General features: G+C 37.2%; 43 protein-coding genes. 26 read left to right on the top strand and 17 right to left on the bottom strand.

What is annotated here, in order from left to right; translation table 11 throughout:
- Positions 1-23 precede the first annotated feature (23 nt).
- Complete coding sequence (locus MK119_RS04230) at positions 24-890, bottom strand: hypothetical protein (RefSeq protein ID WP_290671223.1); 867 nt, start codon at positions 888-890, stop codon at positions 24-26.
- A gap of 14 nt (positions 891-904) precedes the next feature.
- The gene (locus MK119_RS04225) at positions 905-1381 is read right to left on the bottom strand and encodes a DUF1569 domain-containing protein (protein WP_290671221.1); all 477 of its coding nucleotides are present in this window, start codon (positions 1379-1381) and stop codon (positions 905-907) included.
- 313 nt (positions 1382-1694) lie between these two features.
- Between MK119_RS04225 and MK119_RS04220 the strand changes: the two genes are divergently transcribed.
- Positions 1695-3143, top strand: coding sequence for a Gfo/Idh/MocA family oxidoreductase (locus MK119_RS04220; protein ID WP_290671219.1), 1449 nt, complete (start codon positions 1695-1697; stop codon positions 3141-3143).
- 288 nt (positions 3144-3431) lie between these two features.
- Here the strand turns inward: MK119_RS04220 and MK119_RS04215 are convergent, their stop codons facing one another.
- Positions 3432-3863, bottom strand: coding sequence for a hypothetical protein (locus MK119_RS04215; protein ID WP_290671217.1), 432 nt, complete (start codon positions 3861-3863; stop codon positions 3432-3434).
- Positions 3864-3910: 47 nt separating this feature from the next.
- On the opposite strand from MK119_RS04215, the gene MK119_RS04210 reads away from it, so the two are divergent.
- The 7 genes from MK119_RS04210 to MK119_RS04180 all read left to right on the top strand — a co-directional run bounded on the left by MK119_RS04210 (position 3911) and on the right by MK119_RS04180 (position 9405).
- Complete coding sequence (locus tag MK119_RS04210; protein ID WP_290671215.1) at positions 3911-4468, top strand: GNAT family protein; 558 nt, start codon at positions 3911-3913, stop codon at positions 4466-4468.
- Positions 4465-5058 carry a hypothetical protein gene (locus tag MK119_RS04205; protein WP_290671213.1) on the top strand — a complete coding sequence of 198 codons (594 nt, stop codon included), beginning with the start codon at positions 4465-4467 and terminating at the stop codon, positions 5056-5058. The genes MK119_RS04210 and MK119_RS04205 overlap by 4 nt, the downstream gene beginning before the upstream one ends.
- Positions 5051-5752 carry a histidine phosphatase family protein gene (locus tag MK119_RS04200; protein ID WP_290671211.1) on the top strand — a complete coding sequence of 234 codons (702 nt, stop codon included), beginning with the start codon at positions 5051-5053 and terminating at the stop codon, positions 5750-5752. The genes MK119_RS04205 and MK119_RS04200 overlap by 8 nt, the downstream gene beginning before the upstream one ends.
- A gap of 173 nt (positions 5753-5925) precedes the next feature.
- Positions 5926-7491 carry a carboxyl transferase domain-containing protein gene (locus MK119_RS04195; RefSeq protein WP_290671209.1) on the top strand — a complete coding sequence of 522 codons (1566 nt, stop codon included), beginning with the start codon at positions 5926-5928 and terminating at the stop codon, positions 7489-7491.
- Positions 7492-7653: 162 nt separating this feature from the next.
- Positions 7654-8184 carry an O-acetyl-ADP-ribose deacetylase gene (locus MK119_RS04190; protein WP_290671207.1) on the top strand — a complete coding sequence of 177 codons (531 nt, stop codon included), beginning with the start codon at positions 7654-7656 and terminating at the stop codon, positions 8182-8184.
- A 58-nt stretch (positions 8185-8242) separates the two neighbouring features.
- Positions 8243-8710 carry a pantetheine-phosphate adenylyltransferase gene (gene coaD, locus MK119_RS04185; RefSeq protein WP_290671205.1) on the top strand — a complete coding sequence of 156 codons (468 nt, stop codon included), beginning with the start codon at positions 8243-8245 and terminating at the stop codon, positions 8708-8710.
- Between the two features lie 2 nt (positions 8711-8712).
- Entirely contained in the window at positions 8713-9405 is a 693-nt protein-coding gene (locus tag MK119_RS04180; protein WP_290671202.1) for a YjjG family noncanonical pyrimidine nucleotidase, read from the top strand.
- On the opposite strand, the gene MK119_RS04175 is transcribed toward MK119_RS04180, so the two are convergent.
- A complete protein-coding gene (locus MK119_RS04175) occupies positions 9397-10350 on the bottom strand; it encodes a hypothetical protein (RefSeq protein WP_290671200.1) in 954 nt (317 codons plus the stop codon). The genes MK119_RS04180 and MK119_RS04175 overlap by 9 nt on opposite strands.
- Before the next feature lie 694 nt (positions 10351-11044).
- Here MK119_RS04175 and MK119_RS04170 point away from each other — a divergent pair.
- Entirely contained in the window at positions 11045-11644 is a 600-nt protein-coding gene (locus MK119_RS04170; RefSeq protein ID WP_290671198.1) for an NUMOD4 domain-containing protein, read from the top strand.
- Positions 11645-11792: 148 nt separating this feature from the next.
- Positions 11793-12419 (top strand): hypothetical protein, encoded by a 627-nt coding sequence (locus MK119_RS04165; protein WP_290671196.1) that lies wholly within the window; start codon positions 11793-11795, stop codon positions 12417-12419.
- 46 nt (positions 12420-12465) lie between these two features.
- On the opposite strand, the gene MK119_RS04160 is transcribed toward MK119_RS04165, so the two are convergent.
- Positions 12466-13548 (bottom strand): branched-chain amino acid aminotransferase, encoded by a 1083-nt coding sequence (locus tag MK119_RS04160; protein WP_290671193.1) that lies wholly within the window; start codon positions 13546-13548, stop codon positions 12466-12468.
- Between the two features lie 117 nt (positions 13549-13665).
- On the opposite strand from MK119_RS04160, the gene MK119_RS04155 reads away from it, so the two are divergent.
- The gene (locus MK119_RS04155) at positions 13666-14124 is read left to right on the top strand and encodes a hypothetical protein (RefSeq protein WP_290671191.1); all 459 of its coding nucleotides are present in this window, start codon (positions 13666-13668) and stop codon (positions 14122-14124) included.
- A gap of 322 nt (positions 14125-14446) precedes the next feature.
- Here MK119_RS04155 and MK119_RS04150 read toward each other — a convergent pair whose 3' ends face one another.
- Entirely contained in the window at positions 14447-15595 is a 1149-nt protein-coding gene (locus MK119_RS04150) for a DUF6624 domain-containing protein (RefSeq protein ID WP_290671189.1), read from the bottom strand.
- 987 nt (positions 15596-16582) lie between these two features.
- On the opposite strand from MK119_RS04150, the gene MK119_RS04145 reads away from it, so the two are divergent.
- Complete coding sequence (locus tag MK119_RS04145; RefSeq protein ID WP_290671187.1) at positions 16583-18130, top strand: hypothetical protein; 1548 nt, start codon at positions 16583-16585, stop codon at positions 18128-18130.
- 724 nt (positions 18131-18854) lie between these two features.
- On the opposite strand, the gene MK119_RS04140 is transcribed toward MK119_RS04145, so the two are convergent.
- On the bottom strand, positions 18855-21212 hold the full coding sequence (locus MK119_RS04140; RefSeq protein ID WP_290671185.1) for an outer membrane beta-barrel protein: 2358 nt from the start codon (positions 21210-21212) through the stop codon (positions 18855-18857).
- Between the two features lie 706 nt (positions 21213-21918).
- Between MK119_RS04140 and MK119_RS04135 the strand changes: the two genes are divergently transcribed.
- Positions 21919-23460, top strand: coding sequence for a hypothetical protein (locus MK119_RS04135; RefSeq protein ID WP_290671183.1), 1542 nt, complete (start codon positions 21919-21921; stop codon positions 23458-23460).
- Between the two features lie 18 nt (positions 23461-23478).
- Here MK119_RS04135 and MK119_RS04130 read toward each other — a convergent pair whose 3' ends face one another.
- Complete coding sequence (locus MK119_RS04130; RefSeq protein ID WP_290671181.1) at positions 23479-24285, bottom strand: hypothetical protein; 807 nt, start codon at positions 24283-24285, stop codon at positions 23479-23481.
- A 208-nt stretch (positions 24286-24493) separates the two neighbouring features.
- Here MK119_RS04130 and MK119_RS04125 point away from each other — a divergent pair, with 208 nt between their 5' ends.
- Positions 24494-28690 (top strand): PKD domain-containing protein, encoded by a 4197-nt coding sequence (locus MK119_RS04125; RefSeq protein ID WP_290671179.1) that lies wholly within the window; start codon positions 24494-24496, stop codon positions 28688-28690.
- A 60-nt stretch (positions 28691-28750) separates the two neighbouring features.
- On the opposite strand, the gene MK119_RS04120 is transcribed toward MK119_RS04125, so the two are convergent.
- The 7 genes from MK119_RS04120 to MK119_RS04090 all read right to left on the bottom strand — a co-directional run bounded on the left by MK119_RS04120 (position 28751) and on the right by MK119_RS04090 (position 39343).
- Positions 28751-31966 (bottom strand): UvrD-helicase domain-containing protein, encoded by a 3216-nt coding sequence (locus tag MK119_RS04120; RefSeq protein WP_290671178.1) that lies wholly within the window; start codon positions 31964-31966, stop codon positions 28751-28753.
- A gap of 244 nt (positions 31967-32210) precedes the next feature.
- On the bottom strand, positions 32211-33335 hold the full coding sequence (locus MK119_RS04115; protein ID WP_290671177.1) for a serine hydrolase domain-containing protein: 1125 nt from the start codon (positions 33333-33335) through the stop codon (positions 32211-32213).
- Positions 33336-33441: 106 nt separating this feature from the next.
- Positions 33442-34338: a carbon-nitrogen hydrolase family protein gene (locus MK119_RS04110; RefSeq protein ID WP_290671175.1), complete on the bottom strand. Its 897-nt coding sequence runs from the start codon at positions 34336-34338 to the stop codon at positions 33442-33444.
- Between the two features lie 6 nt (positions 34339-34344).
- The gene (locus tag MK119_RS04105) at positions 34345-34962 is read right to left on the bottom strand and encodes a flavin reductase (protein WP_290671173.1); all 618 of its coding nucleotides are present in this window, start codon (positions 34960-34962) and stop codon (positions 34345-34347) included.
- An 85-nt stretch (positions 34963-35047) separates the two neighbouring features.
- Positions 35048-36445 (bottom strand): DUF819 family protein, encoded by a 1398-nt coding sequence (locus MK119_RS04100; protein WP_290671171.1) that lies wholly within the window; start codon positions 36443-36445, stop codon positions 35048-35050.
- Positions 36446-36577: 132 nt separating this feature from the next.
- Positions 36578-37717 carry an NAD(P)/FAD-dependent oxidoreductase gene (locus MK119_RS04095; protein ID WP_290671169.1) on the bottom strand — a complete coding sequence of 380 codons (1140 nt, stop codon included), beginning with the start codon at positions 37715-37717 and terminating at the stop codon, positions 36578-36580.
- A gap of 3 nt (positions 37718-37720) precedes the next feature.
- A complete protein-coding gene (locus tag MK119_RS04090) occupies positions 37721-39343 on the bottom strand; it encodes a GMC family oxidoreductase N-terminal domain-containing protein (RefSeq protein WP_290671167.1) in 1623 nt (540 codons plus the stop codon).
- Between the two features lie 528 nt (positions 39344-39871).
- On the opposite strand from MK119_RS04090, the gene MK119_RS04085 reads away from it, so the two are divergent.
- Positions 39872-40492, top strand: a complete 621-nt coding sequence (locus tag MK119_RS04085) for a hypothetical protein (protein WP_290671165.1) — start codon at positions 39872-39874, stop codon at positions 40490-40492.
- Positions 40493-40630: 138 nt separating this feature from the next.
- Complete coding sequence (locus tag MK119_RS04080) at positions 40631-41032, top strand: DoxX family protein (RefSeq protein WP_290671163.1); 402 nt, start codon at positions 40631-40633, stop codon at positions 41030-41032.
- Between the two features lie 50 nt (positions 41033-41082).
- On the opposite strand, the gene MK119_RS04075 is transcribed toward MK119_RS04080, so the two are convergent.
- On the bottom strand, positions 41083-43596 hold the full coding sequence (locus MK119_RS04075; RefSeq protein ID WP_290671161.1) for a PIG-L family deacetylase: 2514 nt from the start codon (positions 43594-43596) through the stop codon (positions 41083-41085).
- Positions 43597-43861: 265 nt separating this feature from the next.
- Between MK119_RS04075 and metG the strand changes: the two genes are divergently transcribed.
- Both metG and lnt read left to right on the top strand, forming a co-directional pair.
- Positions 43862-45979, top strand: coding sequence for a methionine--tRNA ligase (gene metG / locus MK119_RS04070; RefSeq protein WP_290671159.1), 2118 nt, complete (start codon positions 43862-43864; stop codon positions 45977-45979).
- A gap of 163 nt (positions 45980-46142) precedes the next feature.
- Positions 46143-47930 (top strand): apolipoprotein N-acyltransferase, encoded by a 1788-nt coding sequence (gene lnt, locus MK119_RS04065; RefSeq protein ID WP_290671157.1) that lies wholly within the window; start codon positions 46143-46145, stop codon positions 47928-47930.
- Between the two features lie 116 nt (positions 47931-48046).
- On the opposite strand, the gene MK119_RS04060 is transcribed toward lnt, so the two are convergent.
- Complete coding sequence (locus tag MK119_RS04060; RefSeq protein ID WP_290671155.1) at positions 48047-49600, bottom strand: response regulator; 1554 nt, start codon at positions 49598-49600, stop codon at positions 48047-48049.
- 181 nt (positions 49601-49781) lie between these two features.
- On the opposite strand from MK119_RS04060, the gene MK119_RS04055 reads away from it, so the two are divergent.
- From MK119_RS04055 to MK119_RS04020, 8 genes are all read left to right on the top strand, one after another.
- Positions 49782-51029 carry an HD domain-containing protein gene (locus MK119_RS04055; protein WP_290671153.1) on the top strand — a complete coding sequence of 416 codons (1248 nt, stop codon included), beginning with the start codon at positions 49782-49784 and terminating at the stop codon, positions 51027-51029.
- Between the two features lie 104 nt (positions 51030-51133).
- The gene (locus MK119_RS04050; protein ID WP_290671151.1) at positions 51134-52321 is read left to right on the top strand and encodes an MFS transporter; all 1188 of its coding nucleotides are present in this window, start codon (positions 51134-51136) and stop codon (positions 52319-52321) included.
- A 145-nt stretch (positions 52322-52466) separates the two neighbouring features.
- On the top strand, positions 52467-52763 hold the full coding sequence (locus tag MK119_RS04045; RefSeq protein WP_290671149.1) for a hypothetical protein: 297 nt from the start codon (positions 52467-52469) through the stop codon (positions 52761-52763).
- A 24-nt stretch (positions 52764-52787) separates the two neighbouring features.
- Positions 52788-53651, top strand: a complete 864-nt coding sequence (locus MK119_RS04040) for an alpha/beta hydrolase fold domain-containing protein (protein WP_290671147.1) — start codon at positions 52788-52790, stop codon at positions 53649-53651.
- A gap of 333 nt (positions 53652-53984) precedes the next feature.
- A complete protein-coding gene (locus tag MK119_RS04035; RefSeq protein ID WP_290671146.1) occupies positions 53985-54965 on the top strand; it encodes a hypothetical protein in 981 nt (326 codons plus the stop codon).
- Between the two features lie 417 nt (positions 54966-55382).
- On the top strand, positions 55383-56093 hold the full coding sequence (gene purQ, locus MK119_RS04030; RefSeq protein ID WP_290671145.1) for a phosphoribosylformylglycinamidine synthase I: 711 nt from the start codon (positions 55383-55385) through the stop codon (positions 56091-56093).
- A 178-nt stretch (positions 56094-56271) separates the two neighbouring features.
- Positions 56272-56724 carry a protein-disulfide reductase DsbD domain-containing protein gene (locus tag MK119_RS04025; protein ID WP_290671143.1) on the top strand — a complete coding sequence of 151 codons (453 nt, stop codon included), beginning with the start codon at positions 56272-56274 and terminating at the stop codon, positions 56722-56724.
- 372 nt (positions 56725-57096) lie between these two features.
- On the top strand, positions 57097-57671 hold a 575-nt coding region (locus MK119_RS04020; protein ID WP_290671142.1), incomplete at its 3' end, for a hypothetical protein.

Raw genomic sequence — 57671 nt, 5'->3', positions numbered from 1 at the left:
ATATTGATTTAAAGTTTCACCCTTTACCATCTACTTACTACCTCAATTGTGGTAAACTCATTGGCATCATCTCTGGGGTCAATAGCCGTATTAGCCTTTACATTTACCGAAAGGGGTATGCCCACTTCCTTGATACATAAATCAATATTATTATCATTATCTCCAACATCTGCAATCTGGAAAGGATAAATAGTCATGGTATCTTTTCCATTTCGTAAGATGATACTAAAGTTTTGGAGCGCTTTTTCACCCAATTCTTCTCCATTTATCGCGCGAACACCACCAGCCCATACAGTCCGAACTACAGTTGTCGTTTTATTTTTAGGGCAATCACAACCACGCCCATCTGCTACGTAAGGATAGTCATTATCCAGTTTGAAATATTCTGCATAACTCAAGAATGGTCCTCTGTCTAAAGGAGTAACTGTTATTTTTTGGCCTTTGAAATTTTGACCACTTCGTGCTAATAGATCACCTATTATTTCTACTTCTTTAGGTTCATTTTCTGGAGCGTTTCCATAATCACCTATTAACAATACCGTTCTCAATTCAAAAGCTTCACTTGCAGGTTTCAGAGTGACTACCTCTACTCCATATACCTGGTCCTTTTGGGTTCTTATTTGAAAATCAGTAGCGTCCAATGTATTTGGATCTAACTCGTGTGAAAAAACAACAGGCATTCCATCACTTCCTGGTGCTTTAAGTGAAATACCAAGCGATGTTTTAGGTAAGGCATTGTCTAAACCGAAAAAAGCAGATAAGATTTTTATTGGCCTTTCCGAGTCAATAGGTGGTATGTTTTTTGAAAGGACATAATTTGGGCTTCGCTGACAATTGAACCCAATAATCAACACCATTATTAATAGAATATTTTTAATTGAATTCATCATAAGTTAGAAACATTTTATGGATAACTTTCTAATAAACCAAATTGCCATAAGTGATACCTACAATGCATGTAGTGGAATAGTTCTATTTGCTCAAAGGTAAGCTCACCCATCATAGGGTGATAGCCTTTTGGAATTTCCATTGCTTCATAGTGATCATAAAATCTATTGATTGCAATTGGAATTTGTGCTAAAGCCTCTTCATAAGTAGCATATTTTAAAGGAGGTAAATCTGCCTTGGTCTTTCCACTCGGACGGTGTTGGAAAATAGCCCCTTTCTTTATGAATTTTTGGAAGCCCAATTGACTTCTACTTGGTTCAGCTTCAGAGTTTTCGTGATACTTAGCACTAGATTTGATGATCCAAGTGAGATGTTCTATCATATGTTGTGCTGTCATAATACCAAAATGAGGGATCTGTTCAGACCCAAGCTTTTTTAATAGGGCATAAAACTCCTCTCGTAGAAACTTTTGCTTAGCTGTATGTCGATTCATAGTCTTTCATTTTGAAGGTACTTAATTAAATAGATTTATGGTTATTTATTATTTGAAAAATTAATAGGCATGGTATAGTTTGCTTGACTTGACATTTTGGGTTTTCTGAAGCATCAATAAAAATATGAATAACTAAGCCATAATTTTCCTAGGTGTAATAATAGAAAATTTCTTTACGCTTACTTAACCTTTATACGAATACAAAATCTTCTAAAGGTACTTTTATCATCCTAATATCATTATTCTTAAATTATGAAATAAATAAGATTAAAATTTTGAATTAATTAAAAAAATTGAGAAAAATCACTTAAAATTGGAGAAAAAACCAATTAAAATGGGGAAAAATAAATCAATGGATAGGAGGTCGTTTTTGAAAAATAGTGCTCTAGCAACTAGCGGTATCATGATCGTACCTCGACATGTATTAGGTGGGAAGGGTTATACCGCTCCTAGCGATCGCTTAAATATAGCAGCTGTGGGGGCTGGCGGTAAAGGCGATGGCAATATTAGAGCTGCTTCATTGTGGAATAGAGCTACAGGTGAAACACAAGAGAATATCGTCGCCCTTTGTGATGTCGATCAAAAAATGGCGAAAGAGTCTTTCAAACGGTTTCCAAAGGCAAAAAGGTTTAAAGATTTCAGAGTGATGCTCAATGAAATGGCGGATGATATCGATGCTGTTATTGTCTCAACACCCGATCATAGCCATGCAACAGCTGCCCTGCCTTTTATGCAACTAGGCAAACACGTTTATGTCGAAAAACCACTCACGCATAATGTGTATGAAGCACGGGTGCTCACGGAAGCAGCAGCCAAATATAATGTGGTGACCCAAATGGGGAATCAAGGTAGTAGCGGGGATGGCATTCGTCAGGTTTGTGAATGGGTAGAGATTGGTATTATTGGTGATATACGTGAAGTGCATTGCTGGACTAATCGACCTGTTTGGCCTCAAGGTTTAGCTCGACCTCAAGATGATTTTCCCATCCCTGATACCTTGGATTGGGATTTGTGGCTAGGACCTGCGCCTGATCAAAAGTATCATCCAGGACTTGTACCCTTCGGATGGAGGGGATGGTGGGATTTTGGAACAGGCTCTTTGGGCGATATGGCATGCCATATCATTGATCCCGCGTTTAAAGCTCTAAAACTTAAATATCCCATCGCTGTAGAGTCTAGCACCGTTACTAAATATGCCAGAATGTGGGCAGTAGAAAATAATGTGGAAAGTGCTCCTCCTGCTTCTTTGATTCACTTTGATTTTCCTGCAAGGGGCGACATGCCTCCAGTTACTCTTCATTGGTATGATGGAGGCCTAATGCCTCGCCGACCAATCGAACTGAAAGAGGGGGAACCTATGGGCAGCGGCGATGGTGGCGGTATCCTAGTTGGAGATAATGGCAAAATTATGTTTGATACCTATGGTGCAAATCCAAGACTATTACCTTCTGATCGAATGAAGTATTTTAAACAGCCAGAGCCATTTATCGAAAGAGTTAAGGTGAGCCACCAAAGAAACTGGATTAATGCTATAAAAAATGGTGGAGAATGTAGCTCTAGCTTCGATTATGCTGGTCCGTTTACCGAAATGGTACTTATGGGGAATTTGGCCTTGAGAAGTGCAGTAATACAAGATGGAAGAGGCTACCCAGGAAGAAAGCGACTGTTATGGGATGGCGATAATATGAAAATTACGAACTTCAAACCTGCCAACCAATTTGTTAAACGACCCTATAGAGATGGTTGGGAGTTGAAGGTATAGCTTTATGGAGAAAAAAGTGCAGGATGAACAAGGCCTGCATTTTTTGTATAGCCATTATGATGCAGAGGTATAAGGCTCTTCTAGTGCACTTTATGCTTCAAGCAAACTTACAAGCCATATAGCTAGGGTTGTTTGGAGCTTGGAAAACTCTGCATCAAAAGTAACTATTGCTGCTGGTCTAAAATTTGTGAAGCAATAATCGATAGTGCTTATTAGACTTAAGTAGTTAGGCTAGAACCTGTCTGCCTATGGCTGAAATTTTTCATACAAGCAATTTTCACTAGCCGCTTAACTTTTCCAACTATTGTGAGTCATTAAAATCAAAGGGATTACTGCTAATAATCGGATTCCCATATACATACTTGGCAATGTCCATACCATCAAGTCAAACATAATACCTTTAGAAACTTGATATTCTGCCATTTGATAAGAAATACTTACACCTGCCGTACCTAAAGTGAAGAATTCCCAAAGGAAGAATCCCAAATAACCACCCGTCACAAATAGATTGATGGATGGACTTTTCCAATCATAAACGCTTATCAGCATAAAAATAACCATAGCCGAAATCATGCTTATCATGGCATGTGTGTTGAATGATAGGGTAGAAGCGAATGTAATACAAAGGAAAAGAAGTAGGTTGGCGAATACAGTGGTATATAAGCCATTCTTTCTGTCGATGTACTTGTAGGCTTTGATTTTCTGATGAATCGTTTTCATAACTTTGTCTTATAGTTATTAATAAGTTATTTAATTTTAGAGGTAAATTGATTAGATTACTCGATAGAAATCAAGAAATACTCGATATGCTTCAAACCGAAAGATTTTTCCTCAAAGAAATTCAACCTACTGATATTCAACTCATCTATAAAGGTTTATCCGACCCACAAGTTTATCAATACTATGGCGTTCGATTTCTTACCTTAGAAGCTACCAAAGAACAAATGGAGTGGTATGGAATGCTCAAAGAAACTGGAACTGGCATTTGGTTTGGAATCTATGATAAAGTCGATGATGCATTTTGCGGAGCAGGTGGGTACAACAATTTGGAAAAAGAGCATCAAAAAGCAGAAATTGGCTTTTGGCTATATCCTGAGTATTGGGGCAAAGGAATCATGAGTGAAGTAATGCCTAAATTATTAGAGTATGGTTTTGCAGAATTAGATTTAAATAGAATAGAAGGATTTGTAGAAAACGATAATAGTAAATGCAAAAAAGCATTAGCCAAAATCAATTTTCGATTAGAAGGAACCATGCGTCAAGCAGAATTTAAAAATGGAAAATGGATTGACGTAGATATCTATGCAAAATTGAAAAACCAATGAAAAAATTAAAAGAGTTATTATTCCAGCTCGTTCCAGTTGCTATTGGCGTTTATATTGGTATTCTTGCAGGTAACTTGAATGAAAAATGGAACCATCGCGCAAATCAAAAAGAATTTATTGCCAACTTGATTCAAGAGATAGAACTCAACAAAAAGAGAGTTCAATATGCAGAAAATTATCACAAGGAATTGAAGGAGACAATGGATAGCTTGATGGATGTAACAAGGGAGGAAGAACTATCTAAACCATTCATGAAAAATAATGGATTTGCCTTTATCCCTGGTTGGACAGGGGTGCATACACCCGCGCTAGAAAGCTCTGTATTTGATAGTGGTTTGATTGGGAACCTACTGCAAGGTCTTGATTTTGAAACGGTTAGTAAAATTTCAAGAGTTTATAATTTTCAAAAAGAATATAAAGACATTACTAAACCTATCATCAATCGACTGTGGAGTATGAATTTTGAAACACCTACCAATGAAGCCTTAACGATTGCTATGATATTAGGAGGTGATATTCAAGGTATTGAATCTGGTATGGTAAAAGGTTACGATCAATTGATCGAACATTTAAAAGAAATCAATGAGTAAAATCTACTTTTTTAGACATGCACAGGCCTCCTTCATGGCCAATAATTATGATCAACTTTCTGAAAAGGGAATTCAGCAATCCAAAATATTAGGACAATATTTAAAAACGCAGAATATCCAATTTGATCAAGTTTTTTCAGGACCTCTAGAACGCCAACAGCATACTTGCCAATTGGTGTTAGAACAACTTCAACTGGATAAAGAAATCAACACCATTCCTGAGTTAAAAGAACACCAAGGGACAGAGGCCATAAAATTGGCTTATCCTCAGCTAATGGATAAATATCCGCAACTAAGAGAATGGAAAGCAGAAATCGAAAAGAACCCTAAACTGCTAGGTCGAAATACAATGCTCATCTTCCAGAAATTCTTAGCATTATGGGCAGAAAGTGAGGTCGAGGTAGAAGGTGTCGAACCGTGGCCTGTTTTCCGAAAGGATACAAAAATTGGTTTTCAACGAATTTTGGAACAGACTGGGAAAGGAGAAAAAATAGCGGTTTTTACTTCAGGAGGTACAATTGCCTCCATTGTTGGCGATGCTTTGATGGTTGGTAAAGAATCAAAAATTGCTGATTTGAATTTTTCTATCCGCAATACTTCTTTCAGTACCTTTTTGTATTCAAAAGGAAAATATAATATGTTGAGTTTTAATGAAATTCCGCATTTGTCTGAAGATTTAATCACTTTCGTGTAAAATCATATCTAAATTCATGTTTGGAAATTTATTTTTTCAGCCGAATTGATCAATAGTTGATATAGACGATATATTAACGCATTAGTGGTACCAAACATGCTTTGTTCGATGTTTACGTTATCAACTTGCTCCAAAGGACACCAATTATCTGTTAATCAACCAACTTAATAGTGATGAAAAACGATCAAGATCAACGCCCTGATATACAGTCACTGGAGGACAGAAAATCATTTCTGCTCGATGAAAATAGGGCAGAAGCAGTGCAAAAGCGCTATGATAAAGGCCTGAGAACAGCACGAGAGAATATTGATCATCTCTGTGATATGGGATCATTTACTGAATTTGGCTCACTAATGGTAGCTGCTCAGCGTGGGCGCCGAACAATGGAAGATTTGATCAAAAATACACCAGCTGATGGTTTGATCACTGGGGTAGGGGAAGTAAATGGTGTATTTTTTGAGCTGCCGAAGTGCAAGTGTATGGTTTTGAGTTATGATTATACAGTTTTGGCTGGAACGCAAGGCGCATTTAATCATAAAAAAACGGATCGTGCAATTCAAATGGCTCGTTCTGCAAACTTGCCAATCATCTTCTTTGCAGAGGGCGGCGGCGGTCGGCCAGGGGATGTAGATTTTGAATTGATTCATTCGGGAGGTCTGGATGTTCCCACTTTCGTGGAATATGCACGCTTGAGCGGGAAGGTGCCTCGTATAGCCGTGGTCGGGGGGTATTGTTTTGCGGGTAATGCCTCTATTGCAGGCAGTTCGGATGTCCTTATTGCTACCGAAAATGCTTCCATTGGAATGGGAGGACCTGCAATGATTGCAGGTGGGGGGCTGGGGCATTTTCATCCTACTCAGATTGGACCATCAACAGAACTATTCAAAAATGGAGTCATTGATATTTTAGTCCAAGATGAAGCAGCAGCAGTCGAAGCTGCTAAAAAATACCTGTCCTACTTTCAAGGTAAAAAAGCAAATTTTGAAGTGGAAGATCAAGATCAATTACGAGATATCGTACCGCTTAATCGCAAATTTGCATATGATATATTTAAAGTCATCCACACCTTAGCAGACAAAGACTCTGTGCTTGAATTAAGAGGTGGGTTTGCAAAAAATCTGGTAACTGCTTTTATCCGGATCAATGGTTATCCGCTTGGCCTTATGGCAAATAGTACTCGGCACTTGGGCGGTGCTATTGATAGTGATGCTGCAGATAAGGCTGCACGTTTTATGCAGCTATGTGATGCCTTTGGCATCCCGATTCTATCGCTTTGCGATGCTCCAGGATTTATGGTTGGACCAACTTTTGAAAAGAAGGCTATGGTGCGCCATTCCTCTAGGATGTTTATGGTTGGTGCATCTCTACAAGTGCCTATTTTTACCGTAGTTTTGCGAAAAGCATACGGACTAGGTGCCATGGCTATGGCAGGAGGAAGTTTACACGAATCTTACTTCACCATCGCTTGGCCAACTGGCGAATTTGGTGGAATGGGCTTGGAAGGTGCCGTAAAATTAGGTTTTAGAAAAGAGTTGGAAGCGGAAACAAATGAAGAAAAACGACAAGCGCTTTATGATCAGTACCTAAAAGCCTTATATGATCGGGGAAAGGCTCAAAGTGCTGCTTCCTTTTTAGAGTTTGATGAAGTGATTGATCCTAAGTATACCCGAGATTGGATTGTACAAGGGATTGAGAGTCATTCGATAAAGGCTAGTCATCGTATGATTGATAGTTGGTAGTTTTGTGACTTTGTGAGATGGCGCCATTAATTTCCTGAAAAGTAAATATATTATTAAGGCTTTCGCCAAATAAAGGACAAGTTTATCATCATAAGTTTGTAAAGCAATCAGCGAATTTGGAACTTATTGAATGCCCAAAGTGTAAACTTTAGAAAAATACCAATGACAATAGAACTTATCCAAGGAGATATTACTGTTTTACATGTTGATGCAATTGTAAATGCTGCTAATTCGTCTTTAATGGGTGGTGGTGGTGTTGATGGTGCCATTCACAGGGCAGGAGGGAAGGCCATCCTAGAGGAATGTATGCAAATTAGAAACCGTCAAGGAAAATGCAGAACTGGAGAAGCCGTAATCACTACCGCTGGGAATATGCCTTCGAAGAATGTAATTCACACAGTTGGCCCCATTTGGAATGGCCATACCAAACAGGACCAGAAACTAGAGAATTGTTATATAAATAGTATTCAATTAGCTTTGAAACATGGATTGAGGACGATTGCTTTTCCTAATATTAGTACAGGTGTATATCGTTTCCCCAAAAAAAGAGCAGCCCAAATTGCCATAAATACGGTAAAACATTTTGAAGATCGTGAAGATTTAGATCAGGTTATTTTTGTGTGTTTTGATCAAGAAAATTTTGAAATTTATCAAGGTATTTTATCGTCCTATGGTGATCAGACTACATTTTGAAGGAAATAAATTGAATTAAACGAATAGATGATTAATTTGAGGCCTCAAACTAATGATCATGACAAAAATTGCTGTATTTCCTGGTTCTTTTGATCCAATCACTGTAGGGCATGTAGACCTAGTAAAACGAGGATTGCCACTATTTGATAAAATTGTAGTGGCTATCGGTCTCAACTCTCAAAAAAAATACCTTTTTGATCTGGATCAACGAAAGGAATGGTTAGAGGCAGTTTTTGCTGATTATAATCAAGTAGAAGTTGCTCATTTTCAGGGTTTAACAGCTAATTATTGTAATGAAATAGGTGCAAGGTACTTACTTCGCGGTTTGAGAAATGCCTCAGATTTTGATTATGAAAAAACTATTTCTCAGTTAAATCATATTGTTGGTGATGGCATCGAAACGATCTTTTTGATCTCTCAGCCAGAATACTCCCACATTAGTTCCACTATTGTCAGAGAAATTATCAAGGGGAATGGTGATGCTAGCCCATTTATTCCTGCAGAAGTGATCGTCCCAAAATTTTAATTATGCAATCTTACGAATGGATATTATTTGATGCTGATAATACTTTATTAGACTTTGATGAAGCCGAATTATTTGCTCTTAGTCATACTTTGAAAGAAAAGTCAATTCCCTATACTTCATCTTTGCATCAAACCTATAAAGTAATCAATCATCAGTGCTGGAGTGCTTTTGAAAATGGGAAAATGACCAAATCAGAATTGCGATGGAAACGATTTGAATTGTTTCTATCAGCAATTGGACGATCAGATGTATCTCCCAAATCTTTTGAAGAGCAATATTTAGGTCGATTGAGTGAGGCTGGATTTATGATTGAAGGCAGTCAAAATTTACTAGAGGACTTGCAAGGGACATATCGATTAGCAATAGTCACAAATGGATTAAAAGAAGTGCAAAGACCTCGTTTCCGACAAGCAGGGATTTACGACTTATTTGATACCATTATTGTATCTGATGAAATTGGTTTTGCAAAACCATCGCAAGATTTTTTTCAGTATACATTTGAACAAATTAACTTCCCAGAGAAGAAAAAGGTAGTCATTGTGGGGGATAATTTAAATTCTGATATCAAAGGTGGAAATAACTATGGTATTTCAACTTGTTGGTATAATTATCGGCAAAAGGAAAATGATACAGAAATACAGCCAAAATATGAAGTTAAAAATATGGATGAATTAAGGTCTTTATTTTTAGTTTGATACTTTCCACTTTCGATGTTTGATAAAACTTATTAGTCTGGGTAAATCATCCACTTCATATTTGAAGTAGGGCTGTAATATGCCTCCCATACTACGCATCCAAAATGCTACCCCTTTAATCTCTGAACCCATGAAATCAACTATTTTAGGAGTATTAGCGTATTTTTTTATCACATGGGCATAAATGGCATGCATAGCATAGATCTTTTTCCCGGCTTCACTTGGGCCTCCAAAAATAGATATTAAACGATCGTGGCTGTGCAAAAAAGCAGTAGCACAACAAAGCTGCTCTTCATTATCATAACAACCATATATTTCAATAGTATTGTGCTTTAAGTGAGCATCCATAATATTAAATATAGTTTGCCGTGTTGTTAGTGATAAATTTAATTTTTTACCAAATTGTTTGAAGTAGAAATCAACAATAATTTGAGCAGAATTGATAGGCTTTATATTGTGTTTAGTCGCCAACTTTCTAAGGTTTCTTCTAATCTCTCTATTCAGTCCTTTTATCAATATTTCTTCCTCTTTATCAAGTGGTATTACGTAATTATCTTTTGTATGAATATGATTAGGCCACAGCGTTGTTCCTTTATCATTAGTATCGATAGTTGGCGTTTTGTGATGTAATTGGATATTAATATATTTAAAATAGGGAGGAATATTCTTTAAAAACTGTTCCGCAATATTTGCCGTAAGGCCATTCCCAATGATACCTAATTGCTGAGTCAATATTGGTTGGAAAAGTTGTTTAGTAATGAGAAGTTTGTTGTTATATGGAAGCGGCATGATAAATTTGTATTCTTCCCATACAAGTGCACTCCAATGCTTACAACAATTATCTAGGTGCCATGTGTAAAAGTATGGTAGTCCATTCTTTGCCTTTTGGACAGTAGTATTCCACAGTTGGTCATTAATTTCTTTTCTTTTTAAATAACTAATCATGTTGCAAAGCTAACTTATTTGAGAAGAATAAGTTAGGGAGTTAGGTCAGAAAATTGGTGTAATAAAATTCAGCCCTAGGCAGACAAATTTTAGCGTCCCCTCAAAAATCATGCTTAACTTTACTATCGTCAGTTCCACATGATTTTCCAACTGACCATTTTATGATACTAGTAATTTTGACTAGCCGCTCATTAACTTATATATGGGTTGCCAATTTTTCGAAATTATGACTCAAATACACTGCTAATTTTAGGTAATAGAATTACATCTATTTAAAATTTAGGAATAAATCTAATTTTCAAAAGAAATTCTTTTTGTAGATGATGTAATATCAGTTTGATAGCAGACGTTTTTTTTGAATAATTTAAGGCAAACTAATATTGTACGAATTTCTTATAACTAGAAATAAGCAATACTATGTATTTCTTTATGAATCCATGACTTATGTGCCATTGCGAAAGACTTGTTTTTTTCTTTAAAAAGCTGTAAATTGTTTTTATGCGCTTCCGTTGGCAATATTTTATTAATTTATATTTGATAAATGTAATGATTTATTATATTTGCAAAACGCTTCAAAACCTATACTTCATTTTTTAAAATTTTATTTTTGAAAACAAAGCTATTGCTAGTTTGTTCCATTATTCTGTCTATTAGCAGAAAATAGGAAAAATGATACATCATTAAAACTGAACAAATGAGTAAGGCTAAGCAAGTAAAACTTGTCGAAGATAAGGCAGGAGAAATATGGGTCAAAGTAATACTGAAAGGGCCAACCAAGCAAAAAGATTATTATGTAAGTACCTATGGCAGAGCGAAAGCTTTTAATAGGAAAATAAATACTGAAATGGAATTGAAAGGAAGTCTCGGAAGACGAGGCTACAAGTCTATTAATATTAGACTAGTGGAAGGATACCAATCCTTATTCATACACAAAGCCATAGCAGAAAATTTTGTCCGTAAGCCCTCAGAAAAACATACTTACATTTTACACAAAAATCATGATACCTTAGATAACAGAACCTCTAATCTAATATGGGCTACTGAAAAAGAATGGAAACATCACTTGGAGGGTAGAGTAGAATATAAGAAAAGGCATGGATTAATACCAAAGGATAAACCTAAACCTATAACTAATAATAAACTTACAGAAACTAAAGTAGCCATTATCAAAAAATGGCTGAAGAATAACAAGACAAAGACCAAAATTATTGCGAAAAAATTCAATGTAAGTGTCACACAAATTAAAAGAATCGAAAGACAAGAGAACTGGGCAGAAGTGGAAGCAGCTTCCTAGAATTCACCAGTATTCTCTTTAATCAGTCAATCACATTAAGTTACACCTAAAACTCTCAGCGTAAAAACTGCCCGAAAATAAAGACCAAATTTGAATTTAAATGCTTTGATTTTTGGTAGTGATTCAATAACAAAATTTTGAGAGTTAAATGAACAAGTTAAGTTTAAGCCGATCTGAACTTCAAGAGTTAATTGGTAGGTATTACTCCGAAGTCAGAAAATTGAGTTATCAATTACAGAAAACTCAGAAAACCATTCAGGAATTACAATCTGAACTCAATCAAAAACCAGTATTTGATATTCCAGATGCACCAATCGTTTCTATTACTTCTACCACAAAAGGAACAGAAAATCATAAATCTGGAACAGATTCGAATGCAGAAGTTATTACTGAAGGAACAAAAAAAAGAAAAAAAGGACGCCCTTCCGAAAATGAGAATCGCTCAGATAAAAAGAAAAGCATTTTGCAATCCAGCAGCCAGAGAAGAGGATACAAATTGTCAGAAACGGATAATTTCGTCATGGGGCAACTAAACCATTTTCAAAAGCCATTAATCGCTGCTGAAATTATATATTTGGCAGAAGAGGATGCTAAAACAAAAGGTGAAAAATTTGATCTTGATGATTTTAAAATCAAATTGAACCGAAGTATCCACAAATTAGCTAATCGCCGAGGAGATATCCTCAAACTAAGATATGAAGGGCGTGGATTTTCATATGCTTTACCAGAATGGACTTCTAAAGACGGAAAATTAAAGAAGAAATTTTCACGTTAAGAAATAAAATAAAAGAGGCTCATCTACAGATCAGCCTCTTTTTCTTTTATATATTTACTAAAATATCTGATTGCACAGCTACAACCCATCCTCTTTCATCTTCAATTGTGCCAGCTCTTAATCCATCAATCTCTTCCTTAATCATAGCACCTATTTTTCTTTCCTCCATTGGTGGAAGTACCATCTCCTTATCCTGGTAAGCAATTTTTGCTACATGAGCAATTACTGCTGCGGTACCTGAACCAAAAACTTCTTCCAATTTCCCCGCTTCATGGGCCTTTACTACTTCATCAATTGCTAGTGGACGTTCTTCTATTTGGTATCCTTTATCCTTAAGAATATTTAAAATAGAATCTCTTGTAATTCCTTTCAGTATCGCCCCATCTGTAGCTGGAGTAATTACTTTGCCATCAATTACAAAAAAGATATTCATGGTACCTACTTCCTGAATGTACTTAAATTCACTGCCATCCATCCACATTACCTGATCATATCCTTTTTCATTAGCGATTTTTGCAGGAAGCAATGAACCAGCATAATTACCCGCTGCTTTTGCTTCACCAGTACCGCCATTGACTGCTCTAACATATTTTTGCTCTGCAATTAAACTAACAGGCTTAGGATAATATGGGCCTACAGGGCCAGTAAAAATGATAAACTTATACCTCTGTGAAGGTTTGACACCAATGAATTCATCCGTAGCAAACATATATGGACGGATATATAACGCACTCCCTAGCTGTGGTGGAATCCAAGCTTGGTCTAAATCAATTAGTGCATGTAAGGCCTCTAAAAATAAATCTTCAGGTACAGCTGGCATACACATTCGTGCAGCTGATGCATTAATCCTTTTGGCATGCATTTCAGGACGTAGAAGCATTGCCTTACCATCAACTGTCTTGGAAGCTTTCATGCCTTCAAAAATAGCTTGACCATAGTGCAATACCATGGCTGCTGGATGCATCTCAAAATTCCCGAAAGGAACAATTCTTAAATCTTGCCATTCTCCGTCTTGGTAGTCTGCCACAAACATGTGGTCAGAGAATACTCTCCCGAAAGGAATGTTGTCGAAGTCAACCGAAGAAAGTCGAGAAGCTTCGGTCTTACTTACTGTGATATTATATTTCATAGGCAAGAAAATTTAATGATTTATTCACGAAATAATAAATAAATTTTATATTGGTTAATATAAGTCATTTTTTTTAAACTATAATTTGGCTGAAATGCCTTATAAAATTATTTTATTTTGAGTCCTAGCTTTAGAGATTTTCAAATATTCTCTGTTTCAGAACCCACAAAGTGGAAATCACAATTAAAAGGTAAAAATACAAAAGGTATTTTTATAACTTATAATGTTTTAGATTCAGCAAATGAATTACAAGCTTTTTTAGCTAAAATTCTAGCTGCTGCTAAAATAGATATAGAGCAAGATACTCTTTGGCTCCCTGCCGAAAATATACCAAGCTTTTCACTCGCTCAGATTACTTGCTCAAATAGTATTAAATACGTATTGGTGTTTGGGCGCAAGCCGCAAGAAATTGGCCTTAACATATCTATCAAGTTATATCAGCCTTTTCTACTTAACAATATTCGTTTTATATTCGCCGATGACTTATCCATTATTCTTAAAGAACGTAAAGCAGGGGGAAAAGTTAAATCTGCCGCTCTCTGGAATTGCTTAAAAGCAATTTTTTTACAAAAATAAAACAAGCATAGTAACTGGATGGTCAGTGCAAAAATTCCAAGCAACTAAGGATAATAAGATTGAGCACGATTTTTTAGCTGAGGTAAACCATTCTTGAGTGTTATCAATGCTTTGAGAAATAAAATCATTCTTCGCGTTTTTGCTGTCGTAAGAAATCAAGTTATATATGAAAAAAATTTAAACATTTGCTTGGATTAACCATAGAAAGCAGACAGGTTTTAGCGTCCCTACAAAAATCATGCGTAACTTTACTATCGTCAGTTTCTTATGATTTTCGTAGAGACAATTTTATTATACAAGCAATTTTGACTAGCCGCTTACCTTAATCTAATTGATATTTCTGCTTTACTTCTTTTACAATATGATCAGGTGCAATTGGAATTGCGGGAACTGCATATTGTGAACCATAAATTTGGTAATTAAATTTAATAGCATAAATTCTATCTAAAGTCATCTTAAAAGCTCCTACAGACAACTCATCTTCTTGAATGGCAGTATGTAAGACTGGCAGATATCTTTCCATTGTAGCAAGATCCGCGTGCTGTATCACTAACCACATTACATGTTCATAATCATCCCCTACCATCGTCTTTCCGATATAGGTTTGATAAATATTGTATAATGAATCAATGGTCTTCAAATTGCGTTCATCAACTATCCTCATTTGCTCTAGATCAGGATTATCCCAATCTCCTCTGACTGCTTGATCTGCTGCATCGATTTTTTTCATCAATTGTTTCAGCTCCTCATCATATTGATACTTCTTTTTTTGAACGGTTTTTGGCTGCCCTTGAATCAAAGCATTTTGGCTAATCCCCTCTTCAGCTGTTTTCTGTTCAGCACCATGATAGAGTCTGTAATTTTCAGCATCTACACTACCAAATAATGAAGAAAACTCTTCTTTTGGCAATATATCTCGCCACAGATTAATAGCATTAGATTCTGGATTTAACGCCATTAAGAATAGTTCCGGATTTTTTTGGTAACTACGCAATATTAAACCTCTAATAGTATCCTTATTTTCTTGCAAATAGGTATAACCTACTGCAATATTCCAATAATCTATACATTGTATTCGACCGTTTCTTCGCTTAATCCTACTGTAAGTATTTTTCAAGACTTTCGTACCATGCTCAAAATCAGCTTTTGAAACACTTGCTTTATGAGGTGGATAATATGCTGTTTGCTGCGACATTGTTTCAGATGAACAACTAATTACTATTAATAATAAGATCAATCTTGTACTTAAGCTCATTCCAAACTGCTTTTTCTTAAAAGGCATATTTATGTTATTCAAATTGATAAACTGAACTTGATTATTTACACTTTGATATCTTCTTTGCACTGATGCAATACCATAAATGTTTGTAAAACTGTATAGATTTAATGAATAAAAATTAAGCTTTAAACTATGGTACAAATCATTTTTCAAATTAGGATATCCTATCCAAATACTGTTATAATCTCTCACTACACTTCTACTTGTAAAATAAGTAGCAATCCTCAAATTCCGTCAGAATACTGTAATCCAGCTTTAATTTAACAGACTTCTTAAGGTAATATTTAGCTGATAAATTGGACTTGCAACTATTGAAAGACTTTGTATTGTTAGAGAAATTATCGGATTATTTCCATTCTGGAAAATCAAATAATGCGCTCTAAATTGTGAGTAGCAATCGAAAAACTGTTAGTATTTTGCTATGGTCATGTTTTCAATAACCATTTTCTCTCTAAATACAGTCACAAGTTAATAGTTTAAAGCAGCAATAATTTTGACAAAAAAGCTAAAAGTGACAAGAACTAATTTTACAATAAAAAAACAAGTAAAAACACAAGTACTTATAAATCAATATTTTAACCTAATAACAACTAAACAAAATCAAGGTATGCCGTAATCTACAATAACAATCGCAACCTGCTTAGATTGTTCAGGAGTTAAATTATCCATATCCTCTGGAGAGCTAATAATTCCTAGGGATAAAAAGGCTGTTATACGTAATAAAGGTTAAGTCATGAAAGAAATATTATGTTTCAAATTTCATCTATTCAAATGACTAAGTTGTAGACAAAGATTGCCAGTTTGACATCTACTCAATTTCAATCAACCTATACAAAATATTGATTATCATAAACTTAAGTACATAATATTCTAAATAAGACTATTGAAACTTGCTTTCATTTTGAGTAAGCATTATATTGGACACAAATATTAAAGAAAATATCAATCTAAGATATTCACCTCTAACTCCATATCTTTTACTAAGGAGAGTATTAATATACACGCGAATTAATTTGTTCTACACGGACTGTCCTTCAGTTATTTACAAGTTGAAATATACCTTTTGATTTGAAATCTCAACGAAGTAAACTACTTCTCATTTTTTATGCGTTAGGATGATGTCCTGCTCAATAAGAAAATGAATATATATCTATTTATTAAAGGAAAACTAAACAGGCTATGAAAGTACTCCAAGAGCTAATTGCTATAATAACTAAAAATAAAACACGCCAAATTGAAATTATTGGACAAACTGCGGCAGAGAATGCTACCAAAATACAAGAGCTATACGAAAAAATAGCTTATAACGAATTTGAATCTGAAGAAGATGCTGCTATTTATTTTTTTAATAAACCTGCAACTTCCTCTAGCTTTAGAAACCTCAAAAACACTTTAAAAAATAGATTGCTCAATACAGTCTTTTTTATCGATGTTAGTCAAAGTCAATTTAACGAAAACCAAAAAGCTTATTTAAATTGTTGGAAAAATTGGGCTGCAGCCAAAATTCTAATTGGAAAAGCAGCTAGATTGGCCCCCTTAGAAATTGCTGAAAAGATTTTACAACAATCTATTTACTATGAGTTTACAGATTTATCTGTAGACATCCTTCGCTTCCTTCGCAAACATTACAGCCATTTTAGTCAAAAACCAGAGTTATTTGATCATTACAATTGCTTATTCAAAAAATACAATGAAATCCTGAATACAGAAGATGAAGCCAATGAGTATTACTTAAAACTAGTTGCGAAATACACCAATAAAAACGCCAAAAAAGAAGAAATACATCTTTTTGCCAAGGAAAGCTACAGGCAAATAAAAGATTATATGGAAAATTATTGCTCTCAAAAACTACACTTGTTTGGCAATATGATCCGGATTTTCATTTACATGAGTATCAATGATTATCACTCTACCATTCAAGTTTGTAAAAGAGCTATCCGTTTTTTTGAAAGCAAGGAGTATGTAGCACGAACACCAATGTTGGTATTTTATCACCAACAGCTTGTTTGCCACACACAGCTGAAACAATACGATAATGGTGAACGAATAGCAAAGCGTTGTTTAGACTTGATATCAAAAGAAGATAAATACAATTGGTTTAAGACTATTGAACTGATATTTATTTTAGCAGTTCACAGTAAAAAATTTAATAAAGCCTATCAATATTTTCAACTAGCAAAAAACCATAAATTCCTTAAATATCAACCTAATAGTGTCAAAGAATCATGGAAAATTTATGAGGCTTATATTCATTATCTCATCAAACTAAAGAAAATTCCAACTGTAAATGATGAGATGGCATTAAGCAAATTTAAACTAGGTAAGTTTATCAATGAGGTACCTTCATTATCAAAGGATAAAAGAAAATACAATATCCCAATCCTTATTATTCAAATTCTCTTCTTGATCCTCCAAAAAAGATATAATCATGCGATCGATAGAATTGAAGCGATTGATAAATATTGCTATCGATACCTCAGAAGAAATGATACGTTTAGGAGTAACTGCTTTATTAAAATGTTATTACTTATTCCAAGTTCTAGCTTTCACAAAGCAGCCATTGAAAGAAAAGCAATGAAGTACTTAACTCAGCTGAAGAAAACGCCTTTAGAAGTTGCTAATCAACCACACGAAGTAGAAATTATTCCCTATGAAATCCTCTGGGAAATGGCCTTAAATTCGTTAGAAAACAAATTTTATAAAGAAAGGAAAACAGGAAGACAATAGTAAGGTGCTAGGTGGTGATTATCACATTTTATCCTCCGTCTCAAAGTAGCTATTTGCCATTTTGAGCAGTTGCTCATACGTAAATCTACAAGCGGGATAGCTTGGATATTGAGACATAACATTGGCTACATGAGGTTTATAAAATTCTCCATTGGCATCCACTTTCATATTGATGAATCTTCAAAATTGCTGATAATAAAGCACAATTCATCCATCGGGCCTATTAGGTTGTTGGAGTTGACGTAAAACGAAAATTTCAAGATTAAATGAAGGGTTATATATTAAGTAGTTTGCCCGAGACCATGTCTGCCAGCAGGCTGGAATTGGCATAATAAAATTCAGCCAATCATGCGTAGCTTCCATGTAGTCAGCTACTTATAATTTCTAAGCAAACAATTTTATTATACAAGCAATTTTGACTAGCCGCTTATGCGGAAGTTTCCAATAGATATGGGAATAAAAATACTGATATTTAATACATTCTAGGGGTAAAAAAAGAGGATGCAATTAAAGTAGCTATAGACTTGCTAAATTAAGACTGCGCTATTCGCAGAATGTTTTCTTGATCATCCCTACAGACAATAAGGTAAGGTAGTTTTAGAAAGACGATTACCCCAATGTGATTCTTTAGGTTATTCGCAGCTGGTAAGGATAAAACCTTTCAACACTCACCCAACAAACTGCCAATATCTTGCAATCAATAGCTTCTTTTTTTGAGGATATCCTAATTACCCCCTACTCTACGACGCACATCATTATTAGCCGTTTTAGCTCTTTTTCTTTGTTTACGTACATCGTCTTGTCCAAAATTATAAGAGAATGACAGACGGAAAATGCGACTATCCCAGTTATTTTCGACATAAGAAGAGATGTTTGTATAATCTGCTTTTCTTCTTGTGATATTCTTCAGGAAAAGGTCACTGCCTGAAAGCGAAATATAAGCTGCTCCTTTCAGTACCGTCTGGCTAATACGGAATCCTAAATTCCAGTAATTTAAGGTCTGAGATACATCGTAATAAACATTTGAGCTGTAATATAAATTCAGATTAGCCCGTAGAGCCTTACTGATTTTGAAACTTGGATTTAAGGAAATATTGTAAGTATCATATTCAAACACTTCCTCTACACCTTCGCTTACAAGCGATTGACTTCCAAAGGAATAAACAAAGTTGGCATTCAATGAGAACCATTTCTTTATCTTTCCATTATAGCCCGCAATCCATACAAATTTTTCGTAGCTTCCATTATTCTGTTTAATTCCTGCTACTACATTTGAATTTGATTCAACTTGGCTAAAACCTAGGATTCGATTGTTGGCTTTTTCGTATCGTGCACTAATAAAGTATTTGTCATTATAAAAATATCTAGCCTCTACACTATGCGGGAAAAACGGTTGTAATTGAGGATTCCCCACATAATAAAAGAATGCACTAGTATATCTTCTAAATGGAATCAATTGTCCAAATCGAGGACGTCTAATTTTCTTTTGGTAAGCCAATACCACATAATGCTTTTCACTTAGGCTTTTCGCCAAAAATACACTTGGAAAAACATTCAAATATCGATCGCCAATGGAAGCAAAAAGGCTGCTAGCACTACCCTCGTAATCTGTTAATTCAGAACGAAGACTCACTCGATAATTAAAAAACTTGCTCTTTCCTCTAATATCTACATAAGCTGCATAGATATCCTCTCGATAATTGAGTGTATCTAATAAACTCAGTGTATTGGTTCCATTGTCAAACAGTTGATTTAAAGTCTGGTCAATATTCGATTGTGAGTATTTCAAACCAGCATCTATCTTCCAAGTTGTAAACTTCTTTTGATAATCTAGCTTTACACCAAATAAGCGGTTTCGACTTCCAATGTCTTGGAACCGTTTATCTGGCGCATGCAAAGGTTCCATGCTGGTATTCAGTGTATTAAAGATTTGATCACTAGCAGAAGTATTATCAATAATATCATAGTCAATATCTAGATTGATAAATGCTCCTGTAGAGTCAAGGATTGTTTTATTATTTAAGTTAAAAGTATTAGATGAATAATCTCCAGTCGTTTCATCATCAATACTTACCAATGAATCTAATTGTCCATTATTAAAAATATTGGATAAACCTCGAAGTGATCGATTGGCTTCATCTTGAGAACCGACATATTTAAAACCCAAGATAGATTTAGGATGCAGATCATAATCCACCCCTACAGTATAATTGTAACCAGTGCCTTCTGGGCGTACCTTACTGGATTCATTGATTTCGGTATTTCCACTATCAAAATCAATGGCTCTATTATTAATAGATCTTTCTGTACGACGATCATTATAATAACCAGCATCCGCAAAAAGACTAAGGTTTCCATATTGCATATGAAAATCCACACCGCTTGTTCCAGAAAGAAACTCAGAGCGTTGTATAGCTGTCGTGGATAGGCCTGCTGTATAACCGTCCCCTTCACGTCTTTGCGTAATGATATTTATCACTCGGCCATCGAAGGATGCATCCTGAGCAGCACCTGGATCTGCAATTAACTCAATTCGTTTAATGGCATAAGCCCCTTTTTTATTCAGATAATTACCAATCTGGGTTGGACTTAATTTAGTGGGACGACCATCGATCAATATTTTTACACCTTTCCCAAGATAGGAAATATCGTTTTCTTGCACTAAAACGCCAGGTGCATTTTCCAAAATCTCAATAGCATTATTCCCAAGGGTATTTTTACCATCTATCTGTAGTACTAGGCGGTCTGCTTCTTGCTTGATGATCTTTCGATCTGCTTTTACTGTTACTAAATCAATCCATTTAGCATCAGGAATCAGTTGGACTTTAATATCATTTGATTCTTTTGATAAATCATAAGGACTCTTCCAAATTTCATATCCTAGATAACTAATTTCAACTTGGATTTGATCCGTTTTACCTTTTTCAAAAGAGAAAACACCTAATGTATCGGTATAACCCGCCATCCACAAATCTTCTCCCTCAAAGACTTGTACTGTCGCATTTGGGACGGGGCTTTCTGTTTCATCTTGAATGATAAAGCGATACGCTTTTGCATCCTGCCCGAATGATATAGAATGCACGAAAATGTTCAGTAACAGGCATAGGGTACCTGTTATGCAATAATTCAAACGCATAATGATTCTTGATTTTAAGTTTGTTCATTCTTATGCTACAAACTTGCATGCATTTCGCTCCAATTCCTCAGACAGCTAGACTTATACCGACAATTACTGTTATCCATACTACCTTCGATTCCAAATCAATAAATTATTGAAAATCAATATTTTAAATGACTACCTTATACTAAAATATAGGCATTCTTTTTTCAAAGAGGAAAATGGTTGGACCGATCAAAAAACAAAGTATTTACTTGACTTTGTTGAATACTTATTTAAATTTGTATGATATCGAATAGCTAATGAGCAACTGCGAAGTAAAATGATCACTGCCCTTCAAACATTCGCTACTCTTTAGCAAACTAGTTCTACAGCACATTCAACTTTAAACCAATATTTATTCATTGCATTAGTACTTTCATTGAGAGTAATTACACTACAGCCTTAAGACTTAAACGGAAGCTTAACAACTCATTACTTTACTTTCCTGATTCACTTCAGCAAAATAAATTATAATTACGCATTTAAACATAAGCTTACACATCGCCCGAGAGAAGTACTTATTCGTAATTAAGTTTAGACGATAGCTTTGCATGAACACGCAAAATTTGACTAAGAAGAACTTTTATTTTCAGATCTATTCGTCGCTAACGAAGTAAAAATTAACGGTATGCGAATACTACAAGAACTAGTAACGATCATCAATAAAAATAAAGTCCGCCAAATAGAAGTGATTGGCAATCAATATAATAAGGACACCAAAGTAAATCAGTTATATGAAGGTGTCCTTGCTGGTCAATTCAAGTCAGACCAAGAAGCAGCAACTCATTTTTTCAATCAAGATGAAAAGTCTTCCGCTTATAGAAATTTAAAAAACACCCTCAAGAAGCGATTGATTAATACAGTATTTTTTATCGATCTCAAACAACCTTATTACAATGATCAACAAAAGGCATATTACCATTGCTGGAAAGAATGGGCAGCGGTAAAAATACTTACAGGCAAATCTGCAAAGGTATCCGCTAATGAGCTATGTAAAAATATTCTTTCTCCTGCCGTCAAGTACGAATTTACCGATTTATTAGTTGAAATATTTCGCTTGCTTCGCAGTAATGCTGCTACGATTGAAAGAGATGAAAAGAACTTTGAGCTATATAACGAACGCTTTCAATATTATACACAAATGTGGCTAGCAGTAGGTAAAAGTGAAGAATTATACTGTCGACTCATTAGCCTTTACCACAGGGCCAATTTCTCTAAACAAGAAATTCACGAAACAGCCAAAGCTTATTACGAGGAACTAAAGCCCATCATGGATGAGTTTGATACCTACAAAATTCACCTTTGTGGCCGTCTAATTCACATGGCCATATATATGAGTATCAATGATTACGTAAATACAGTCAAGGCATGCGACGACGCAATAGATTTTTTTGAAGGTAAAAGTTATGTCTCAGTATTGGCTTTACAAACATTTCTCAATCAAAAGCTCATTTGTTACACACAACTCAAAGAGTATGAAGCAGGAAGAGATGCTGCTATGAGGAGCAACAGTATTATACAGGAAGGTAAATTCAACTGGTTCAAAAACTTAGAGTTATTTTTTATTCTTTGTCTGCATACCCAAAAATATCAAGAAGCTTATGAAGTTTTCGATCAGGTTATCAACCATAAACTACTAAAATTCCAACCTAAAAGTATAGTGGAAACATGGAAAATTAATGAAGCCTATGTCCATTATTTAGTCATTCTCGGAAATGTTAAACCTAGAAGAGACGATAATCGTTTTAATAAGTTTAAACTAGGCCGCTTCCTGAATGAAGTCACCTCTTTCTCCAAAGAAAAAAGACGTAGAAATATTCCAATTCTCATTGTGCAAGTCCTCTTCCTCATCCTCCAAAAGAGATACAATGACGCTATTGATCGTATTGAGGCCGTAGACAAATATTGCTATAGATATCTCCGAAAAGATGATTCTTTCCGAAGCAACTGTTTTATCAAATTATTACTACTTATCCCTTCTTGTAGCTTCCACAAGGCTGCCGTAACAAGAAAAGCAAAGAAATACACCAAACAGCTGAGTGAAGTCCCGCTAGAAGTTGCTAATCAACCACACGAAGTAGAAATCATTCCCTATGAAACCCTCTGGGAAATGGCCTTAAATTCGTTAGAGAACAAATTTTATAAAGAAAACAAAACAGGAAGACAATAGTAAGGTGCTAGGTGGTGATTACCACATTTTATCCTCTGCCTCAAGATAGTTATTTGCCATTTTGAGCAGTTGCTCATACGTAAATCCACAAGCGCAATAGCTTGGATATTGGGACATAACATTGGCTACATGAGGTTTATAAAATTCTCCGTTGGCATCTGTCTTCGTACTGATAAAACGACAGGAATCTTGAGGCGATAAATAAGAAGGAATGATGGCTTCTCCTAAGACGTAAGGATCTGAGGGCGTATCACAGATTTGATCGCCATCTGTTTCACAGTTATCGCCATTTACGAGCTCAATGCCATTCCCTTCGAAAGTATTGAACAATCCCATATAGGCACCTATTTCATGGGCAATCCATTTAGTATCTTCAAAGACACACTCTTTTTTAACTAAGGCACCTAAGGCAGTAACATCTTGTATCCCACCAATATCCGCATAGCCACAGTCAAAAGGAAGATATATAATATCTGTCACGAAGAATAAATTAAACCGATTATTTTGATGATATTTTACTTGCATCTCTTCCCAATGATTTTCAGACATGAGTGAATCATATTGGAAGTTATCAATCATTCTAAATTCACAAATTTCGAATGATAAACAAATGGGCGAAAAAAAGCTATTTGTGGTATCCATTACAGCAAGTATTTCTTCCTCTGTAATCCCGGTATTTCCAAAAGAATCTCGAACAATATGCGCTACGACACTTACCTTCTTATTAAGGCATGGCAAAGGAGCTTGCTTAGTATGGTAAGGCTGAGCAAAAGCAATCGAGCAAACAAACAATAAAGAAAAAATGGTAGCGATTATTGTTTTCATAACTTTTGTTGGTAAACAATGAAATAACTATTTATATTGCAATATATATATTTCAATAAATAATTTCTGCTACTCCTACTTTTTTTATGGAAAATAGCAACCGAAAGACGAATTTATAAGTTCCAACTTTTAAGTCTTGGAAAGCTCTTTTCCCAAGACTTAAAGGCTTGAAGCTGTGAAGATTAATTTGCTTAAAAAATTCCAATTTATGAGAATTGCTCTGCTCCTCTCTTTTGCGCTTAGTTTTAGCTTTTTTAACCTATTACATGGCCAAACTGCCTCAGAAACACAAGGTTGTGCACCTCTATTTGTAACTTTTACACCGCCTACGGGTTCATCCACTTACTTCTGGGATTTTGATAATGGTGGCACTTCTGTGCTGGAAAATGCTTCTACGACTTTTACAGAAGCAGGAACCTATGATGTATCTTTTAGTGAAAGTCAAGGTGGACCTATTATAGGTACCATTACCATAACTGTTTTCGAAACGCCCATCCTGAGCTTTGAAGCAGATACCACAATAGGCTGCGCACCTTTCTTAGTAAACTTTACTAATAATTCCATTATTCCTGATGGGCTAGATATAATAGCTTACAACTGGACTTTTGGTGATGGTGGTTCTGTAGAAGAAGAGAATCCAGCTTATACCTATCAGGAAGGGGGAGTTTATAATGTTTCCCTTCAAATCATATCAAGCATTGAAAGTTGTAATTCAAATTCAATAATCATTGAAACTAATCTTATTGACGTAAGTGATGGTCCAAATACTATGTTTACAACTAATCCTAGTCCGCCATCGGCCTGCGTTCCTCCTTTAAACGTTACGATCAACAATACCACTGACAGTGACCTGTCCGTGACTTATGAGTGGGACTTTGGAAATGGCAATACCTTCGCAGGTATTAATCCACCAGCACAAAACTATGATTCAGATGGTAATTTCCCAATCAGTCTTACAGCAACAGACGAAAATGGTTGTGCCGTAACTTTCACACAGGATGTATCTATTGGAGAACCATTAGCTAATTTCAATATTCCTGATACGGTTTGTTTGGATGAATTAGTAACTATTACTAACCTTTCAGACAATGGCTTCTACAACTGGAATTTTGGGGAAACTTCTTCTCCTTCTACAAGTACAACTTCTTCTCCTTCTGTTCGATTTAGAATACCTGGACCACAAGAAGTTAGCCTTTCAGTAATAACAACTGATGGTTCTTGTACAGGAGATACCACCATTACCATTTTTGTAGACGATCCTGATCCATCTTTCGTCTCTGACCCTAACTATAGTTGTTCTGATCCATTTGATATCAACTTTGAAGCTACTTCTCCTGATGCTGTAGCATGGGATTGGATATTTTATAATGATTCTATTGCACAGGGCCCCACCTCAATGGTCACCTATACTAATCCAGATTCAACCATCTACTCTAAAAATGGTAGAATTGAAATTCCTACAACTTTAGTTGTTACAAATCCATCTGGATGTCGAGATACTTTAATCAGGTTCGATACCATTTATCAGCCTAATGCTTTATACATGCCTGATGTCATTGATGGCTGTGCACCGCTAACAGTAACCTTCGCCGATTCAAGTGACTCTAGGGAAGAGATCATTCTATGGGAATTTGATTATGGCGATGGCACAATGGACACCTTTACCAATGATGATGATCACACACATACTTATACCGAACCTGGTGTTTATGAAACAGTGCTGAATATTCAAAATGAAGCTGGTTGTGTTGATACATCCTATGTTTTACTCATAGAAGTTGGTGGCCCAATAGACGTAAGTTTTAATGGCCCTGGCCCTCTCGAAATATGCCCCGGTGATACCGTCACCCTTGAGAGTATGGTCAATCCAGATGATTTGGAAGATGTAGATGCTTATCATTTCGAAACCGATAACGGTCGATCCTTCCATTGTTTCCAAGAAGATTCACTTAGCTGGATATTTGACACCGAAACAGGTGCAATGGATGTATCACTAACCCTTGAATATAACGGTTGTCAAACCGTCATTACCGAAGAAGATTATATCACAGTCAATGGCCCAATTGCTCGAATTGATTACCTCATTGAATGTGAAAGCCCATACGATGTGATGTTTAGAGATAGCAGCTATGATGCGACCTCTGTAAGTTGGGACTTTGGAGATATGACAACAAGCATGAATAATGACGAAACACATACTTACTTAGAACGCGGTGATTACACGGTTATACTTACAGCAGAAAATGCTGGTTCAGGTTGCCCTGCATCGATGGACACCGCATTAGTATGCATTCGCGAAGTAATAGCAGATATTGAATTAGATACCATTCTGTGCCGTGGACAAGAATATCAATTGATTGCGGGTGGTTCTCAAGATGTACACGCAGATTGCTGGAAAGGTTATGAATGGGATTTTGAGATATCTGGTCGTCCAATTACGACCCAAGATGATACGATTCCTTTTAACTTCCCAACTAGTGGTGATGAAATTATCCAACTAGTGGTAGAAGATATAAACGGTTGTACAGATACTACTACATTAGATGCTACAGTATATGGAGTGGACGCTTCATTTATACAATCGGATACTTCTATTTGTTTAAATGGTACCGTACCTGTTGATTTTATTGATACCAGTGTTGGGGATACAACTATTGTCACTTGGAGTTGGTCATTTGGTTCTGATGAACAGAATCCTTCTAACATTTTTACTGGAGACTTTATGGATACGATAAGGTTCACTTTAGTCGCTTCCGATGTCTTTGGATGTCCAGGCACGGTAGAAGGTTTTGTAAGAGTTTATCAGCCATTTAGTGCCATTATTGCTGAACCATTTCCTGCCAATATCTGTATTGGCGAAGAAGTTGACTTCCTTGCAACTGACTTTACTGGTGGTGGGTCATTCCTCAATTTTGAATGGGACTTTGGAAATGAAACTGTTGCTACTGGCTCTCCTGTTATGGCCACCTACAATGAAACGGGTACATACAATGTGCTTATGACTTTCACGGAGGATGTTTCGGGTTGTAGCGGCCAACGAACAACTGAAGTGAATGTACAAGAACCCCCTAACATCGATTTCACTTTCGATGGTGAAAATGATCCTATTATTTGTGGTCCTGGCCAAATCAACTTCTTTGGAAATGTAGAATCCGAATTTCCTGTAACTTACAATTGGAATGCAAGTAATGGTGAAACAGGCTTTACTGAGGATGTTGAACTTGCATTCGATTTAGGCACATTTGATGTTGATTTTATCGTTTCTACCATTCCTAGTGGTTGTGCAGATACGATTACGAAGCAAATTACATTAGTTGGCCCTCAAGGTGATTTTGAACTCTCTGATGAAGTAATCTGTGATGGCGATATCATTACATTCACCTTAGTAGATACATCTGATGTTTCCTCTTACATATGGGACTTCGGTGATGGTGCGATAGAAGAAAATATTACACCTATTGATCACCAATATATAGTAGACGCTAGTGGACTAAGAACCGTTGTCTTAACTATTCGTGGTGCAGATGATGCTTGTGAAAGTGCCATTAGTAAAACAATTGATATCACTAAAGTAGTAGCAGATTTTACCTCCGAATCAGGAGATTTTGAAATTTGTGTCAACTCGGAGGTTAACCTAGTCAATACCTCTGTAGATGCCAATGAATTTGATTGGGACTTTGGCAATGATGAGACCTCCTCAGTCGGAAACCCCACTATTGTTTATGATGCAGAAGGTGTATATACGGTCAGCCTATTAGCAACAGATACCGAATCTGGTTGTAACGATGAAACCATGAGAGATATCTTCGTAAATAGTACCCCAATTTTTGGTTATGAAGTAGATACGATCTGTAAAAGGGATACCTTCCCCTTGGAAATAGATGAGGATATCATTGATCTTACACCAGAAGAACTAATGGGATATACTTTCCAATGGAACGTCATCTCTCCTTCTTCCGCTACGATATCAGATGACACCTTAGCGACGCCTGAAGTAGTGGCAGTAACAGATGAAGATATCGAACTTAGTGTAACTATCACTGATCCAACCGGCTGTACGGGTGATATATTGGTTACTGTCCCTGTATTCCCATTAACAGAATGTATAGATGTGGCCGTACCAAATGTCTTTACACCTAATGGCGACAGCCGAAATGATTTCTTTAACTACGTAACGAATGGTATTCCAGAAGATGGCGATGTCACCGTAATTGAATTGAAGATATTCAATCGTTGGGGACAACTAGTTTACGATAATAATGATCCACTCAATGGGTGGGATGGTCAATATAATGGCAATCCAGCACCATCTGATGTTTACGTTTATAAAATGCTACTCCTTATTGGAACCGAGACTAGAAATATCACTTTTGAAAGCAAAGGTGACGTGAGCCTGGTAAGATAATTCTTAACTACGTGACTGTGTGAGAAGGAGAATTCTACCCCATCACACAGTCACACCCACTCACAAAATCTCCAAAACCACGCCCTTCATCACAAAATGGACAAAAGAACGCACCTCCTCTGTCTGAAAGACTTCCTTCACGCCTAATCGACACAAAAAGCACCAGTCTCCAAGATCACTTAAAGCCTTTGATTTTAGTTTCTTTTGCTCACCAGCAAAACCACTATTTTGAATAATAATCCAACCTTGGTCGGTTTCTAACAGACGATCAATCATGGTCTCAAATAATTGGCCTTTGTAGAAAAGTCGAATGGAAAATTTCACAAAATCTTGCTTGACCACATATTGCCTATCCAGATACTGCTGAAAGGCATCTCCATAATGGACAACGGCAGGAGCATCTACCAAGTCTGATACTTTAAATCGATCTAATAATCCTTGACTAATCTTAAGTTTTAGAGCTGAATCAAAAGATTTACGATCAGCGGCTAGATATGACTTTATGGCCTTTGCAACAACGTATTGGTCTTGTTCCGCTTGAAGTATGATCCTCTTAGGTAAATGCGTCGGAGTATCGCATTTGGCATCCACTTCACTACCCAGTCTCTTCTTTCTCAAATCAATGACCGCCATTTCATGTTTTTGCTTTCCATTTCGTTCTTCCCATTGTTCAATCTGCTCGACGGCCTGTTCTTCATGTGGGAAAGTTTTTGGATACACCTGGACTTCTGTCTTTTTATACAGTATATTTCCGTTCCACTCCCAAGGAGATTCAAAAGTATCTGCATCTAAGGTGGGGTAATCTTCTTGGCCTTTATGCCATACTCTATTGAGCCATTTAGGAGATTTGGCACGCGTAGGAAACACCAAGTAATCTCTAGCCCGAGTGATTCCGACATACAACAATCGGGCTTCCTCTTGCAAAGCATCTTCTACTACCCTAGCCTTCGCCTCACTATCCTTTAATTGATTTTCCAAATGGGTATTCCGAATTTGATCGGCATAAGGATTGACCCAATAACGTAGCCAGCGATTTCCAAGGACATGATCCAGATCCACTTCTTCCTTTTCAGAAATAATATGGATACCCCAAACATCAGCACGCAAATTCGTTTCCAGGCTATGGCAAATTACAATCGGCCATTCCAAACCTTTACTCTTATGATAGGTCAATACATTCACTGCATCAGGACCTTCTCCCGATGCTTGCATATCTTTTTGATCATTCTGCAAATCATTTAGCCACAACAAAAAGCCACCCAAAGATGCTGAGGAGTGCATTCGATTACAAGCTTCTTCATACTGTAATGATAGCTTTCGAATCACCTCTACATTATCTAAACGGCGATCTGTATTCCCCCAAGCTCGGATAACTGCTCTCAAGTTCAACTCCTCCAAAACCAAATCTAAAGTTTCCGAACTAGAGTACTCTAATACCCGTTCTCTCAGCTCATTCAATTGTTTGATAATCGGATATTGTACAGCCCATGTGCCCATTCCTTGCACCTGCAATTCCTTCAAAAAAGCTAAACGATCTTCGATAATATCTTCAATTGGTATTCGGCCAGCCAACAATAAAATCTCGGCAACAGAGAGCGAATCACGCCTATTTAAAATATACTTCAAACAAGCCATAAGCAAAACTACTTCTGCCGTTTGCAATAGGCCATTTCTAGCAATAGCTACTTTAAAACCTGCTTGATACAAAGACTCCGCTACGGTAGCACATTCGGCATTTGACCGGCATAGAATAGCTACATCTCCCGCTTTCGCTAAACGGGCCTCCTTTTCGCCTTTCGGCAAAATCGTTACGCCTTCATCTAGCATAGTGCGGAGGGAATTAGCAATGCAGTTTTCCATCCATGGTTTCCCAGGTACTCTTTTTCCACCATCTTCCGTTTGAAAATGCCAATGGACCAAAGCTTCGCCCATTTCTATAGGTTCATTAGCCTTATTGACACTCTCCGGGTCTGCTATTTTTTTACGCTTTGGAATGAGCGCTACCTGCTCTTCTGGTAAATGATCAAATGCTTTACAGAACAAAGCATTTGTCGTAAATACCACCTCTTCTCTAGATCGCCATGAATACTTTTGAATATCTTCTGGACGTACACCACCTGTCTTTTCCATTACTGCTTTCATCAATCGCGGCTCTGCCCCTCTAAAACCATAAATAGATTGTTTGGGGTCTCCAACCCAGATGGAATACTTTGCCATCTGCGAAAGCTTCAAAAAGATTTCTAATTGTAAAGGACTGGTATCTTGAAACTCATCGACCATCAATAAATCCAACTCCTCTTCTAATACGGTACGAACACGCTCCTTCTCCAACAAGCGCTTAATCAGCACCTCCATATCTGTGTAATCAATCAATCCACGGTTCTTCTTATATTGATCATACTCCTCCAAAGCAGCAATAGAGATATCAAATACCAAATCAATATAGTCTTTGATATCCTTTTGAAAAGCTGGATTAACCAAATGCAAATTCGCGGTTTCCCGCAAATTTGTTGTGTCATCCTTGCTCTTCGCTCCTACCTTTATCTTTGAAATCTTTACCCATTGATGCCAAAACAATTCGCCTCTTAGCTCCAAAGTCTTTAAAAAGGCTTTTAAATCATCAATCGCTGATCTAGTTGTTTTTGTTTCATCCTCATTGTCTTCCAAAGCTCGAATCGTTTGGCTTAAAGCCAACTGCAAACGCTGATTAAAGCTTGTGGAATTTTGATCTTTTACATCGCCTAAAAAGACAGCAAAGCTGCTGAATGACTTTTGCTTGCTTTCCTCTAGTATCTCTTTATCAAAATCATTGGCTCTTGCGACATCTGTCAAATACTTGATCTCTCGACGCCAATCATAATGTTGCTTTTTACTTAGGCCCAACTTATTACACAAATCCTCCATTCGCTCCACCCGCTCATTCGTCAGTACCATCGATAAAGACTGATTAAATAAAACCTGCGAATCTTCATCTGCAATGATATCCACCTGTGGAGAAACCCCAGCCTCAAATGCAAATCGCTGCAATAACTTCACACCAAGACCATGCACTGTGCCTATGAGTGCATTAGACAAAGCATCAGCCTGCTCATTTAAGCCCTCCTCTAGCAAGCGCACCCTTACCCGCTCTTGCAACTCTGCAGCAGCTTTTTTAGTAAAGGTAGTCGCAATAATTCCATTCGCTCGCACACCTGACTTTAATAGCTCAACCATCTCACTGGTTAATCGATAAGTTTTTCCACTTCCTGCTCCAGCCGATATAATTCTTAATTGCATATATTTCCACTTCTGAAATTAAGAGTGTGTTTAAATTTTATTCAAACTGATAATCAACGATTTGAGCTTGCCTACCAGTCAAGGTAGGGTTTTGGCTAACGATTTGTGAAGGCGTTTAGCGAGCTAAATAACTGATCCAATCGGACGCCAAAGTTCTCAAAACTTTGGTTTTCAGGCAGTAGAAAATTTAAACATGCTCTTAGATTCTTTGGGGAATAACTTTCCATAATTATTCCCCAAAGCACTATTTATCTTTTAGGATACCTGCCTTTTGAATCTCTCTTAGAATTCCTTCTGAATTAAGATTTGAAGAGTTGTCTAAAAGTGCGATACAAGTTTTTTCTTTTACGTTGCGACCAAAGAAGGTCCTTGCACCTAGCCAGCTACCATTATGCCAAATCATATTCCCTTGTATGACCCAACCGAAACCATAGTTCGTTTCTTTCCCATCAGGTAAACTAGGAGGAGTAAAAGCTTCATTGATACTTTCTTGGCTGATAATATCATTACCATACCAGAATTTATCCCAAATCAAAAAATCTTCTACACTACAGAACACTGCACCATCTCCTGCTACACCATCAAGCAAAGTAGGTTTTAAGGTCTTTTTTAGCATACCGTCGAAGTCATCGGTCTTGTTGGGGAAGGTTTCATCAGCAGAAAAGAGGTTCCATACTCTCGAATTTTTCATACCCATAGGTTCGAAAAGTTCTGATTGCATAAATGCTTCGAAGGTTTGGCCAGATACTGTTTCAACAATTCCTGCTAATAGAACATAATTGGTATTAGAGTATTGGTAAGTAGTTCCCGCTTTCGCTAAAACTTCCTCTGGGTGTTGACTGACTAATTGCACCATCCCTTGAATACTCAGAGTATCCCCTTTTTTCTCTTTATGTTTCTCGAATAAAGACATATAGTTATCTGGCGTTCCAGAAGTCTGGTTAAGTAGATGTCTAACTTTCACTTCTGGATAAGGATAATCTTTTAAGTAAGTTATTACGGGGGCGTCTAGGTCTAACAATCCTTTTTCTTTTAGAATTAGAATGCCAGTAGCCGTAAATTGCTTAGAAACCGATGCTAGTCGGAAAGAAGACTGTGGGGTGAGTGCTTTTTCTTTTTTCATCCCATGCCAACCATAGCCTTTCATGAGTAAAGGTTGATGGTCTTTAGCAATCAAGATAGCACCATTAAATCGACCTTTTTCTTGTAAATCTTGAAGGTAAGCATCAATCTGTTCGATTTTATTTTCTAGAGATGCATTTTCACTAATTTCTAGTGTAGGAATATTGGTGACGTAAAAATAGGCCCATGTAAAACTGCCTAATGCTAGAGCTACAAGCGCTAAAAAAATGTAAAGAGCAATCCTCATTTTGTTTCGTTTTTCTGCAAAATGGAGATTGCTCTTTATTTATGGAAGAATGATCTACGTTTGAACCCAATTATTCGTCTAATCTATAAGCTCCTATGATGGCTTTTTAGGTCTTAACACGAAACTCAAAAACATCAGGTCTATTATAATGACCAGTAGCATCAAAGTCTAATTTTCCTCGGACCGTATCTTCCACATCAATGTCTGCGAAAAGTATACCTTCCTGATCCCATAATGGGCCTGCAATGATATTTCCTAATGGATCGACAATTACACTACCTCCCTTACTCATGATGTCTGGTTGATCAGTAATCTCTGCTTGAAAAGCTTCTGGATAATCACTTTTTTCAACATACTGATTACATCCCAACACAAAGCAACGACCTTCACAAGCAATATGCTGCATACTTGCTGTCCAAGACTCCCGATGATCAGCAGTAGGGGCGAGGTAGATTTGGATATTTTGTTGGTAAAGGGCAAATCTTGCCAATGGCATATAGTTTTCCCAGCAAATCAAGCCTCCTAATTTCCCGAAAGGGGTATCGAATACGTGCAAATCACTGCCATCGCCTTCTCCCCAGATAATCCGCTCCGAGCCTGTTGGTTTGAGTTTGCGATGCTTGCCCATCAATTTGCCGTCAGGCGAAAAGTAAAGCATCGTGCAATAAAGACTGCTTGTTTGATCTTTTTCAATGATACCGATGATCAAATATACTTGATGTTCTTTTGCTATTTGCGCCAAGCGTTCTGTATCGGTACTGGGTACAACTACACTTTCGCTATTATATTTTAACCAATGTTCTCTTCCTTCAGCTTTGCGGCTACCAACCACTGCCCCAAAACTTAAGCCTCTTGGATAACAAGGGATAAATGCCTCCGGGAAAAGTACTAACTGGGCACCTTCTTGCGCTACCTTTTTTGTCCAGTCTGCAACAATATTTAGCGTTCGATTTTTATCAAAAAGGGCAGGCGTAGCCTGAACGACAGCGACTTTGGTCTTCATGATTTATCACTTTACTCTTGCGTAGGGCAAACGTTCGATTTGTTTGCCTTCAAAATAAGTATCTAATCCAGTACAGGCTAAGGTACCTAATTCTGGAAGTTTAAGATGTCCGCTTTCATCGATTCCATCTTCTGGCAAGATGATTTCTACAATTTTCCCAACAAGGAAGATCATTCCATTTAGTTTCATGTGATGTTCTTCAGCGTATTCGCAACCTATTTTTACACGGCTTTCTTTGACATAAGGTGCTGGATGGCGGTCGGTATATTCTTCTGTCAATCCAGTAGCAGCAAATTCAGATATATTCTCTGGATAATTGGCAGAGCTTTGGTGGGCTTTCGCCAAAATCTCCTCATGAATGTGATTAACGGTAAAGTATTTATTAGCTTTAATATTGTGGTAAGTGTGACGAGGCACCGTCAACTGGCGGATCATAAAGCCTAAGTGAGGTGGATTTGCTCCCACGTGGACAAAAGAGTTAAAAAGCCCAAGATTCGTGACTTTTCGATGTCCAATAGTACCAATTAAGTTCAAATTTTTATAACCAACAATGGTATTGATCAAGTGCAAGCGCTGAAAGCGCTCCATATCCAAAATCTCTTCTATTGTAATTGTACGATTCATGTTTGTTTATTTTGAATCACAACAGTAGAAGAGGGGAATGGTTTTTAGTTACCCCAATAACTATTGAGGTAACTAAAAACAACTCTTATCCTCCCGCAACCGCTTGCATCATGTATGCACAAATCAGGGCACCATAAGTACCCAATGCATAACCTAGAACAGCCATAAGCACCCCAACAGGGGCAAGTGCTGGACTAAATGCAGAGGCGACAATCGGTGCAGAAGCGGCGCCACCAACATTGGCTTGGCTACCCACAGCTACGAAGAAGAATGGCGCTTTTATCAAATAAGCTACAAAAAGTAGAATGATAACGTGGATCAACATCCATATAATACCAACTGCGAAAAGACCAAGATTATCTAGTACCTCACCGAGGTTCATTTTCATACCAATGGTAGCTACTAAAATATAGATGAAAACACTTCCCCATCTAGAAGCTCCTACCCCTTCTAAATTTCTTGCTTTGGTGAAAGATAAACCTAAACCAAGCGTAGTCGCAATAACCACTAACCAGAAGAAGCCAGACATTAGAGAGTTTAGTCCTAAATCATTTAAGGTCTCTTTAAAAGAACTCATGGCAGGTGTAATGATATCTGAGCCAAAGTGGGCTACGGCTACGCCACCAAATGCTACGGCAAGTAATACAAAAACTTGAGTGGTATTTGGGATCACCTCGATACCTGCGCGGAAATTTTGGATTCTTTCTTTTAGGTCAGTAATAGCCGTGTTATCCGCTTTTAACCAACCATCCACTTTATTGGAAATACTTGCCCCATAAAGCAAGAAGCCCATCCAAATATTAGCTACGACAACGTCCACGACAATCATGGAAGCAAAGAGATTATCTCGCACCTCAAAGATTTCCTTCATGGCGGTTTGATTAGCGCCACCACCAATCCAACTTCCTGCAACCGTCGAAAGCCCTCTCCAAACCTGATCAGGTTCTGCAGAAATAATATCTGGAGCAATCGTAGAAATGAAAAGTAATGCTACTGGCCCACCTAGGATAATACCAACAGTTGCTGCTAAGAACATAACGATTGGTTTCCAACCCAAGTTCATTAAGCCTTTAAAGTCGATGCCAATACAAAGCAAAACTAAACTAGCTGGTAATAAGTAACGAGATGCCATAAAGTAGAGCTTAGACTTGGTCGCATATGCACCAATAGCATCTTCTGTCAACCCCTGTTCTTTTAATAATTCCTTGATCGTTCCAAGGCTAGCATCATTTGGCAAGTTGGGTAAGATACTTTCTTGCAAGAAACTACGTACTGCATCCATATCTTTATACCAAACTGGTGCAATAATACCTAAAGGCCAATGTAATAATGCAGGTAGGAAATAACACAATAATAATGGTGGAACGTAAGTATAAAACTTCTTCCATCCAGGATTTTTACTACTAGAAGTAACAAAAACAAAGGCTAGTGTAATGATCAATAGCCCCAAAATAGTAGCATCGTTTTGAATAAGTGGATTCATGTTTTGTTGGTTTCAGTCGCTAGTTTTGGTTAATGGTTTCAGGGGGAAAGTTAATGCTTAATAGAATAATGGATATTGGTTTACAGTGAAATAGTACTACCATTAACTATAATACGCTTATACTATTAAACACTATACCGTTACACTATTAACTTTCGCAATATGCTCTGCAATGATAGCAGAATCTCTATTGATGACACCCAAGATACCTCCTGGTGTGTAATTATCATAACCTAAGAAATAAACATTTTCAAAATTATCTTTGCCGATGACCTGTTTAGGAATATCATAATCATCGAGCAAATCTTCGGTATGATCAAAAAAGTCTTGAATACCAGAACGATAGCCTGTAGCTAAAATGATCGCATCAAATGGGTATTCATCCCCATTTTTGAATAAGACTCCAGAAGTAGTAAATCGATCAATGGCCGGTACGACTTTGATATTTCCCTTTTTTATTTGTTCTAATGTTCCAATGTCTATAACTGGGGTCTTGCCTGTGACCCGGAGCTGTTTCATTGGCGGCATTTTAGGCGTTTGGATGCCGTATCTACTGATATCACCGACCGTAAATTTTCTTAATTGTACTGCAATCCAATCACTGAGCCAATTCGGTAATTTTTGCAATTTTTTGGCAGTAAGCTGCGTAGGGCGGCCCATGATATCTCTGGGCACGATGTTGATGGGACTTCTTACAGAGATGAACGATTCTGCACCATTCTCACACAGATCGAGTGCAATTTCTGCTCCAGTATTGCCCATACCAATGACCAGTACTTTTTTCCCTTTGTATGCTAGTGCGTTTTTATAAAAACGACTATGAATGATTTCGCCTTGGAAATCTTCTTCATCTTGAAAGTAAGGATGTACAGGATGCCTGTTTACACCTGAGGCTATAATTAACTGCTTGGTTTCAATGGTTTCACCATTTTCTGTTTCTACCGTCCAACCATTTGAATTTTTGGTCATTTTCTTTGCTGCTGTATTCAATTGTGGCTGAATACCAAAGGTAGTAGCGTATTCGTAGAAATAATCCGTTAGCAGTTGTTTGGAGACATACAGTGGGTAGTGCTCTGGAAATGGTTTGAATGGGAGATGGGATAACTGCTTTACTGTATGTAAGTGTAATCGATCATAATGTTTATGCCATGCATTACCTACTCGATCACTTTTTTCGATGATATGGAAGTCTATATTTCGCTTTCGCAAATGAGCTGCCATGGCTAGTCCTGCAGGTCCAGCCCCTACAATTAATACATCTGTTTGTTTCATTCTTTATGCTTCTTGACGAATGGTTTGGGTACTTTTTGAGCTTTGTTGTAATATCATACTTGATGCTTTTTCTGCAATCATCATAGTTGGTGCATTGGTATTCCCTCGTATGATAATGGGCATAATGGAAGCATCTACTACTCGTAGCTTTCGAACGCCATGAACACGCAGTTGTTCATCTACTACAGCCTGATCATCGCTGCCCATTTTACAGGTGCCGACGGGATGATAAAGCGTTTCGCAATACTGCCGTAAAAAGTAAGCCATTTCATCATCATTTTGAATCTCTTTATTGGGCATAAACGTTTTGCCTCTTACACGATCGAAAGGGGCCTGATCCAAAATCTTTTGTACAATATGGGATCCCTTCAGCATGACTTGTACATCCCTTTCATCGCTAAAATAATTAGGATCAATGGCTATATAATCATGAGGATTTTTGGAAGCTAATCGTACTTCACCTTTACTGAATGGAGCAATTAGGGTTGGTCCAAAGCTATAGCCATTTCCAGTTTTAGGGTTTTGGAATCCATGCTCTACGAAGTAGGCAGCGGCGAACAAAAACTGTAAATCTGGTGCTGGAATAGCCGGATCAGATTTTAAAAATCCCCCTAGCTCTGCAACATTAGAGCTTAGTGGGCCTCCTTTGTTTACAAAATATTGCCAAAGATTTTTGAATACTTGCGGGAATCTTTCTACACCATCCAAGGTCGTTTTATCATGCGTGCTAATGGCCATACCACCGATCAGGTGGTCTTGTAAGTTTTTACCTACTCCAGGCAAGTGATGTTCTACTTTTATGCCATGTTGACGAAGCTCTGCTTCGTGACCGATACCGGAAAGCATTAAAAGATGTGGACTGCCAAAGGCACCTGCACAAAGAATAACTTCCTTTTGTGCGTGAATGGTACGTACAGTGCCATTTTGTTCAAATAGTACTGCTTTGGCTTCGCCATTTTCTACGATGATTTTATGCACTAATGCATTGATCTCCACATTTAAGTTTGAGCGGTGTAATACGGGGCTTAAGAAAGCGGCTGCGCCACTATGGCGTCGGCCTTCTTTTTGAGTAACTTGATAATAGCCAAAACCCTCTTGTGCTGCACCATTAAAATCTTCATTCCAATCGTATCCTGCTGCTTTCGCAGCATCTAAGAGTCTTTTCCCGAAAGGGTGACGCCAAGGCTGATCGGTAACATTGAGTTCTCCTTTCTGGCCATGAAATTCATCCTTCAATCGAGTATTGTGCTCAAATGATTTGAAGTAAGGAAGTACTTCCTCATAAGACCAACCCTTGTTACCTAGTTTTGCCCATTGATCATAGTCGTAGCGGTGCCCACGAATGTAGATCATCGCATTGGTACTGCTACTACCTCCTAATACTTTACCTCTTGGTTGGAACATCTGACGACCATTCATGTATTTCTGAGGAACAGTGCTGTAATTCCAATCCTCTTTTGCCTTAAATAACTTACTAAATGCTGCAGGGATATGAATATTAGGATTTTTATCCCTACCACCTGCTTCTAGGAGGATTACCTGATGCTTTTTATTTGCCGAAAGGCGATTTGCCAAAAGGCAGCCAGCAGAGCCCGCCCCAATAATGATATAATCTACGGTTGCCATTGCCAATTATTATTTCTAATGAATGGAAGACTTTGAAATTTTTTTAAACAACTTCTATAATAACAATTTAGCAAACAATCATTCCATTCCATAAAAAAGGAGAATAAAATTATTTGGAAAGGCATGATGGTATCTCTATTTTTTAAGGACAGACATCTTTTTCTATTTACACTGTTATGGGATAGGAGGTTCTTCCCGGAGCTAGAATTAGGTGTTTCATCATTTGGTAAGTGTAATGATGTAGTTATCCTTTAATTATATCCACCTATTTGTGACTTTAGAAAGCCTGAAAAATACTGTCAATATTGGCTCTAGTTAGGACTTGTGACCATTTTTGAAAAGGAAACAGACAAAAGCATACTCTATTGTTGGTCAACTTATTTACAGGACCTACTGTTGAGTAGTAAAGCAGTTTAAGGTAGTTAGTGTTGAAAAATAAAATGTATATCTTGCGCAGAATTTTTAAGGAAGGATGTTTATTTTATTTCTACTTCATACCTTACCTTTGCGAGACTAAAAAAAGATTAGATGTTTTCAATTAATATTTATTTACGATTTGCCTTGATAGGGGTGTTTTTGGTGGGAGGAATTGTTTTATCGTTTGTTTCAGGTTTTGGATTCTGGTATGCACTTCCATTTATATTAATCGGATTGATCCTTTTAATAGGGTATGTTTTATTGGGTACGGTGCAGTCGGCAGCAGAGTTTATGCAAGTACAAGATTTTGATGCTTGTGAAAAGCGTTTAAATCTCACGCTAAATCCAAAATGGCTATATGTAACTAATCGGGCTTATTATTATATGATTAAAGGTTCAATTGCTTTAGCTAATCGCAATACGGAAGAAGGTGAGAAGTGGTTGAATATGGCAAATGAGATAGAGGTGCCTAGTGATAATGAAAAAGCTATGCTCCAGCTCCAGTTGGGTAATATCGCTGCTTCTAAGAATAAGTGGAAACAGGCGCAAATGCACTATCGGACAGCTAAAGCATGTAATGTATCGGAGCCCATGATTAAAGAACAATTATTGCAGTTTGAAAAAGCATTGGCACAGCGCGGACAAATGAAAGCAGCCAATCGAATGGGAGGAAAAGGAGGCGCTATGACCCGCAGTGGGAAATCTAAGCGCAGAAGACCAAAAATGAAATAAATATTTGGGAGTATCCTCCTAAACTGTCTTAGCCGCTACAACTAGTAAGCACTTTTTCTAGAATTTTCAAGCATGGCTAGCCGTTTTTGAAAAATTGTACTTTAGTATTCCCTAAAGCATTAATCAAAACGACAAGTCATGCGAAGCAAACAACAAGACATGATCGCTAGAGTGGCAGCGATTATCGCAGCAATCATTTTATTGCAAACCTTATATTTCAAGTTTACGGCACATCCTGATAGTGTGTATATCTTTTCTCAACTTGGATTGGAGCCAGTCGGTAGAGTTGGAATTGGTGTAGCAGAATTGATCATTGCAATCCTTTTATTGGTTCCGAAAACAAGGCATCTAGGCGCTATTGGGGGCTTAGGTGTTATTAGCGGTGCTATTTTTTCTCACCTTACACAATTAGGTATAGTTGTCAATAATGATGGAGGGAGCTTATTTGGATTGGCCGTTATTACTTTTGTATGCTGCGCTATGGTAGCATGGGTTTATCGAAAAGATATTCCTTTTATTGGAGGGCTATTCAAAGAATAAAAGAAAACCTTAAGCGATTTGCCGAAGGCAAACCGCTTAAGGTTTTTATATTATGGCCGCTGGCCAATAGAAACGAGATTGGCAAAAATACGATAAGCGCCAGGAACTCCAGCTGGTAATTCTCTAAACCAACTGTATCCTGAATAGATATAATATCCTTTTCCATATTGTGCAACTAGCAAGCCACCATTTCTTGGAGGTTCGCCAGGGTCATTGGCTGAGAGGATAGCTTCATATTGATCGTCCCACTCATTTGGGAAATACAAACCACGTTCTTGTACCCATCCTTCAAAATCTTTTTGTGTGATTTTGTTTGGCCAGTTCAAAACGGCATGATTAGGCTTCAAAAATCTTACCTCTGCCTCTTCAACAGACACCCGATCACGTGACAATTTAATAGGATAAGGCGCTAATTCATTCATGGGTACTTTCAAACGGAAAGAAGTATTATACTGTACCAGCATGGTCCCACCATTTTTGACATAATCCATCAATTTGGATTGTTGAAATTTTAGGCGATCTATCGTGTTGTAAGCACGTACGCCCATTACTACTGCGTCAAAAGTGGCCAAATTTCCAGTTGTTATATCTTTATCCTCCAGGATAGTTACCTCATAACCCATTTGCTCCAAGCTAGAAGGAATATCATCTCCGGCTCCCATGATATAACCAATTCTGTACCCTGCCTTTTTAAGGTCAATATTTACCACTTTTGCAGAAGCGTCTCTTACCACTGTTTGGGTAGGAATATGATCATATTCAATAATAATTAGTTCGTTCGTATAAGACTTACCATCTACTTTTGCGAGTGGTACAATGAAATCCTCGCTTTGCTCTTTAGGTGGATATAAGGTAAAAGTGAATTTTTGTTCTTCCCCTTTTCGTTTTAATTCAAAATCAATGTTGGCTGGTTCTGCTTTCCAGCCTTCGCTATGACACAATTCTAAAGTTCCACTTACATTAGGTTTACCTGATTTAACGAGTACTTCAATTTCTTGTGGTTTTCCATCTGCATAGACATAGATTTTTTCATTCAGATTGGTGAACACAGGAGGTGTAATTTCAAATGGACGATAAACTTCTGCATCAACGGGATCATTGCGTTTGAAAACCACGTCTTTTGTTAGCGTCATATCTTCTCCAAGTATATTTAAGCTAAACACCACCCTGAGCTGGCGCGGAGTTTCAGGAAGCCCCCTTTGAAGTTGATCATCTACCGTATACATACCTAATTCCCACTTTTTATTTAGCCAGTAAGAATTAGTGGTTCCTATATCCTCAGGTAATGTTACTTTTTTATAAAATTTGTAAGATTGATTATCTTCTAAATCTAGACTCAGTGTGGTATCGAAACTTACACCTGGTACCTTAGCTTCCAAGAGTTGAGCAGCGATATTAGAGCGATTAATAAGCTCGAATGCAAGTTCTACTTCCTCTCCAGGTGTTGCGGAATAATCATCTGCTACTACTTCAAGATATAGTGCCATACAATGAGAAATCACCTCTTCCACTTCTTCTTGCTTCACCCTCTTCCAGTAACCCTCAGGTAGTTGTTTAATGAGTTGGTAGGCTTTAACCAATTGAGGTACACTCGCTGCAGGATCAGAGAAATTATACTGCTCTTCTACTGCTTTTAAAATTTTGCCGATCGCTGCTCCCCCTTCTACTCGAGTCCAAGTCGTATTAATACCATCGAATAAATTCTCTTTATCTTCTGGTAGGTCACCATTGATTAATTCAAGGTACTCCGATTGAGAACCTCTTGTCCCTGTAGAACCAAAACCTTGCGATTTGTGCATACTGCGGCTTGCAGCAGCAATTTCTGTATTTGATTGACCAAGTAATGGGTAGTAAACGCCAATATCTACACTCATCAATTTAGACTTATCTGCTTTTGCAAAATTTTCTCTACTTCCGTAAAACCACCAAGAAGTATTAAAAAACTGACGACGTGGTTGCCATTCATCAAGCCATTGAAGTTGTTCAGGATAAACAGAACGATCACCAGCCATATTGAATGCGCGCTCAGAAAGCATTGCAGATGCAGTATGATGGCCATGCGTTCTACCTGGTGTGCGATGGTCGAAGCGATTGACAATAATGTCTGGTTGCCATTTGCGGATTGCCCAGATCACATCAGCCATTACTTCTTTTTCATTCCAAATTTTTAGTGTTTCATCAGGATGTTTGGAATAACCAAAGTCATTGGCACGCGAAAACATTTGAGAACCACCATCTGTATGACGAGCTGCCAGAAGCTCTTGGGTACGAATGACACCCAATAATTCGCGGATTTCAGGCCCAACTAGGTTTTGGCCTCCATCCCCTCGAGTTAGAGAGAGGTAAGCGGTATTGGCTTTCACTTCATTTGCTAAATAAGCAATTAATCTAGTATTTTCGTCATCAGGGTGAGCGGCCACATATAGTGCAGAACCTAAGAAGTTTAATTTTTGAATAGAGTGATAAATTTCGGCGGCATTGGGTTTTTCAGGCTGTTGTGCTACAGCCGTTGTAAGGAATCCCAAACACAAAACCATCCAAAATATCTTGTAACTGATTTTCATAGAGCAAGGTTTTCTTTTCCATTAAAAGCCTAAACAGTAAGCTTAGTTCAAAGTGACTACAAATATATTGAAGTACTTTTGTTTTCCAGTTTTTAATTGGTTAATATCATTTGTTACGGACATCTATCAAAATGAAGTATGACATTCTTGTGTTATAATCGAACTATTTTGAATTAGCCTTCGTTAGCCATGCCACATAACGTCATTGTTCATTATCTTCGCGGAAAATGAGTGCAACTCCTTTCGTGAGTTAAAATAAAGAGATATGAGTGAAAAGAAATATTTAATAACATCAGCACTGCCGTATGCCAATGGGCCATTACACCTGGGGCACCTTTCAGGTGCTTATTTACCCGCTGATATTTATGTGCGCTATCTTCGACTATTAGGTAAAGATGTTGTTTGGGTTTGTGGTTCGGATGAACATGGCGCTGCCATAACGATTAGAGCAAAAAAAGAAGGTATTTCTCCTAAAGAAATTATTGATAAATACCACGAGTTAAACAAAAGTAGCTTTGAACGACTAGGTATTTCTTTTGATCATTATCATCGTACGAGTGCACAATTACACCATGAAACTGCTCAAGAATTTTTCACTAAGCTGTATGAGAAAGGGGATGAGTTTGAAGAGCAAAGTATTGATCAATACTATGATGAAGGCTTTGATCAGTTTTTAGCAGATCGTTATATTGTTGGTACTTGCCCACGTTGTGGTCATGACGAAGCTTATGGTGATCAATGCGAAAATTGTGGTTCTGATTTATCGCCAACCGAATTAATTAATCCTCGTTCTACCCTTAGCGGGAAATCACCTGTTCTTAGAACTACCAAACACTGGTATTTCAAATTAAATAAGCATGAAGATTGGCTGCGCCAATGGATTGATGAAGGTCAATTGGATGGCGTGCAACACCATGATGCTAAAGAATGGAAAAAGCATGTGGTAGGACAGTGTCTTTCCTGGTTGGACAATGGCTTGCAACCAAGAGCGATCACTAGAGACCTAAGCTGGGGGATTCCAGTACCTGTGGAAGGTGGAGCAGGCAAGGTATTATATGTTTGGTTTGATGCACCCATTGGTTATATCTCTTCTACCAAGCAATGGGCATTAGATAATGGCAAAGATTGGGAGGCTTACTGGAAAGGAGATGATGTAGAATTGATTCACTTTATTGGTAAGGATAATATTGTTTTTCACTGTATTGTATTTCCTGCAATGCTAAAGGCTTATGGCGACTTCGCATTACCTAAGAATGTTCCGGCAAATCAGTTTTTAAACTTTGAAGGCCAGAAATTCTCTAAATCTCGTGGTTGGGGAATTGAGCAACATAAGTATTTGGAAGAATTTGCTGATTTTCCTAACAAAGAAGATGCTTTACGTTATACACTTATTCGGAATCTTCCAGAAAATAAGGATAGTGATTTTAGATGGGATGATTTTGAAGACCATCACGATAAAGAGTTAGTAGGAAATTTAGGTAACTTCCTAAATAGGGTAGTCGTATTGACCAATAAATATTACGAAGGAGTCATTCCTTCTCCAACTAACATTCCTACGGATAAGCTAGCCGAAGCTTATCAGATTGCTCAGCGTATAAGCTCAGAAGTGGAGACCTTTGGCTTCAAAGCGGCTATTTTGAGCTTAATGGAATTATCATCTTGGGGGAATACTTACTTACAAGACGTTTCTCCATGGAAAATATGGAAGACCGACCCTGAAAGTGAAAAAATTAAGGAATGCATGTTCGTATGTGCACAGGTCGTAGGGCTGTTAAGTATACTTTCAGAACCGTTCCTTCCATTCACCGCACCAAAAATTCGCAGGATTCTAAATCTTGGTAGTACTGAAAATGGGGATTTAGCAGTGGTTTTAGCGAAAGCGAAAGCAAATGAAGCCATCATAGAAGCGGGACATCAGATGAATAAACCCGAGTTATTATTTGCGCAAATTAATGACCGTAAAGACCATAGTAGAAAGGAAATTGTTGATCGCCAAAGAGCTAAATTGGAAGCTATTTTGGCCCAAGAAAAAGCAAATGAACGCGAACCCATTAAGGATACGATCCAGTTTGACGATTTTACAAAATTGGATCTACGTACGGGTACTATCACAGCTGCCGAGAAAATTCCTAAGGCGAAAAAACTGCTGAAACTAACCGTTGATTTGGGTATAGAAGAACGCACGGTGGTTTCTGGTATTGCAGCCTTTTTTAAAGCAGAAGAAGTAGTTGGAACCCAAGTAGTACTGGTTGCCAATCTTGCTCCAAGAAAGCTGAGAGGGGTAGAATCACAAGGAATGATCTTAATGGCAGAGAATGAAAAAGGAGAGCTGGGTTTTGTAAGCCCGCAAGAAGGAATGGGAAATGGCTTTGTTGTAAAATAAAACTGGATTACTTTTTTTGGGCAGTGTCAATGATTGAAGGCTGCCTTATTTACATTCATTACTCAATTGGCTCTAATAAGCGTAAATAGAAGGTTAATTCTGCAATAGATTCTTTTATTTATGCATCTTTAAATATTTTTGCCGTTCATTAATTCGGTTTCTGGTGAAAAAACGCTTACCATATATTCTTGGGCTTGGTTTTTTGATTGTTTTAGGAATAACTACGACGAGCATGTATCTTCGCTCACAAGAGGAGCTATTGTGGGCTTATCGACCTTTGTTCTTTTTCTTGTCTCTTTGGGGATTAATTATGAGTATAGGTTATTCCTATTTGTCAAAATTGCCCAATAAGGCCCGTCTCCTTGGACTTTCAACACTCAGTGGTGTATTATTGGGCGTTGGTTTTCCAGATCTTATCCCTGTTCCTTTTTTGATGTTCATAGGCTTTATTCCGCTCTTGCTGGTTGAAGATGAAATTAGTAAACAACAACCGAAACGAGCGGGCTGGCAAGTTACCAAATTTGCCTTTCACACATTTGTGGTTTGGAATATCATCAGTACCTATTGGGTGGGAAATGCAGCACTAGGCGGTGGTTTTTTTGCTATATGGGTGAATGCAGCCTTGATGTGTATTCCTTTTTTGTTATTTCACTTGACAAAAAGAGCCACACCAAAGTTGGCAAACATTTCTTTTATTGCCTATTGGTTTAGTTTTGAATACATACATTTGAATTGGGACCTGACTTGGCCTTGGTTGACCCTTGGTAATAGCTTTGCAGAATATCCTTCTTTGGTGCAGTGGTATGAGTTTACGGGTGTTTTTGGGGGTGGTTTATGGATTTTGGCAATTAATGTGTGGGGCTATCAATTGTATCAACACTATAAAGTAGAGCGGCAAATAGCTAGAGGATTGGCTTCACGTATTGGTATTACCCTCATCTTACCTATGGTTATTTCATTAGTAATGTATTATAACTATGAGGAACAAGGGGAAGATGCAAGTGTGGTGGTCGTACAGCCCAACTACGAACCACATTATGTGAAATTTAAGATACGTGAAAAGGATCAAGTCCAGCATTTTCTGAATCTGTCGGAGCAAAAACTAGATGAGAATACGGATTATCTAGTTTTTCCAGAGAGTAGTTTCGGTACGTCTAGGTATGTTCGAATTAATACCATTGACCGTCATCGTTCGATTCGTACTTTAAAAGAGTTTGTAGCGAAATACCCCCAGCTGAATATTGTTTCGGGGATCAATGCCTACTATGATTTTGGTCCTAATGAAGCATTTTCAGATGCTGTAAGAGGACGTAAAAGTGGAAGCAAAACCATATTTTACGAAACACTCAACTGTGGCATTCAAATTAATGCTGCATCAGATACTATTCCTATTTATAAAAAGTCAAAATTGGTACCTGGTCCAGAAAATTTCCCTTTCCAAGCACTTTTATTCTTTATGAAGCCACTTGTGAAAAAATTGGGTGGTACAACCGCTGGCGTAGGCTCGCAAGAAAATAGAGATGCCTTCGAAAGTACGAGTGGAAAGGCAGCACCTGTTATTTGCTATGAATCCGTTTTTGGGGATTACTTCAGAGGTTATATTTTAGCAGGAGCTGATTTGGCATTCATCATGACAAATGATGGATGGTGGGATAATACCGCAGGTCATCGTCAGCATTTGTTATTTGGTGCGTTACGAGCAATTGAAACAAGAAGAGCTATTGCACGCTCTGCCAATACCGGAATTTCTTGCTTTATCAATCAAAGAGGAGATGTGTTACAAGCAACTAATTATGACGAGGCAGCAGTCATCCGTCAAAATTTAAAGAAAAATAAAAAGATCACGATCTATGTTCAATGGGGTGATGCGATAGCAAGAATAGCCCTTTTCCTTTCCATGTTATTACTCGTAAACTTATTTGTAAAGAGTAGAATGAAAGAAGAGCAGTAAAGCTGTATACAAGAGAGAGAGTGCTTGATCATAAAATCATCCACTCTCACTCCCAAGTTATAAACTCGCACTGTCACAATTTCTCCCCCTCATAAAATTACACTGTCCCAAACTCCTTACTTAGAGCGCAACTTCACGACAGGGCAAATCATCTCTTCCAGAGAAATTCCTCCGTGTTGGAAAGTATTTCTGTAATAGTTATTGTAATAATTATAATTGTTAGGGTATAAGAAGAACTTATCTTCCTTAGCAAAAATGAAAGTCGAGCTGACATTCGGTCTAGGTAAGAAAGCTTTATGTGGATTTCTTACTTCCAAGACATCATTTCTTTTATAGTTAAGGTTACGTCCCACCTTGTAGCGTAGATTAGTTGTTGTTTCGCGATCACCGATCACTTTTGATGGATGGTTTACTCTAATCGTACCATGATCTGTAGAAATAAAGAGTTGTACATCGCGTTCTGCTATTTTTTGTAAAGCAGACCAGAGGGGTGAATTTTTGAACCAAGATAGTGTAAGCGAGCGATACGCTTTTTCATCACCTGCCAATTCCTTTAGTACTTCCATCTCTGTACGAGCATGAGAAAGCATATCGATAAAATTATAGACCACTACAGTCAAATCATTGTGCAGGTAATCTAAGATATTATCGTTCAATAGCTTTGCATGGTGAACATTCGTAACTTTTATATAGTCAAAACGAATCGGATGGCGGAAAGTACGTCTGATCTGTTCGTCTAATAAATCTTTTTCGTGAAGATTTTTTCCACCTTCTTCGTGGTCGTTTTTCCACCATTTTTTATAGTGCCTTTCAATTTCGCTAGGCATCATTCCTGCGAAGATAGCATTCCGGCTGTACTGGGTAGAAGTAGGTAATATACTGTAAAAGTAGTCTTCCTCTTCAGTTTTAAATAGTTCATTAACAATGGGCTCTAGGATTTTCCATTGATCATAACGCAAGTTGTCCAGCAATAAGAAAACGGTGGGAATTTCATGATCCATTTTTGTAAAAATCTTCTGGCGCATCAGATTATTTGACATGACTGGGCCATTATCTTTTTCTAACCAGCGTAAGTAGTTTTTTACAATGTATTTTGAAAACTCTGTATTGGCTTCACTCTTTTGCATGGATAAGATATCGGCCATTTCTGTCGAATTGGCCTCATCAATACGGATTTCCCAATTGATAATCTTCCGATAAACATCTGCCCACTGTTCAAAATCTAAGCCACTGTTGATTTCCATAAAGATTTGACGAAAGTCTTGCTGATAGTCATTAGCCGTTTTTTCTCTGACTAGAGTATCCGTCTTTATGATTTTTTTGAGGCTTAGTAGGATCTGATTAGGATTAACAGGCTTGATAAGGTAATCCGAGATTTGTGCTCCGATGGCCTCTTCCATTACATTTTCTGCTTCATTTTTTGTGATCATCACCACGGGGATTTGTGGGAATTCACTTTTAATTTTGGCTAAAGTTTCCAAACCGGTAATACCGGGCATACTTTCGTCCAAGAATATTACATCAATATCATTATTCTCTTCACATTCTTCAATGGCGTCATAGCCATTGGTTACTTCAATAACTTCATATCCCCTCTTGCGAAGGAACATCAATTGAGGCTTTAATAAATCGATTTCATCATCGGCCCAAAGAATTGTAATTTTTTCCATTTATATTAATAATAATGTTGAAGTAATTGTATTCTTATCTTTCACTTAACGATTCACATCTGAAAATCAGTTATTTTTGTATTTGAATGAACTGAATACAAACAATTTAACTGTATTCCGATGTTAAAGCTACGAGAATGGTAAGTTCTCTGAATATAGAAAGAAAGTTTGACCAAGCCTTATGAACAAGAAGAAAATTTTGAATGATCCTGTATACGGCTTTGTGAATGTTCCTTATGGTATCATTTTTGACTTAATGGAGCATCCATATTTCCAAAGACTAAGACGTATCAAACAACTTAGTCTTACCCACTATGTTTATCCAGGTGCCTTACATACTCGTTTTCATCATGCGCTTGGCGCCTTACACTTGATGACACAAGCAATAGAAACCCTACGCTCAAAAGGCACAGCAATAACCGAAGAGGAAGCTAAAGCAGTTTCTATCGCTATTTTGCTTCATGACATTGGGCATGGTCCTTTTTCTCATACGCTAGAAAATACCTTGATTAATGTTACGCACGAAGAGCTCTCTGTATTGTTTATGGAAAAGTTAAATGTTGAATTTAGTGGTGCTTTGTCTATGGCATTAGACATTTTTAGGAATGATCATCCCAAAAAATTTCTTCATCAACTGGTTTCTAGCCAACTAGATATGGATCGGATGGATTATCTTAATCGGGATAGCTACTTTACGGGCGTTCACGAAGGTGTCATTGGTTATCATCGACTAATTAAGATGTTAGCCGTACATAAGGATGAATTGGTAATCGAAGAAAAAGGTATATATTCTATTGAAAAATTTTTAGTGGCTCGGCGCCTAATGTATTGGCAGGTTTATTTACATAAAACAGTCTTATCTGCGGAGTTGATGCTTATTCAAGTGCTGAATTGGGCAAAGTATCTAGTTCGTGCAGGCTGGGATCCAATGATTGCATCTCCTGCTATGCGTTTTTTTCTAGAAAATACATTAGATTCTTCCTATTTAGAAAGTAATCCTGATATACTTTTAAGCTATTTTGCTGAATTAGATGATATTGATATTATTTCAAGTATAAAAACATGGGTAGGTGCGGAGGACCCGTTTCTTGCCTTTTTATCCAAAAAGATAGTGGATCGACAACTTTATCGATTAGATTTCAGCAATCTTCCTTTTGAACCTTCTTACAAAACCACGCTAAAGGAAAAAATAGCAAACTGGAACCCTTTTAATGAGGAAGTTTTTCCTTTTTTGTTTATAGAGGGCCAGGAGTCCAATAGCGCATACAGCACATCCAAAGACGAAATCAAAATTTTATTTAAAAATGGTATGGTAAAACCTATGTCTGATTCTATGGACTATGGTATTCAATCCAAGAATTTTGTAAAACATTATCTATGTTATCCCAAAGAAATTTTGAAAGCCTCAAAGATTAAGAGCTTACACTAAATAATTACCTAATTTTCATTCAATACAACTATTGTTGGGATAAAAGGGTTAACAAGTAGTCCTAATTATTTGATCGGATTTTTGAAGAAATAATTGTCACTTAGATGAAGAACGAGCGCCTTCTGTTGTTGATCCTTGCTATTGTACAGTTTACTCATATTATCGATTTCATGATCATCATGCCATTGGGCTCCCAGTTCATGTCTATTTTTAATATTACGCCAAAGCAATTCAGTTTGATCGTATCAACTTATGCTTTCAGTGCAGCGTTTTTTGGATTGATCAGTGCGATGTTTATCGATCGATTTGATCGTAAAACAGCTTTACTTTTTAATTATATTGGATTTACAATAGGTACATTAGCTTGTTCTTTTGCTCCAGATTATTACACTTTGTTAGCGGCGCGATGTATCACTGGTGCATTTGGAGGTGTTTTGGCAGCATTGGTGTTGGCCATTGTGGGAGATGTCATTCCTTTTGAGCGTAGAGGTATGGCTATGGGGATTGTAATGACTGCCTTTTCTGTTGCTTCGGTAGTTGGCGTTCCTGTTGGCATTTACTTAGCAGCTTTGTATGGTTGGACCGTTCCTTTCTTGGCAGTAGGGATTATTAGCGCAATCGTTACAGTTGTCATGTTTTTTACGCTTCCGCAAATGCGAGGTCATCTGACGAATTCAATGGAGCGAACGAATCCCTTTCGGAATATTCTAAATATCTTTCTGAATCCTAATCAAGCAAAGGCTTTACTCTTTTCAATTAGTTTGATGTTTGGCCACTTTATGATTATCCCTTTTATTGCACCTTATATGCAATTGAATGTCGGATTTACTGATTTTGAAGTGACTTATGTATATGCTGTTGGTGGTACTTTGACGGTTTTCTTACTTCCCTTGGCAGGAAAATTGGCAGATCGCTTTGGGCATTTGAAGATATTTACTTGGTCTAGTATCCTTGCATTGGGCTCTATTTATGCCATTACAACACTACCTGTAGTAGCTGTATGGGTAGGTATCTGTGTTACTTCTACTTACTTTGTCGTGTCGAGTGGAAGGAATGTACCTGCTACTACCTTGATCACTTCAGTTGTAAAAACAGAGAATAGAGGAAGTTTTATGAGTGTGCGTTCTTCTATAAATGAATTGGCGTTGGCTTTATCTTCTTTTATTGCAGGTTCGATTATTACAGAGAATACAGATGGGAGTTTAAATAATTTTCTGTACGTTGGTCTACTGGCAATGCTCATGAGTGTGGTCGCTATTTTTGTTGGCCGAATGTTGAAAACGGTTTCTTAAGTGGAGTATAGGGGTTTTAGGCTAATTACTGACAAAAAACGATTTTGACGAGACTAATTTGCACTAAAAAAGGCATTTGATCGGTTTTCATCCTACCTTTATGTTATCCTAGTTTCATCGATATGATGAAAATAAAAGTGAGTATATGGTACACCAATTTATGGTAGATTGTACGCTGCCTAATGATATTCCCGAAGAACTAATTCGACTTTTACCTATTCAGCAAGAAGTCCTAGGCAAGTATATGACGGAAGGTAAGCTTATCCATTATGCACTTTCACTTGAAAATTCCAAACTTTGGGCCATTGTTAATGCCAATTCCGAAATCGAGGTATTCGAAATGATGCTGCATTTCCCTCTAGCTAAGTTTATTCAATTTGAAGTATCTCTACTTAATGCCTACGCTTATCAACAAGCTCCCGCTATTTTTTCACTAAATTAGATGCATTAAAATTATTTAATTTTTATGCGTGTTTTAAGAAATATTCCATTAAAAGGAGCAGATGAGCGTTCCTTTTTACTTGATTGCTATTGCAAAACGGCCAAACCTCTGTCAACGGTTCTTTTTGTACATGGTTTTAAAGGTTTTAAGGATTGGGGAATGTGGGATGCCATTGCGCGGTATTTTGCAAATGCAGGTTTTTTGTTTGTCAAGTTTAATTTTTCCCATAACGGTACGACACTTAAGAGTCCTTCACAATTTAATGACCTAGTAGCTTTTGGAAATAATAATTATACAAAAGAAATTACCGATATCGATGCTGTATTAGAATGGCTTTTTGATAAGCCCAAAGAATTGGCATTTATTGATCAAATGCCTTTATCATTATTTTATATTGGGCATAGCAGAGGAGGTGGACTAGGTATAGTGAAAACAGCTACCGACCCTAGAGTCACTGGCCTAATCACATGGGCTGCAGTAAGTCACTTAGATTATGCTTGGCGCAAAGAAGGTTTTGTCGAGCAGTGGAAAAATGATGGAGTTTATTATGCTTCAAATGCTAGGACCAAACAACAAATGCCGCTGTACTTTCAATTTTATGAAGATTTTAAGTTAGCTGGTCGATCTTATGATACAGCCTACATGGCTGCTCACTTAAAACAACCAGTACTCATTATTCACGGTACCAATGATCCAGCAGTAACTGAGCAGGCTGCATACGAGTTGAAAGAGTGGCTTGGTTCTAAAGCGCAAATGCAATTGATAAAAGGAGCTAATCATGTATTTGGTGGAAGCCATCCGTATTTTGAAAAAGGGCTTCCCTCACATGCTCAGATTCTAGTTCAAAATAGTATCACTTTTATTCAGCAAGTACTGTCGAATAGCTGAATCAATAAAGTAAACTTTTTGTACATTTGATTTCTAGTATTATACTCTTAGCATAAGGTGAAATTTAAAATGAACCGTTTACCCGTTCTTTATATAATAAGTAGTTTGCCCGAAACTGTGCCTGCCGGCAGGCTGAGATTGGTACAATAAAACTCAGCTATAGGCAAACAGGTCTTTATGTTCGTTCAAAAATCATGCGTAACTTTCCTATCGTCAGTTACTTATCATTTTCGAATGAACAATTTTATTGAACAAGCAATTTTGTCTAGGCACTTATGGTAAGCAGTTGTTTTATTTTTTAACTTATGTCTTAGCAAACGAAATTTATTTAGCGTGTTATCGATATTTCGGACGAATCAGCTTTTTGTAAGTGCTTTATTGCTTTTGTTTATTGCTATTTTACGAGCATATCCCTTCTTTTTCCCTATAGAATGGGAAGCACCAAAGCATGGTTTGTTGGCCGCTCATATCTATCAGTTTACTGGTCAAAATTCATTTGTCGCATATTTGTCGGCTTCGATTCTCCTTTTCTTTCAGGCTGTTATCGTCAATATGATGGCGAGGATTCATCGTTTAGATAGGGAGGTTACAATGATCCCAGGTCTAATTTATATTACGCTTTGTAGTATCCTACCAGAATTTCTTATTTTTTCTCCAGTACTTATTGCAAATACGTTTTTACTTCTTGCTATTCTTGAGTTGCTGCAAACCTATAAAAAAACAGCCTGTAGTGATCGCATCTTTAATGTCGGGTTTTGGTTAGCGATCGCAAGTTTTTGCTATGTTCCATACTTAGGCTTTACTTTAGGAATGATGATTGGCTTTAGGATATTGCGACCTTTTAGGTTGGGGGAAAGAATTGCCTTTTTTAGTGGGGTTATCATTCCTTACTTTTTGCTGGGAGTAAGCTTCTATTTGATGGATGACTTGCATCATTTTTGGGAGGTACAATTTGCAGGGGTTGGAGTGATTAGCTTTTTTCCTTTAGCTTTGAGTTTTTCTTCAGTTTTGAAAATTTTACTTTTTGTTCTATTTATTGCATTGACTGTATTAAGCTACAGGGTATATACTGCAAAGAAAAATATCGATGTGCAAAAAAAGATTGATATCTTTTATTGGGTACTGCTAAGCAGTTTATTGATTTTTGCTTTTCATCAAGCCTTTTATTTAGAGCAACTTTTAGCTTTGGGTATTCCGCTTGGTATTTTTCTATCGCTTAATTTGACGGCTATTGCCAATAGATGGGCAGAAACTTGGTATTTTCTGGCGATCCTCTCTATCCTTTTAATACAATATTATCCATATTTGGTATGATCATATGTATAACTTTTATTCAAAAGGAAAGCCAACGATTTGAGTCCAACAGCTGTTAAAGAAAGGGTCTTGGCTAATGATTTGTGGTGGAGCTTAGCGAGCTATGTGATTGATCCAATCGAACGGTATAGTTCTCAAAGCTTTGATTTCTATGTGTCAGAAAAATTAAAGATGCTCTAAAATCTTTTTATGTTCGTAGACTCAGAAAGCTAAAGATTTTTACGAATCCTTAGTAATCAGCTTACTTTTCTACTAGCTCGGTCCAGATCATTGATGATCTGAACAAAATTTCAGCAACTTCTCTTTACAAAATTGAATAAGCCTAGTTTTTTTTAACTAATTTTGCGGCTATCAAAGAGGTATAAAATATTATGTTTTATTTTAATTTATGCCTAACTACTTAAAATTATAGACGTTATGAAGTTTGGTGTAGTCGTTTTTCCAGGTTCTAATTGTGATGATGACATGGTTCATGTGCTTTCGGAAGTGATGGGGCAAGAAGTAGTGAAGTTATGGCATAAAGATGAAGATATCTCTGACTTTGGTAAAGGCGATTGTATTGTACTCCCTGGGGGGTTCTCATATGGAGACTACCTACGTGCAGGCGCTATTGCACAATTCAGCCCAATCATGAAGTCTGTCGTGAAATTTGCAAATGAAGGTGGTTTTGTGTGGGGGATTTGTAATGGCTTCCAAATTTTATGCGAAACTGGCCTATTGCCAGGGGTATTACTTCGTAACAACAACCAAAAGTTCATTTGTAAAAATACTCACCTAAAATCACCAACTAATAATGCTGCTATCGTAGCACATATCAATTTAGATAAAGCGCTAAAAATTCCTATCGCACATGCAGAGGGACGTTTCCATGCAGATGAAGCAACCATAAAGCAGCTTCAAGATAATGACCAAATTCTTTTCTACTACTGCGACGAAAACGGAGAAATTACAGAAGAAGCTAATCCAAATGGTTCTACGCTAAATATTGCAGGAATCTGTAATGCAGAACGCAATGTATTTGGTATGATGCCACACCCTGAACGTGCCTCTGAAGATATCTTGGGGAATACTGACGGTAGAATTCTTTTTGAATCTTTATTAAGTACTTCGAAAGTAATGATGGGTTAATAATTGAATAAATATAAATAGTATTTTCAAAGCTTATCTAAGTTATCTTTTTTAACATTCCTTGTCTTACAAGAAAGAAGTTAAATTCAAATTGTTAATCTTTTATTATCGTACAAAGATTAGCTTGCTTTTCCTGTTTGTACATTTAATTTTGTAGTCCAACAACAATAGTGATAGCATGAAGATTTGGATTTTTTTGATTGCCTTTTTTGCTTGCGCAAATACTCCTTTAACTGCTCAGCTGAATCCAGTAAAGTGGGATTTCAGCGCTGAAAAAGTTGATCTGAATACGTATGAATTAGTTTTTAAAGCAGAGATCAATGATGGATGGTATGTATACTCCCAATATATTGGTGAAGACGGACCTATTCCTACTTCTCTATATTTTGCTGACAAGCTAGGGGTGACAATTCTAGAACAAGCGACGGAGGAAGGAGGAAAAAAAATTGAGGGTTATGATAATATGTTTGATATGGAATTAGTGAAGTTTGCCCATAAAATGATCATTCGTCAAAAAGTCAAACTGATTAATGGAGCTACGAATCTAAAAGGCTATTTAGAGTTTATGACTTGCGACAATGCGCAATGTTTGCCTCCTAAGGCGATTGATTTCGCTTTTGAACTAAACTAAAGCATGAAGTGTAAGTACTAAATATTTAAATATGAACCTTTTTTCATGCTAAATCGGTTAATTACCCGACCAAATTTGAGCTTATACTTGGACAGAAAAAAGTGTTCTACTATTTTTGATCTCACAATGCTTAAGTGATGGATAAAGACTTTTTTATTGATTAAAGAAGCTATTGCAAATTGCTGTAGACTAGTAGTGAAAAATTGTAGACAGCTTTCTCTTCCTAAGAATCATCTGATAATAGAATATATACAATCATTTTCCCAAAGGCTGAACGATAGTCGTTGATATGTATGAAATTAAAAACGAATACTTTAACCATTTAAAGTAATTTCATCAGGGCTTTAAATGGACATAAAACAGTAGTTGATTATGCGATTCAAGTTTTTACTCTGTGCTATCCTCTTTGCAGTAGGTCTAAATGCACAAATTTATGACCCCGTCACTTGGAAAATGACTTCTGAAAAAGTTAGTGACACTGAATATGATCTCGTCTTTACCGCTACCATGGAAAAAGGATGGACGATTTATTCACAGTTTACAGACGATAATGGTCCTGTACCAACTTATTTTGAATTTGATGCAGGTGACCACTTTACAAAGGAAGGTAAAGTAGCAGAATCTGGTAAAAAGAAGGAAGGTCCAGATCCATTATTTGACAATGTGGTGGTGATTAAGTACATCAAAAGCCCTGTTAAGTTTTCTCAAAGAGTAAAAGTAACAGATGCTTCTAAGCCGATTGTAGGTTATCTAGAGTTTATGACTTGCGATAGCGAGCGCTGCTTACCTCCGACAAGTGTTGACTTTTCATTTGATTTAGCGGAAGCTACTGCAAAGGATGAAGTTGCAAGTACTAATGATATGGAGACGAGTACGGATGATAAAGAGCCTTCACAAATTTCAGAGAGCACAGAAGATGCCAATGATAAGGGGCAAGCCATAGCAGG

Source organism: Kordia sp. (assembly GCF_022447245.1).
In the GTDB taxonomy this organism is placed as follows: Bacteria; Bacteroidota; Bacteroidia; order Flavobacteriales; family Flavobacteriaceae; genus Kordia.
This window is presented reverse-complemented; position numbering and strand designations above follow the sequence as displayed.

Coding starts and splice junctions, on each gene's coding strand:
- MK119_RS04075 (WP_290671161.1), bottom strand. CDS start 43,596: ATGAAAATCAGTTACAAGATATTTTGGATGGTTTTGTGTTTGGGATTC.
- MK119_RS04085 (WP_290671165.1), top strand. CDS start 39,872: ATGTTTTCAATTAATATTTATTTACGATTTGCCTTGATAGGGGTGTTT.
- coaD (WP_290671205.1), top strand. CDS start 8,243: ATGACAAAAATTGCTGTATTTCCTGGTTCTTTTGATCCAATCACTGTA.
- MK119_RS04120 (WP_290671178.1), bottom strand. CDS start 31,966: ATGCAATTAAGAATTATATCGGCTGGAGCAGGAAGTGGAAAAACTTAT.
- MK119_RS04040 (WP_290671147.1), top strand. CDS start 52,788: ATGCGTGTTTTAAGAAATATTCCATTAAAAGGAGCAGATGAGCGTTCC.
- MK119_RS04160 (WP_290671193.1), bottom strand. CDS start 13,548: ATGAAATATAATATCACAGTAAGTAAGACCGAAGCTTCTCGACTTTCT.
- MK119_RS04145 (WP_290671187.1), top strand. CDS start 16,583: ATGAAAGTACTCCAAGAGCTAATTGCTATAATAACTAAAAATAAAACA.
- MK119_RS04060 (WP_290671155.1), bottom strand. CDS start 49,600: ATGGAAAAAATTACAATTCTTTGGGCCGATGATGAAATCGATTTATTA.
- MK119_RS04215 (WP_290671217.1), bottom strand. CDS start 3,863: ATGAAAACGATTCATCAGAAAATCAAAGCCTACAAGTACATCGACAGA.
- MK119_RS04230 (WP_290671223.1), bottom strand. CDS start 890: ATGATGAATTCAATTAAAAATATTCTATTAATAATGGTGTTGATTATT.
- MK119_RS04050 (WP_290671151.1), top strand. CDS start 51,134: ATGAAGAACGAGCGCCTTCTGTTGTTGATCCTTGCTATTGTACAGTTT.
- MK119_RS04135 (WP_290671183.1), top strand. CDS start 21,919: ATGCGAATACTACAAGAACTAGTAACGATCATCAATAAAAATAAAGTC.
- MK119_RS04110 (WP_290671175.1), bottom strand. CDS start 34,338: ATGAAGACCAAAGTCGCTGTCGTTCAGGCTACGCCTGCCCTTTTTGAT.
- MK119_RS04090 (WP_290671167.1), bottom strand. CDS start 39,343: ATGGCAACCGTAGATTATATCATTATTGGGGCGGGCTCTGCTGGCTGC.
- purQ (WP_290671145.1), top strand. CDS start 55,383: ATGAAGTTTGGTGTAGTCGTTTTTCCAGGTTCTAATTGTGATGATGAC.
- MK119_RS04170 (WP_290671198.1), top strand. CDS start 11,045: ATGAGTAAGGCTAAGCAAGTAAAACTTGTCGAAGATAAGGCAGGAGAA.
- MK119_RS04175 (WP_290671200.1), bottom strand. CDS start 10,350: ATGATTAGTTATTTAAAAAGAAAAGAAATTAATGACCAACTGTGGAAT.
- MK119_RS04055 (WP_290671153.1), top strand. CDS start 49,782: ATGAACAAGAAGAAAATTTTGAATGATCCTGTATACGGCTTTGTGAAT.
- MK119_RS04095 (WP_290671169.1), bottom strand. CDS start 37,717: ATGAAACAAACAGATGTATTAATTGTAGGGGCTGGACCTGCAGGACTA.
- metG (WP_290671159.1), top strand. CDS start 43,862: ATGAGTGAAAAGAAATATTTAATAACATCAGCACTGCCGTATGCCAAT.
- MK119_RS04190 (WP_290671207.1), top strand. CDS start 7,654: ATGACAATAGAACTTATCCAAGGAGATATTACTGTTTTACATGTTGAT.
- MK119_RS04080 (WP_290671163.1), top strand. CDS start 40,631: ATGCGAAGCAAACAACAAGACATGATCGCTAGAGTGGCAGCGATTATC.
- MK119_RS04180 (WP_290671202.1), top strand. CDS start 8,713: ATGCAATCTTACGAATGGATATTATTTGATGCTGATAATACTTTATTA.
- MK119_RS04200 (WP_290671211.1), top strand. CDS start 5,051: ATGAGTAAAATCTACTTTTTTAGACATGCACAGGCCTCCTTCATGGCC.
- MK119_RS04045 (WP_290671149.1), top strand. CDS start 52,467: ATGGTACACCAATTTATGGTAGATTGTACGCTGCCTAATGATATTCCC.
- MK119_RS04125 (WP_290671179.1), top strand. CDS start 24,494: ATGAGAATTGCTCTGCTCCTCTCTTTTGCGCTTAGTTTTAGCTTTTTT.
- MK119_RS04205 (WP_290671213.1), top strand. CDS start 4,465: ATGAAAAAATTAAAAGAGTTATTATTCCAGCTCGTTCCAGTTGCTATT.
- MK119_RS04130 (WP_290671181.1), bottom strand. CDS start 24,285: ATGAAAACAATAATCGCTACCATTTTTTCTTTATTGTTTGTTTGCTCG.
- MK119_RS04025 (WP_290671143.1), top strand. CDS start 56,272: ATGAAGATTTGGATTTTTTTGATTGCCTTTTTTGCTTGCGCAAATACT.
- MK119_RS04115 (WP_290671177.1), bottom strand. CDS start 33,335: ATGAGGATTGCTCTTTACATTTTTTTAGCGCTTGTAGCTCTAGCATTA.
- MK119_RS04225 (WP_290671221.1), bottom strand. CDS start 1,381: ATGAATCGACATACAGCTAAGCAAAAGTTTCTACGAGAGGAGTTTTAT.
- MK119_RS04195 (WP_290671209.1), top strand. CDS start 5,926: ATGAAAAACGATCAAGATCAACGCCCTGATATACAGTCACTGGAGGAC.
- MK119_RS04100 (WP_290671171.1), bottom strand. CDS start 36,445: ATGAATCCACTTATTCAAAACGATGCTACTATTTTGGGGCTATTGATC.
- MK119_RS04105 (WP_290671173.1), bottom strand. CDS start 34,962: ATGAATCGTACAATTACAATAGAAGAGATTTTGGATATGGAGCGCTTT.
- MK119_RS04165 (WP_290671196.1), top strand. CDS start 11,793: ATGAACAAGTTAAGTTTAAGCCGATCTGAACTTCAAGAGTTAATTGGT.